Annotated in this window: 46 protein-coding genes (2 of these 46 cut by a window edge); 39 read left to right on the forward strand and 7 right to left on the reverse strand. The window is 46.9% G+C overall.

The window, feature by feature from the left end; genetic code table 11:
- The 7 genes from ACUYLD_RS18395 to ACUYLD_RS18425 form a co-directional block, all read left to right on the forward strand.
- Nucleotides 1–615, forward strand: partial view of a deoxynucleoside kinase gene (locus ACUYLD_RS18395; RefSeq protein ID WP_013308920.1) — the 3' portion only. It extends 27 nt beyond the left edge of the window; the window shows 615 of its 642 coding nt (coding positions 28–642); the start codon falls outside the window, past its left edge; the stop codon is at nt 613–615.
- 197 nt (nt 616–812) lie between these two features.
- Complete coding sequence (locus ACUYLD_RS18400; RefSeq protein ID WP_103049808.1) at nt 813–1,814, forward strand: Gfo/Idh/MocA family protein; 1,002 nt, start codon at nt 813–815, stop codon at nt 1,812–1,814.
- Nucleotides 1,815–2,138: 324 nt separating this feature from the next.
- On the forward strand, nt 2,139–3,164 hold the full coding sequence (locus ACUYLD_RS18405; RefSeq protein WP_061830651.1) for a methionine ABC transporter ATP-binding protein: 1,026 nt from the start codon (nt 2,139–2,141) through the stop codon (nt 3,162–3,164).
- On the forward strand, nt 3,154–3,816 hold the full coding sequence (locus tag ACUYLD_RS18410) for a methionine ABC transporter permease (RefSeq protein WP_069291173.1): 663 nt from the start codon (nt 3,154–3,156) through the stop codon (nt 3,814–3,816). Before ACUYLD_RS18405 ends, ACUYLD_RS18410 begins: the two co-directional genes overlap by 11 nt.
- A gap of 43 nt (nt 3,817–3,859) precedes the next feature.
- Nucleotides 3,860–4,747, forward strand: coding sequence for a MetQ/NlpA family ABC transporter substrate-binding protein (locus ACUYLD_RS18415; RefSeq protein ID WP_061830647.1), 888 nt, complete (start codon nt 3,860–3,862; stop codon nt 4,745–4,747).
- Between the two features lie 64 nt (nt 4,748–4,811).
- Nucleotides 4,812–6,020 carry a M20 family metallopeptidase gene (locus ACUYLD_RS18420; RefSeq protein WP_250267503.1) on the forward strand — a complete coding sequence of 403 codons (1,209 nt, stop codon included), beginning with the start codon at nt 4,812–4,814 and terminating at the stop codon, nt 6,018–6,020.
- A 231-nt stretch (nt 6,021–6,251) separates the two neighbouring features.
- Nucleotides 6,252–7,478, forward strand: a complete 1,227-nt coding sequence (locus ACUYLD_RS18425; protein WP_250259319.1) for an RtcB family protein — start codon at nt 6,252–6,254, stop codon at nt 7,476–7,478.
- A gap of 116 nt (nt 7,479–7,594) precedes the next feature.
- Here ACUYLD_RS18425 and ACUYLD_RS18430 read toward each other — a convergent pair whose 3' ends face one another.
- Together ACUYLD_RS18430 and ACUYLD_RS18435 are read right to left on the reverse strand one after the other, a co-directional pair.
- Nucleotides 7,595–8,485, reverse strand: coding sequence for a shikimate dehydrogenase (locus ACUYLD_RS18430; RefSeq protein ID WP_307353954.1), 891 nt, complete (start codon nt 8,483–8,485; stop codon nt 7,595–7,597).
- 29 nt (nt 8,486–8,514) lie between these two features.
- Nucleotides 8,515–9,705 (reverse strand): MFS transporter, encoded by a 1,191-nt coding sequence (locus ACUYLD_RS18435; RefSeq protein WP_446675679.1) that lies wholly within the window; start codon nt 9,703–9,705, stop codon nt 8,515–8,517.
- Between the two features lie 216 nt (nt 9,706–9,921).
- On the opposite strand from ACUYLD_RS18435, the gene ACUYLD_RS18440 reads away from it, so the two are divergent.
- The 3 genes from ACUYLD_RS18440 (at nt 9,922) to aroD (ending at nt 13,094) form a co-directional block, all read left to right on the forward strand.
- Nucleotides 9,922–10,833, forward strand: a complete 912-nt coding sequence (locus ACUYLD_RS18440; RefSeq protein WP_254351147.1) for a LysR family transcriptional regulator — start codon at nt 9,922–9,924, stop codon at nt 10,831–10,833.
- A 130-nt stretch (nt 10,834–10,963) separates the two neighbouring features.
- The gene (locus ACUYLD_RS18445) at nt 10,964–12,226 is read left to right on the forward strand and encodes an MFS transporter (protein WP_446675680.1); all 1,263 of its coding nucleotides are present in this window, start codon (nt 10,964–10,966) and stop codon (nt 12,224–12,226) included.
- Between the two features lie 103 nt (nt 12,227–12,329).
- Nucleotides 12,330–13,094, forward strand: a complete 765-nt coding sequence (aroD, locus tag ACUYLD_RS18450; protein WP_322162456.1) for a type I 3-dehydroquinate dehydratase — start codon at nt 12,330–12,332, stop codon at nt 13,092–13,094.
- 105 nt (nt 13,095–13,199) lie between these two features.
- On the opposite strand, the gene ACUYLD_RS18455 is transcribed toward aroD, so the two are convergent.
- Entirely contained in the window at nt 13,200–13,772 is a 573-nt protein-coding gene (locus tag ACUYLD_RS18455) for a shikimate kinase (protein WP_029517614.1), read from the reverse strand.
- A 555-nt stretch (nt 13,773–14,327) separates the two neighbouring features.
- On the opposite strand from ACUYLD_RS18455, the gene ACUYLD_RS18460 reads away from it, so the two are divergent.
- From ACUYLD_RS18460 to ACUYLD_RS18470, 3 genes are all read left to right on the forward strand, one after another.
- Nucleotides 14,328–15,020, forward strand: a complete 693-nt coding sequence (locus ACUYLD_RS18460) for a pectate lyase (protein ID WP_446675681.1) — start codon at nt 14,328–14,330, stop codon at nt 15,018–15,020.
- A gap of 145 nt (nt 15,021–15,165) precedes the next feature.
- Nucleotides 15,166–16,203, forward strand: coding sequence for an aminoglycoside phosphotransferase family protein (locus tag ACUYLD_RS18465; RefSeq protein ID WP_322162541.1), 1,038 nt, complete (start codon nt 15,166–15,168; stop codon nt 16,201–16,203).
- Nucleotides 16,204–16,257: 54 nt separating this feature from the next.
- Nucleotides 16,258–17,256 (forward strand): glycosyltransferase, encoded by a 999-nt coding sequence (locus tag ACUYLD_RS18470; RefSeq protein WP_446675682.1) that lies wholly within the window; start codon nt 16,258–16,260, stop codon nt 17,254–17,256.
- A gap of 186 nt (nt 17,257–17,442) precedes the next feature.
- Here the strand turns inward: ACUYLD_RS18470 and ACUYLD_RS18475 are convergent, their stop codons facing one another.
- Nucleotides 17,443–17,937, reverse strand: coding sequence for a DUF1036 domain-containing protein (locus ACUYLD_RS18475; protein ID WP_081112468.1), 495 nt, complete (start codon nt 17,935–17,937; stop codon nt 17,443–17,445).
- A gap of 192 nt (nt 17,938–18,129) precedes the next feature.
- The gene (locus ACUYLD_RS18480; protein WP_446675683.1) at nt 18,130–19,338 is read right to left on the reverse strand and encodes an MFS transporter; all 1,209 of its coding nucleotides are present in this window, start codon (nt 19,336–19,338) and stop codon (nt 18,130–18,132) included.
- 216 nt (nt 19,339–19,554) lie between these two features.
- Here ACUYLD_RS18480 and cysK point away from each other — a divergent pair, with 216 nt between their 5' ends.
- Entirely contained in the window at nt 19,555–20,478 is a 924-nt protein-coding gene (gene cysK, locus ACUYLD_RS18485; protein ID WP_028542041.1) for a cysteine synthase A, read from the forward strand.
- 132 nt (nt 20,479–20,610) lie between these two features.
- Nucleotides 20,611–21,588, forward strand: coding sequence for an aldo/keto reductase (locus ACUYLD_RS18490; protein ID WP_446675684.1), 978 nt, complete (start codon nt 20,611–20,613; stop codon nt 21,586–21,588).
- Nucleotides 21,589–21,743: 155 nt separating this feature from the next.
- On the opposite strand, the gene ACUYLD_RS18495 is transcribed toward ACUYLD_RS18490, so the two are convergent.
- Together ACUYLD_RS18495 and ACUYLD_RS18500 are read right to left on the reverse strand one after the other, a co-directional pair.
- Nucleotides 21,744–22,544 (reverse strand): WYL domain-containing protein, encoded by an 801-nt coding sequence (locus tag ACUYLD_RS18495; protein WP_446675685.1) that lies wholly within the window; start codon nt 22,542–22,544, stop codon nt 21,744–21,746.
- Nucleotides 22,519–23,844 carry a helix-turn-helix transcriptional regulator gene (locus ACUYLD_RS18500; protein ID WP_250259311.1) on the reverse strand — a complete coding sequence of 442 codons (1,326 nt, stop codon included), beginning with the start codon at nt 23,842–23,844 and terminating at the stop codon, nt 22,519–22,521. The genes ACUYLD_RS18495 and ACUYLD_RS18500 overlap by 26 nt, the downstream gene beginning before the upstream one ends.
- 316 nt (nt 23,845–24,160) lie before the next feature.
- Here ACUYLD_RS18500 and ACUYLD_RS18505 point away from each other — a divergent pair, with 316 nt between their 5' ends.
- The 24 genes from ACUYLD_RS18505 to ACUYLD_RS18620 all read left to right on the forward strand — a co-directional run.
- Nucleotides 24,161–24,979: a nucleotidyltransferase domain-containing protein gene (locus tag ACUYLD_RS18505; protein ID WP_446675686.1), complete on the forward strand. Its 819-nt coding sequence runs from the start codon at nt 24,161–24,163 to the stop codon at nt 24,977–24,979.
- Between the two features lie 21 nt (nt 24,980–25,000).
- Nucleotides 25,001–26,461, forward strand: coding sequence for a 3' terminal RNA ribose 2'-O-methyltransferase Hen1 (locus tag ACUYLD_RS18510; RefSeq protein WP_446675687.1), 1,461 nt, complete (start codon nt 25,001–25,003; stop codon nt 26,459–26,461).
- Complete coding sequence (locus ACUYLD_RS18515) at nt 26,458–29,067, forward strand: polynucleotide kinase-phosphatase (protein ID WP_446675688.1); 2,610 nt, start codon at nt 26,458–26,460, stop codon at nt 29,065–29,067. The genes ACUYLD_RS18510 and ACUYLD_RS18515 overlap by 4 nt, the downstream gene beginning before the upstream one ends.
- Before the next feature lie 20 nt (nt 29,068–29,087).
- Nucleotides 29,088–29,885, forward strand: coding sequence for a TatD family hydrolase (locus tag ACUYLD_RS18520; protein WP_446675689.1), 798 nt, complete (start codon nt 29,088–29,090; stop codon nt 29,883–29,885).
- A gap of 404 nt (nt 29,886–30,289) precedes the next feature.
- Nucleotides 30,290–30,886 (forward strand): ECF transporter S component, encoded by a 597-nt coding sequence (locus ACUYLD_RS18525; protein ID WP_061830613.1) that lies wholly within the window; start codon nt 30,290–30,292, stop codon nt 30,884–30,886.
- Nucleotides 30,886–32,349: an ABC transporter ATP-binding protein gene (locus tag ACUYLD_RS18530; protein ID WP_446675690.1), complete on the forward strand. Its 1,464-nt coding sequence runs from the start codon at nt 30,886–30,888 to the stop codon at nt 32,347–32,349. The genes ACUYLD_RS18525 and ACUYLD_RS18530 overlap by 1 nt, the downstream gene beginning before the upstream one ends.
- Nucleotides 32,324–33,115, forward strand: coding sequence for an energy-coupling factor transporter transmembrane component T family protein (locus tag ACUYLD_RS18535; protein WP_446675691.1), 792 nt, complete (start codon nt 32,324–32,326; stop codon nt 33,113–33,115). Before ACUYLD_RS18530 ends, ACUYLD_RS18535 begins: the two co-directional genes overlap by 26 nt.
- Nucleotides 33,116–33,254: 139 nt before the next feature.
- Nucleotides 33,255–33,965, forward strand: coding sequence for a methionine ABC transporter ATP-binding protein (locus ACUYLD_RS18540; RefSeq protein WP_446675692.1), 711 nt, complete (start codon nt 33,255–33,257; stop codon nt 33,963–33,965).
- Nucleotides 33,958–34,629 (forward strand): methionine ABC transporter permease, encoded by a 672-nt coding sequence (locus ACUYLD_RS18545; RefSeq protein WP_013308947.1) that lies wholly within the window; start codon nt 33,958–33,960, stop codon nt 34,627–34,629. Before ACUYLD_RS18540 ends, ACUYLD_RS18545 begins: the two co-directional genes overlap by 8 nt.
- A 277-nt stretch (nt 34,630–34,906) precedes the next feature.
- The gene (locus ACUYLD_RS18550; RefSeq protein ID WP_061830605.1) at nt 34,907–35,764 is read left to right on the forward strand and encodes a MetQ/NlpA family ABC transporter substrate-binding protein; all 858 of its coding nucleotides are present in this window, start codon (nt 34,907–34,909) and stop codon (nt 35,762–35,764) included.
- 345 nt (nt 35,765–36,109) lie between these two features.
- Complete coding sequence (locus ACUYLD_RS18555) at nt 36,110–36,529, forward strand: hypothetical protein (RefSeq protein ID WP_235307395.1); 420 nt, start codon at nt 36,110–36,112, stop codon at nt 36,527–36,529.
- 15 nt (nt 36,530–36,544) lie between these two features.
- Nucleotides 36,545–41,512: a DUF5724 domain-containing protein gene (locus ACUYLD_RS18560; protein ID WP_446675693.1), complete on the forward strand. Its 4,968-nt coding sequence runs from the start codon at nt 36,545–36,547 to the stop codon at nt 41,510–41,512.
- 230 nt (nt 41,513–41,742) lie between these two features.
- Nucleotides 41,743–42,237 (forward strand): GNAT family N-acetyltransferase, encoded by a 495-nt coding sequence (locus tag ACUYLD_RS18565; protein WP_250267523.1) that lies wholly within the window; start codon nt 41,743–41,745, stop codon nt 42,235–42,237.
- Nucleotides 42,238–42,378: 141 nt separating this feature from the next.
- Nucleotides 42,379–43,362 (forward strand): Gfo/Idh/MocA family protein, encoded by a 984-nt coding sequence (locus ACUYLD_RS18570; RefSeq protein ID WP_446675694.1) that lies wholly within the window; start codon nt 42,379–42,381, stop codon nt 43,360–43,362.
- 607 nt (nt 43,363–43,969) lie between these two features.
- The gene (locus tag ACUYLD_RS18575) at nt 43,970–46,699 is read left to right on the forward strand and encodes a glycoside hydrolase family 3 C-terminal domain-containing protein (protein WP_446675695.1); all 2,730 of its coding nucleotides are present in this window, start codon (nt 43,970–43,972) and stop codon (nt 46,697–46,699) included.
- Nucleotides 46,700–46,874: 175 nt separating this feature from the next.
- Entirely contained in the window at nt 46,875–48,392 is a 1,518-nt protein-coding gene (locus tag ACUYLD_RS18580) for a glycoside hydrolase family 30 protein (RefSeq protein ID WP_446675696.1), read from the forward strand.
- 928 nt (nt 48,393–49,320) lie between these two features.
- The gene (locus ACUYLD_RS18585; RefSeq protein ID WP_446675697.1) at nt 49,321–50,322 is read left to right on the forward strand and encodes an ABC transporter substrate-binding protein; all 1,002 of its coding nucleotides are present in this window, start codon (nt 49,321–49,323) and stop codon (nt 50,320–50,322) included.
- 93 nt (nt 50,323–50,415) lie between these two features.
- Nucleotides 50,416–51,429, forward strand: a complete 1,014-nt coding sequence (locus tag ACUYLD_RS18590; RefSeq protein WP_069291200.1) for a FecCD family ABC transporter permease — start codon at nt 50,416–50,418, stop codon at nt 51,427–51,429.
- A complete protein-coding gene (locus ACUYLD_RS18595; protein WP_254351127.1) occupies nt 51,426–52,469 on the forward strand; it encodes a FecCD family ABC transporter permease in 1,044 nt (347 codons plus the stop codon). The genes ACUYLD_RS18590 and ACUYLD_RS18595 overlap by 4 nt, the downstream gene beginning before the upstream one ends.
- A 13-nt stretch (nt 52,470–52,482) precedes the next feature.
- On the forward strand, nt 52,483–53,304 hold the full coding sequence (locus tag ACUYLD_RS18600; RefSeq protein WP_025722914.1) for an ABC transporter ATP-binding protein: 822 nt from the start codon (nt 52,483–52,485) through the stop codon (nt 53,302–53,304).
- Nucleotides 53,273–54,055 carry an IucA/IucC family C-terminal-domain containing protein gene (locus tag ACUYLD_RS18605; protein WP_446675698.1) on the forward strand — a complete coding sequence of 261 codons (783 nt, stop codon included), beginning with the start codon at nt 53,273–53,275 and terminating at the stop codon, nt 54,053–54,055. Before ACUYLD_RS18600 ends, ACUYLD_RS18605 begins: the two co-directional genes overlap by 32 nt.
- Nucleotides 54,056–54,383: 328 nt before the next feature.
- Nucleotides 54,384–55,409: an ATP-grasp domain-containing protein gene (locus ACUYLD_RS18610; RefSeq protein WP_446675699.1), complete on the forward strand. Its 1,026-nt coding sequence runs from the start codon at nt 54,384–54,386 to the stop codon at nt 55,407–55,409.
- A gap of 312 nt (nt 55,410–55,721) precedes the next feature.
- On the forward strand, nt 55,722–57,440 hold the full coding sequence (locus ACUYLD_RS18615; protein ID WP_446675722.1) for an IucA/IucC family protein: 1,719 nt from the start codon (nt 55,722–55,724) through the stop codon (nt 57,438–57,440).
- Nucleotides 57,428–57,671, forward strand: the 5' end (the start) of a protein-coding gene (locus tag ACUYLD_RS18620; RefSeq protein ID WP_446675700.1) for an IucA/IucC family protein. It continues 1,541 nt past the right edge of the window; the window shows 244 of its 1,785 coding nt (coding positions 1–244); the start codon lies at nt 57,428–57,430; its stop codon lies off the right edge, out of view. The genes ACUYLD_RS18615 and ACUYLD_RS18620 overlap by 13 nt, the downstream gene beginning before the upstream one ends.

A 57,671-nucleotide genomic window follows, 5' to 3' on the forward strand; every position in this document is an offset into this window, starting at 1 on the left:
GCCCTGATTACGGTAGCGGGCACAGTGGGTGTAGGCAAATCTACGCTGACTGGTGCTTTGGCCGGACGTCTTGGTTTTAAAACCTCTTTGGAGCAGGTTGATCATAATCCCTATCTGGAGAAATTTTACCACGATTTCGAAAGATGGAGCTTTCATTTGCAAATTTATTTTCTCGCGGAACGCTTCAAGGAACAAAAGAATATTTTCTTGTCTGGTGGAGGTTTTGTACAGGATCGTTCTATTTATGAGGACACAGGCATTTTTGCGAAAATGCATGCCGATCAGGGAACGATGAACCCTACCGATTATGAAACGTATACTAGCCTGTTTGAGGCGATGGTGATGACACCGTTTTTCCCGCACCCTGATGTGTTGATCTATTTGGAAGGTAGCTTGCCCTCCATACTGAGTCGGATTGAGGAACGCGGCCGCGAGATGGAGATCCAGACCGAGCGTTCTTATTGGGAGCAAATGCATCGCAGATATTCCAATTGGATCAACGAATTTGATGCCTGTCCTGTACTGCGTCTAAACATTGATGAGTATGATGTACACGACCCAGCTTCTATGGATGCCATTTTGGAAGAAGTAGGAAAAGTGATATCAAAAAAATAGAGATATAACCCCAAATAAATGACAGGGACTGTGGTACAATCAGTATAAATTATGCTGATAGACTACAGTCTTTTATTGTCGAATGAACATGTTGAAGCATGAGATATGACTCATGGTATAGTGGACAAGTTTAGACTGGAATGCGAGAATAGGTACATATGAATTGTAATGACTCACGGGAAGGATGGGATACTGTGATGCGTTTTGGTATTGTTGGAACCAACTGGATAACAGAGAGGTTTATTCAAGCTGCGATGGAGACGGACGAATTTTCCCTGACGGCGGTATACTCACGCACAGAGGATAAGGGCAAAGCTTTTGCTGACAAATATAACAGCCAGCCGGAGGTTTTTACAGACCTGGCGCAAATGGCCGCAAGTGATCAGGTCGATGCCGTATATATTGCCAGCCCCAATTCCTTACATGCGGAGCAGGCGATCTTATGTATGAATCACGGAAAGCACGTGTTGTGTGAGAAACCCTTTGCGTCTAATGCAGCAGAGGTGAAGAGCATGATCGAAGCCGCACGCAATAACGATGTTCTGCTGATGGAGGCCGTTAAATCCACACTGATGCCTAACTTTAAAATAATAAAGGATCATATGTATAAAATAGGCCGGGTTCGGCGTTATTTTGCAAGCTATTGTCAATACTCCTCACGCTTTGATGCTTTTAAGCAAGGTAAGGTATTGAATGCGTTTAATCCGGCCTTTTCCAATGGTTCCTTGATGGACCTTGGAGTGTATTGTTTGTATCCTATGGTGACTTTGTTCGGCAAACCTGAGGAGGTTCGGGCGGTTGGTGTACTTTTATCCTCTGGTGTCGATGGCGAGGGCAGTATCGTGATGAAGTATCCTGATATGGATGCTATCGTCATGTATTCCAAAATTACAGATTCCTATCTGCCTGCTGAAATTCAGGGTGAGAATGGAACGATGGTGATCGACAAAATCAGCCAGCCCTATGAGGTGAAAATTCATTATCGGGACGGCACAATTGAGGATCTAACCAAAGCTCAGACGCGTGAGCCAATGTATTATGAAATTCAGGAGTTTATTGATTTGATCAAGAGTGGTGAACGCAACAGTTCCATTAACTCCTTGGAGTGTTCACTTACAGTCGCTGAAGTGATGGAGGAGGCAAGACAACAATTCGGCCTTCGTTATGAAGCAGATTTGAAAAATACTTCTGCACATTAGTCTGTGGAATGATCGAGATTGCAATGCACAAAGGGCTGCCGGTTTGCAAACTTTGCAAATATACGGTTAGCCTTATTTGGCTTTGTAGCCCTAAAAGTGTAAGCAATTGTGATGACAGGAGTCAGAAGGCTATATTCATTTTTTATTGACAGATTCTCCTTCTTGTCTTAAGGTGTTAACAATGCAATATACAGTTAAATAATCCCACTTTCGGTCAAACGAAGATTAGGGAGTTTTTTTTAGGGTATAAATCCGATTAAATCCACCGGATTACTAAAATGGGGTGGAGGAATACATACATTGTAGACGTAAGGAGGAAGCAGTTTGATAAAGTTTGAACAAGTTAGCAAAATATTTACCTTACCCAATCGTAAGGTAAATGCTCTCGAAAAGGTTTCGTTATCGGTTGAAAAAGGAGAAATTTTCGGCGTGATTGGTTTTAGCGGTGCAGGTAAAAGTACGCTGCTACGGCTTGTCAATTTACTGGAACGCCCCTCAGAGGGACGAATTGTCGTTAATGATCAGGATGTTACTCAGATACGTCCTAAGGAACTAAGGAATTTAAGAAGACGGATCGGGATGGTATTCCAAACCTTTAATTTGTTTAACTCTCGTACTGTATATGGCAATCTGGCTTATCCTCTAAAACTGGCTAAACTGCCCAAGACACAGATAGATGCTCGTGTTAAGGAGCTACTGCAATTTGTTGGATTGGAGGACAAAGCGGATTCCTATCCGGAGCAGTTATCTGGCGGGCAAAAGCAACGGGTCGGCATTGCCAGAGCACTGGCGAATTCGCCCGATATTCTCATCTGTGATGAAGCGACCTCGGCCCTCGACCCGGAAACGACAGAAGATATATTGAGGCTGCTGAAAAAAGTAAATGAAGAGTACCAGATTACGATCTTGCTCATTACCCATGAAATGAATGTGATTCGCAGTATTTGTGACCGTGTGGCGGTGATGGAGAATGGTAGGGTGATTGAGCAGGGCAGTGTGTTCGATGTATTTGCCAATCCACAGACGAAGACAACGAAAAATTTTATTCGCTCTGTACTGAATGATCAGCTTTCACCCAAACTGCTGAGCAAGATTCGGGAGCATCACGCTGGCCGATTGTACAGACTTGTTTTTCGGGGTGGGGCGACCAGTGAACCGGTGCTTTCTAGAGCGACACGGAAGCATAATCTGGATTACAACATTGTATATGGAAGTATTAATGAGCTACAGGGAGCGCTGTTCGGAAGCTTAATTGTCGAGTTAATCGGTGCAGACGATGAAGTTAACAAGGCCGTGGAGGAACTACGAACGACGGTGGAAGTCAGGGAGGTCATCGATCATGAGAGTTAATTGGGATACATTTTGGCTCAAGGTAGTGGAGGCTACAGGGGAAACGCTTTTGATGGTTGTTGTCACGCTGATTTTTGCCAGTATTCTGGGGCTTATGATTGGTTTAGTACTGTATGTGACACGTAAAGGGAGCTTGTTTGAAAACAAATTTGTGTTTATGTTTCTGAATTTGCTGATTAATATCATTCGCCCGATTCCGTTTATCATTTTTTTAGTGGCGATTAGCCCGTTTACGCGTTTAATCATGGGAACCACGATTGGAACCTCGGCGGCTATTTTCCCAATGACTATTGTAGCGGCCTTTGCTGTAGCGAGAATTGTGGAAAATAATCTGGTCTCCATAGATCCGGGCATGATAGAAGCTGCCAAGGCACTGGGTGCGACTCCATTTCAGATCATCACGGGTGTGTTGATTCGGGAAGCGCTGGGACCTTTGATTCTTGGGTTGACGTTTATTACCGTGGCCTTGATTGATTTCTCTGCCATGGCTGGTACGGTGGGCGGAGGAGGCCTTGGGAATCTGGCAATGACCTATGGTTATCAACGATTCGATACCTCGGTCATGATTGTCACGATTGTTTTGCTGATTATTTTTGTACAGGTCGCCCAATATGCGGGGAACTACTTGTCTCGTAAATTTCTACGGCGCTAATGGAAACAGCGTATTATACATAACGATTAAAGGGGAAATGAAAATGAAAAAAATATTTCGCTTGGGTTTACTAGCTATTCTTAGTGTAGCGGTTCTATCTGCTTGCTCGGCTAACGGTTCGGGCTCAAATTCAAATGAAAAAGTACATGTTAAAATCGGGGTTTCAGGATCTGAGGACACGTATTGGGATGTGCTCAAGAAGAAAGCAGAGGCCAAAAATATTGAAATTGAGCTGATCAGTTTCTCGGATTATACATTACCCAATAAGGCGCTCGCCAATAAAGAGGTAGATTTGAATTCCTTTCAACATTTGGCCTTTCTCAGTCAGTTTAATGTAGAAAATGATGTGAATATCGTCCCTATTGGTGCAACGATTATCGCTCCGATGGCACTGTACTCTGAAAAATTCAAAAACGTATCGGATATTCCTGACGGCTCAAAAATTGCTATACCGGATGATCCCTCCAATCAGGGACGGGCTTTAAAACTGCTCCAGTCTGCAGGGCTGATTAAGTTGAAGCAGGATGCGGGCCTGTATCCAACCACGGATGAAATAGAAGGTAATCCTAAAAAGCTGGAGATTGTCCCAGTTGTTGCCCAGCAGACGCCGCGCGTCTTGTCTGATGTAGCCGCCTCAGCTGTGAACAGCGGTGTTGCTACGGATGCTGGGCTCAAGCTGGACGGAGCCATCTACAAGGATGATGCAAGCAGCGAAGAAGCGAAGCCATATGTGAACGTGTTTGCTGCCCGTGCGGAGGATAAGGATAATGCGACTTACAAAACGATCGTGGATTTGTATCATGATGCTGATGTAGCCGAGGCGGTAAAACAGGATTCCAAAGGAGCTAACGTCGTGGTAGACCAGTCTGCCGAAGAGCTACAGGCCACATTGGATAAGCTGGTAGCAGATGTTAAAGCGCAAAAGAAATAAGAATGTTGAACAGAAGTAGGGTTGGAAGCATACTAATCTATTTTCGAAACGAGGAGAGATTGCGATGAGTACAACGAATACGGTCGATACACATAGACAGCGGATTATTGAGAAAATTGAGGAGTCTCGTCAGCTTTACACGGAAACGAGCAGGTTTATTCATGCTAATCCCGAAATCGGCAATCAAGAATTTCAAGCTTCCCAGGCACTGACGGGTATTTTGGAGCAAGCGGGGTTTGAGGTAACTCGTAATGTAGCGGGACACGAAACCGGATTTGTTGCACGTAAGGCTTCTGCTAGGCCAGGTCCGAAAATCGGATACTTGGCTGAATATGATGCATTGCCCGGTCTGGGCCATGCTTGTGGCCACAATATTATCGGAACCGCAAGCACGGCAGCAGCCATCGCCTTGGCGCAGGTGATCGACGAAACGGGAGGTGAGGTGTATGTGTTCGGTACACCAGCGGAAGAAGGCGGTCCTAATGGTAGTGCAAAAGGCAGCTTCGTGAAGCACGGGCTGTTCGAAGGGATTGATGCTGCACTGATGGTTCATCCATCCGGTGTGACCCGGCTGACCTCACCAAGTCTGGCAGTTGATCCGCTAGATTTTCATTTTTACGGCAAAGCGGCTCATGCCGCAGGATCACCAGAGCAGGGAATCAATGCGCTCGATGCGGTGCTACAGTTGTTCAGTGGTATCAATGCTTTGCGTCAGCAACTGCCGACCGATGTGCGTATTCATGGCATCATTACGCATGGAGGAGACGCGCCCAATATCATTCCGGACTATGCGTCGGCACGCTTTTTCATTCGGGCAAGTACTTGGCAGCGCACAGAGGAGGTTTCCACGAAAGTTCGCCATATCGCAGATGCTGCTGCTTTGGCAACAGGAGCCACTGTGAAAATCGAACGTTTTCAAAATGAAGTGCGTGATTTCATTCTGAACGATACGCTGGACGAGGTAGTAGGTCGTGAACTGGAGGCGCTGGGAGAACAGCTGGATCGTGGCCCTCGTGCCGGACTGGGTTCGACGGATGCGGGGAATGTGAGCCATGTTATCCCGACTGCACATGCTTACATTAAAATCGGTCCAGATGATCTCATCGCTCATACGGTGGAATTCAGGGAAGCGGCTGGCTCTGAGAAGGGTGAGGAAGCCTTAGAGATTGGAGCCAAGGCGTTAGCCTTGTCAGGCTTGGAGCTACTGGTGAATGAAACACTACTGGTTGCGGTGAAGGAAGATTTTAAGCGTACGCATTTAGTGGCACAGTAAGCCAAATTCACACAGGGCATAGCAGAGCCGTCTAATATGAGTGTTATAGTTGAAGAGGATATCCTACAGTCTGGTTGGCTGCATGGGTATCCTTTTTCATTTTCTTAGGGGATACCTACTATTGTACTTGTAATACTTACGCCCTGTTCGGAAGCTGGTAAAACGTACATAATGCAATTAACGACTTTACAAGTGTAATCATGGAGTGACTTACAGGAGGATGAAACGACGATGGCTTATCAAGAAATCAATGGAGTACGAGTATGGGGAGCACCTGATCCAGGGGCATTATCTCAAGCCCGTACATGTGCCGAAAACGGGAATGTGATTCAGGCGCTGCTGATGGCAGATCATCATAAAGGCTACAGTCAGCCGATTGGCGGTGTGATGGTGTATGACGGACAAATTTCGCCTTCAGGTGTCGGGTATGATATCGGTTGCGGGAATAAGGCGGTAAGAACGAAGCTGTTTGCAGCGGATATTATGCCGCGTATTTCAGCCGTGATGGATGAGATTGCACGTCATATTTCGTTTGGCGTAGGCCGTGTGAATGCGATTCAGGTAGACCATGAGCTGTTCGATGATCCGGACTGGGCGGTATATGCAGCGATAGGGAAACAAGAACACGACAAACTGAAGTCCTTGGCGAGAGAACAGCTGGGTACAGTAGGGAGTGGCAATCATTTTGTTGATGTATTCGTGGAGGAAGCGACAGGGCGGGTCTGGGTTGCCAATCATTTCGGCAGTCGGGGCTTTGGACACAAAACAGCAAGTGGGTTTCTAAACTTGGCCGCTGGACGAGAGTTTCTCGGAAAGGCGCCGGGAGAACATATGGATCAACCGCCTGTGCTGCTGGATATGAACAGTGAGCTGGGGGACATGTACTATCGTGCGATGCGTCTTGCCGGACGCTATGCGTATGCGGGACGTGACTATGTGATAGAACAAGTGCTTGGTATTATGGGAACCGAAGCGGACTTTACTGTGCATAATCACCATAATTACGCATGGAAAGAACAGCATGATGGGCGTGACACCATTGTGGTCCGTAAAGGCGCCACTCCCTCGGCACCTGGCCAGATGGGCTTTATTGGAGGAAGCATGGGCGATATTTCGGTAATTGTGCGTGGAAGAGATACGGTAGAAAATCGGGATTCCTACTATAGTACAGTCCATGGCGCAGGTCGTATTATGAGTCGTACCCAGGCAGCCGGTAAAATGAATTGGAAAACCCGTACACGGAGTGGTGGACAAATCACGGACGTACAGATGAAGGAGGCCGTTCGGAAGTATGGTGTCGAGCTGCGCGGAGCCGGTACAGATGAAAGCCCGTTCGTCTACCGTAAACTACGCGAGGTACTGGATGCTCATTCCGAGACCGTGGAAGTTATGCATGAACTGAAGCCTATTGGGGTATGCATGGCTGGGGCCAATGAATTTGACCCTTATAAGGATTAATCAAAAGACTATGCCCGGCAGAAGTGTTCATTCGCCGAGCATAGTCTTTTGAGTACATGCATGAGTATATAATAGAAGGAATTCATTGCTTAGTGCACTTGTTAGCAACTCTATGTCTACAGCTGATCAGCAAAAAGCTGTTCTTTAATATAAGCGACTGGCATCTCTTGGCCTGTCCACAGTTCGAAGGCTAATGCGCCCTGCCACAGCATCATGCCCAGACCATTAATGGCGGTTGCACCTACGGATTCTGCTTGCTCCATCAGCTTGGATTTAGCTGGGCTGTACACTACATCGGTTACGATCAGGTCGGAACGAAGCATGGACACATCTTCAATCACACTTTTGCCTTCCAGCGGTTTCATACCAACACCTGTACCGTTAGCGAGAATATGACTTGTGCGGATCTCTTCACGTAGCTGTTCTTGATTTTCCAATGGATAGATATTCGCCTTAACTTGGGTGTGTTTCATATCTTCATTAATAATACGGACATTCTCTTCTGCACGAGCAAAGAACTGATCGTTACGGGCAAAGATTGAAATTTCAGCCAGACCTGCTTGAGCCGCTTCAATAGCAATTGGTGTAGCTGCGCCGCCAGAGCCGACAAGTGTCATTTTCTTACCTTTCAGGTCAATGCCGTGTTCACGCAAGTTGCGAACATAACCAGATCCATCTGTACTGTAGCCTTTCAGCTTACCATCTGTGTTCACGACGGTGTTGACGGCACCTGTAAATTTAGCACTGTCGTCCAGCTCGTCAAGGTACTGTAATATAGCTGTTTTGTTAGGCATGGACACGTTATAACCGCGTATGTTCAGAGCACGCATCCCCCGTACCACTTCTTCAAGTTGTTCATTGCCTACTTCAAAGGCCATATACGCGTTATTTAGGCCCAGCTTTTCAAACGCAAGATTATGCATAGCCGGGGACAAAGAGTGTCCGATTGGCGTAGCAAGCAGTCCGATTAATTGTGTTCTTCCGTCAATACGTCCAGCATTTTTCATAATATAAGCCTCCAAGTAATCTGTGTGGTTTAATGAAATACTTTTTTATATCGATAAGCAACAAACACGGCCAGCAAAATACTGATTACAGCAATCGCAATATCCAGAATGAATACCGATGTAATTCCCAAACTTTTGGACATGCCCCCGGTAGCCAAAGGCATCAGGATGAACGAAAGACTGGCTGCTATGTTCACGAGAGAAGTCGTAGTGCCTTTGTTCTTGCGGAAAAATTCCGTCATAACCGTGAGGGCAATTTGGAATATGCCTGCGGTAGACAAACCGATCAGGAATGAACTGATCAAAGTAGCGACAGGATTGTGCCATGTAATTAAAGCCAACAAAGAAAGCAGGGCAATAAGCGGATATACAATCATGACAGTAATCGGTTTAATGAATCTACCAAGTACCACAGCTAACAGAATAACGGAAACCAATGAACCTATACTATAGTAGCTCAGCAGTTTAATGGCACTGGCTTTGTCCATGCCCAGGGCCTCTTGTCCAAAGGTAGGAAGCCATAGCTGTACGATCATGAACAATACAGTAGAAGTAAAACCGATAATAATCAGAGATAAACCTTCTTGCCAAAACTTAGGCTCGCTGCGGAAAGTATCGGTGGATTGGGCAGCCTCCGTTGAAGCCTTTTGTTCCTCTGCTTTGTGATTGGGGAAAGCTGTTATCGACAAGAAGATACCGTTCAGCAGATAAATCCCTGCTGGAATAAAGAAGGAATAACCATAGAACATGTCGTGATTAATAAAGAAAGCAATCATGAATGGAATCACAATAGCACCGATAGAGATGGATGCTTTGACCAGTACCGTTGCAGACCCGGCTTTTTTTCCAAAGCCTTCAATTAATGCAGGATACGTTCCTGCATCCATCATAGAGTTGCAAAGCCCTGCGATAATAGCAAACACGAATGCCAACGTATAGTTAGGCGCAAGCGGAATGCCGATCAGGAAGATTAAATAAGCAAATGATGCAATAACAATGAGTGGTTTTCTTCCGTATTTGTCTGACATTTTTCCGGCTACCCCGAGAGCGAGCAGCTTACCGATCCCAATCGCGGACACCAGATAGCCGATGGCTGCTTTATCCGTGTTCAATTGAACGGTCAGGAAGCTCATATTCGACGATAGAATAACATTGATCATACCCAGAAGAAAATAGTTGATGTAAAGCCCTGCTGCCATTCTGATATAAGGATTTTTCATAAGTGTAACTCCCAACTTAAATTTTAGATCAATGGCCTAGGTAGGCATCGTCCAGCTGTATTACATTACGCCTACAGATAAGTGAAATTATTCACATTCTTTCTATGTCATTATTATATAAGGAGTGTTATTATAAATCCAATGCATATTTTTATCGTTTTTCATAGTTTGGGTCTATAATTTAAAATATGAATTAAAGAAGGAGAGTACATCATTATGAACCTGAAGCACTTACAATATTTTCGTGTACTTGCGGAGATGGAGCATTTTACCCAGGCAGCTGTGCGGCTATGTATTACTCAACCCAGTTTAAGTCATGCGATTTCAGAATTAGAAAAAGATTTGGGAGTTCATCTGTTCGAGAAGCAGGGGAGAAATATTCGGTTAAACAAATACGGACGATTTTTCCTAAAGTATGTGGAGCACGCGATGGATGAATTGGAAAAGGGAGAACACCACTTACGGGAGTTAGTGAGTCCAAGCCATGGAAATATAGATTTGGCGTTCATTTACACGTTAGGCTCGCATTTCATTCCAGCAATTATTCAAGCCTTTTCAGCTCTGGATGCCCATAAAGATATCTCCTTTTCGTTTCACCAAGGGAATACGAACGATATTATCCAGGGGCTAAAGCAGGAACATTATGATGTGGCGTTCTGCTCTCACATGGAAAATGAACCGGATGTGGAGTTTATTCCGTTGGCTCAGCAGGAACTGGTTGTCATTGTTTCGCCTGATCATCCACTGGCGACTCTAGACCAAATTGATCTCAAGGATACAGCCGATTATCCGGTGATCTTCTTCAACAAAAAGAGTGGGGTCCGGCCCATTATTGAAAATTTGTTCGCCAAAGCGGGTGTTACGCCACAGATTATTTGCGAGATTGAAGAGGATACAGCAATGGCAGGACTGGTGTCTGTCAATTACGGAATTGGGGTTATGCCTCGAATTTCATCGTTAGATTATTTTAACGTCAAAACATTGCCTATTGTAAATCCAGAATACGAGCGTTTTATCTACCTAGCCAGCATCAAAAATAGATATTTATCCCCGGCAGTAGTGGACTTTCGGAACTTTGCACTAAGTTACGGCAAGGAGTTCTATCTGAAAACGCATCAGCGCGTCTAGGCTGAGGTCCCGCAATATTTAAACTTGATAAATCTTAAAATGTGTTCTATACTTCATCATCGACACAGGTAATGTGAAATGATTCACATTTTTAATACTACAAGACTTACTTACAAAAGCAGGTGAATTCATGATGAAACGTTCTTCTTTTCCAGTGGCGACAGGCCTTTATGTAAACTATCTTTTGTTCGGCATGTTTAATATTATGCTAGCGTCCCACATGTCATTTTTAACAGAGCATTTGCATACAGATCAGGCGGGCATCAGTCTCTTGGTTTCTGCGATGGGATTTGGCAGGCTGTTTACGCTGTACATATCCGGGGTGCTCTCCGACCGTTATGGTCGTAAGCCGTTTATTGTGGCAGCAGGACTACTGATGGCTGTATTCTTGGTCGGTATACCGCTGAGTCCCAGCTTTGAGATGGCGATCATACTGGCAGTGCTGGCAGGTGTAGCGAATTCTTTTCTTGATTCAGGTACTTATCCAGCGCTGATCGAAGCTTTCCCCCAATCCTCTGGTTCGGCTACAGTGTTGGTGAGAGGTTTTATATCCGTCGGGGCGGCATTTTTGCCGTTAATGATTATCTTTTTTATGAATCACGACATTTTCTACGGGTTCTCTTTCTTTTTACCAGCCCTCATATTTGCTTTAAATGCAATTCACTTGTTCAAGATGAAGTTCCCAGACATGCGGGTTCAGTCACCCAAGGAGCCAGTTGGTGATACTTCTGTATCAAGCGTTGAGCAAACGGGAAAATTGGAGACAAATGACCGGAGTAAGCCGCGGTTTTGGCAGGAGGGACTATGCCTTATCTTGCTCGGATTTACGGGACCTACCCTGCTTTATATTGTGCAATTATGGCTGCCTACTTTTGGACAACAGTTTATCGGTATGACCGAATCAGAGTCTCTCAGATTATTAGTTTATTACAATGTCGGTTCGCTGATTTCCGTGTTTGTATTGGTAATTGTGTTAAGAAAATGGGTTAAACCTGTTCACATTATTCTTATTTATCCATGTATTTCCTTGTTGGCTTTTGGAGCGCTTCTTCTTTTCAAGTCAGGGGCGGCGGCCATTATTTGTGCGAGTGTCATTGGGTTTTCAATATCGGGTGTACTCCAGCTGACGTTAACTGTAATGAGTGAATTTTTTAGTCAACGAAAAGGACAGATTACCGGGTTTGTTTATACAGCAACCTCGCTGTCATACACGATCATTCCTGTGTTTACAGGCTTTCTTTTGAAACATTCTCAGATATCGAGTGTTTTTATGCTAGCTATTATTGTGAATGTGCTGGGGATCGTACTGGCGGTGTTTGTTAATTTTCGGTACAGTTTAGTTTTTCCAGCAAGTCGCAAATTGTCCCCTAAAATCGTACTGGATACCAAATAAATGACGACAGGACCTAATCATCTGCATGCTTATTCAGAATGCGTTATACTATGAATTATTGTAGATGTTCGACTTGAAACTGTAATTTGGGAGTGAGATAGAGATGGCTAAAATCGTAAAGGTGAGAGATGTTCTGATCGGTGAAGGAGCGCCAAAAATTTGTGTGCCCATGGTGGGAGAAACGTTGGAGCAGTTGAAGGAAGAAGCCACTTATTTGCGTACGCTCGACCTGGATATCGTGGAGTGGAGAGTCGATTTTTTCGAGCATGTGGAGGATTTGGAAAAGGTGAAAGCTGCCTTACATGAAATTCGGTCTATTTTAGCAAATATTCCGCTCGTATTTACGTTCCGTAGCGCTCGGGAAGGCGGAGAAAAGGAAATCAGTGCGGCGAGTTATGTGGAATTGAACCGTACAGTAGCCGAAACGGGACAAGTTGAACTTATTGATGTAGAGCTTTTTAATGAGGAAGCTGATGTGAAGACGCTGGTAGAAGCAGCACATAAGCATAACGTATATGTGATTATATCTAATCATGATTTTCATAAGACGCCGTCGAAGGAGGAGATTGTGTCCCGGTTACGCAAGGCGCAGGAATTGGGAGGCGATCTGCCTAAGATAGCAGTGATGCCGACCAATACAGCCGATGTTCTCACTTTGCTGGATGCCACACGTACCATGGCAGAAGAGCATGCAGATCGGCCGATTATTACGATGTCGATGGCGGGGAAAGGTGTCGTGAGCCGCTTGACCGGAGAACTGTTTGGTTCGGCTCTGACCTTTGGTGCTGCTAAGAAAGCTTCCGCTCCAGGGCAGATTCCTGTCACTGAACTGAGAGAGATATTGACGGTGCTGCATAGCCATTCTTAAAAGATGGATAGCATTTTCTCACCAGTCAGTAATATATCCGTAGTGAACCAAAAAGGAGGGCCCCATGCGGTAAGCATGCTGGAGCCCTCCTTTTTGGTGTAACTCTTAATTCAATCCCCGAGTAGGTTCATATAACTCCCAACCTAGATTCAGCGTTTGAATAATATAGTCTGCGACTTCTTCCGCATCCAACTGATCCGTATCGATCTTGGAGTGATTCACCGCGTAAATGTCCTGTCTGGAACGGAAAAGATCTTCAATTTCCCCTAAAGTCTTGTTTTGTAGATTGGGGCGGGTGTCAATCAGCATCTTAAGCCGATCTTTCCAGGAATCCCAATTCAAATCCAAGAAGAAAACAATCGATGAAGCCAAACAAGCTTGCTTCACCTCTTCCTGTAAAAATGCACCACCGCCAACGGAAATGATTTTAAGGCGTGTGTTGCTGCACAGCTTCAAAATATGCTCTTTTTCAATCTCACGGAAACGTTTCTCTCCATAAGTTTTGAAAATCTCGGTTGTTGGCATGTTGTACTCTTGTTCAATCTCCTGGTCAATATCCACGAAATCGCGATACAGCTTGCGCGCTAGATGGGAACCGATCGTTGTTTTGCCTACACCCATAAAGCCGATGAGCACAATATTTTGTTCTTTTAATGGAATCTCACTATTGTTTTGCACGATAACCACTCTTTTCTCACCAGTAATGTTGAGATGTAACGCTTCAAAGCACTAAATACATTATACGTTCATCCAACGTGTCATTCAATAGTATAGATCACATCAAAAATAAGGTATAGGACGGAAAAGAGCTTGTGAATACCATTATAGTGATCTAGAGTAAGTCAACGAGACTAGATATTCAAGTCTTGTAATGCGTAAATTGCTGAAAAGCAACTTTGTACAAGTATAAAAAAGGCAAAATTGTGTACTTAATTGAAAAAAAGCATGTATTTTGCCGAAAAATATATTGAAATTACTGGAAGTAAGATTATAATAGAATTATACAAATTGTAAATGTAATCGCTCTATTTACAATTTGTGTGTACCTGAATTTATAGAATGTAGTTACTTTGAACCAAAAACCAAGTATACATATGCAAATAGTATAATAATGCTTTATAGACATGTATCGGTCAATGGGTTCATTGTACGAAGGTGGTGATACGGTCTACGCGTTCTAGTCAACGAAGAATTGGAACAATAAAAAAGTATCTACGAGAGGGATGAATTGAAATGAAAACAAACACAGCTAAAGTATTGAAAAAGGGAATCAGTATCGCTTTATCAGGAATGTTGGTCGCTTTATTTGTCGGCAATTATTCTGCACATGCAGCACCAGAAGTCGTTCATAAGACCATACTTGTTAAAGCTGGAGAAGTATACGATGGTAAAGGCAAGACTGTAGTGGCTGATCCCGATACCTTGGGAGACGGAAGCCAGAAAGAGGCTCAAAAGCCTATTTTCAAGCTTGAAAATAATGCAACTCTGAAAAATGTGACCATCGCTGCCCCTGCTGCGGATGGTGTGCATGTATATGGCAACGGAACTATTTCCAACGTAACGTGGGAGGATGTAGGTGAAGATGCCTTGACGCTTAAAGAACCAGGCACGGTAAACATTACGGGCGGTGGAGCGTTCCATGCGTACGATAAAGTATTCCAAATTAATGCCGAAGGCACGATTAACATTAAAAACTTTAGAGCCGATGATATCGGAAAGCTGGTTCGCCAACTTGGGGGCTCTACATTCAGAGTGAATATGACTTTGGATAACTCGGATATTTCCAATGTAAAGGACTCGATCCTGAGATCGGATGGTCCTAACAGCAAAGCTAAAATTACGAACATTCGTTATCACAATGTGAAACAATTGTTCAAAGGCTTTAAGTCTGGTAATACGATCGAGTCCGGCAATACTCAATATTAATCGGTATAGAATAGAGTAAGGATAGGAGTATGGATGTGATAAGGGGCTGCCAACAGGTCGCGTGATCTGCTTGGGCAAGCCCCTTTTTGGGTACAGCGAGTTACCCCAAGATGATCTGGGCTTCGTTCGGAACGAGGACTATGATATGATCGTGCTATTACATTTTATACAAAAAAGTTGGGTGGCTATGAATCCTTTTCATCAATATGTGAATGTTGACGGCACCTTAAATGATACGCTGGTGCGGAATCGTGAGGTTTTATATACAGGTACGAATGGCCGGCATGTGGAACGTTTTTACGTTTCCTCCTCTGAAAGTTATATATTTAAACCGCTAACCAACGATGGTCAGGAGGGGCGTGAGAGATGGGTATATGAGCATGTGCTTCCTGCGTTATCACCGATCTATCCTCGATTGCTAGCCTGGTCTGATGCAGGTGCGGATGGCGGAGGAGAATGGATGGTTTTTGAGGACCTTGGTTCGTTACATCATCTACACGCAGACGAAACTTTATTGCGAGCTGTTGGACTTGTTGCATGGTGGCATGCTTTGCCGACGGATCGTTTTGCTGGGATGCCGTTACGGGGACCCAAGCCACTTATTCAGGAGATGGTTTCCGAGCTATACACGCGCAAGCCGGATGTGTTAAAGCTTTGCAGCTCACTGGGTTTATCTAAGCAACAGATGCTGCGTATATATGTACAGCTGGAGCATGTATCTTTTTCACAGCAGCTTGTACTGTCTCATGGTGATCTTCATCCGGGGAACTATGCGCTGAGCGGGGAACGGCTTATGGTACTGGATTGGGAGCATGCTCATCTGAACACACCGCTGTGGGATGTATATCACCTGATCGATATGTCCCATCCGTTGTTTCCCCGACGTATGACGTCCGAATTGCGTATTCGTATGCTGGACACATACATGGAGCAGCTGGAGCTGTTAGGGAAAAGAGTGGATCGAACGGCATTTATGCTGGAATATGGCATGTTTGCGGTGGTATTTTCGCTCTGGATGCTGTTGTTAATCACAAGTGATTTGCAAAGGATTGGAACGAACCTGCATAGAAACGCCGACAAATGGTCAAAAGAGCAATTAGAGTCCCAGTTGGATGAAACGTTAGCCTGTTTGAACCAATGTGCAGCAATGATGGATTGGGGACAAGCCCAACAATGTAGATAGTAGCTTAAGACATAGACTGTGTTTAGTTAGCCAAAGAAGGTAGGGAATATAACCATGAAAAAAGTCGGTTTAGTCATGAGAAAAATACAATTTGCTGAAGCACAGGGTCCACGTATTTTTGCAGAGCGTCTGAAGCAGATTGGGTTGGAATTGGGGGTGGACATCGTATTTGTATCACCGGAGCGCCATGTGAGTAGCCATGACTGGCTTCCGGGCTATGAGCACGAAAAGGGCGACCTGGTCAACTATGACGTCGTACTGGACCAACTCCATGAGCAGCAGATAGAGCACGTTATTTATACGGTATCTGGCTTTACCTATTTGAATATGTTTTTTAAAAACAGCGTGCTTTTTCCGCATAGTTTTCCTGATCCGGCGCTTACAGGCTATGAGATGATGAAGCCTTTTTATCAGATCGTGGACAAGGCTATTGTACAGACTGCCTTTCTCAAGCAGGAGATGGCTTCGAAGTTTGGCGTAACCGATGTGACAGTCATCCCGATCGGATTCAATGAGCGTCTGGTGGAAAAGCATTTTGATCCCTCGCAAGTGGTAGAGAACCGGGTGATGTGGATTGGTAGAGATGAGGAGAACCGACGTCCGGATTTGGTGCTGGAGTATGCGAGGCATAATCCTGACAAGGATGTCTATATGGTATTTGGCGGTGAACGCTACAAGGAAAGTATGAAGAAGTACGATATCCCGGACAATGTTAAACTTCAATTTGCGTTGACGCAAGATGAGGTGTTTGCACTGATGAACACGGCGAAGGTGTATTGGAGCTGCTCCAAATTCGATACATTCGCAATGCCGCTGACCGAAGCGCTCGCTATGGGGAAAATCGTCGTGAAGCCAGAGCATCCTTGCTATGGACATATCAGCTCTACGCATTCTTTTTCAGGGAATGAGAAAAACTGGTTCGAGCTGGTCAATATGGCTGCCGCCTCACCGCGTCGGGTTTCTACAGAAAATCAGGCATACGCCATGGAACAGTTTTCAAGTCAGGTGATGAAGCAGGGCTATCAGGACTTTTTTGATCATTGGTTAAGCTGAACGGCGAGGCAAAATACTATGGTTGCAACAAGCGTCTGAATGTCCAGAGTGAAATAAAAATAACCCGCAAGGGGGTCACTTTTTTTCAAAATGTCCATCTTGCGGGTTACGGTTCATCGTGTTTTTTCAAAGGGGTTTTGTAGTGTTTGCAACCAGGTTGCGCCTTTTATTGGCGAATTTTTTGACTTATCGTTTGGACTTTACTGGAACTGGGGTTCCTTTTTTAAATCGAGTCGGTCTTCTCGGAATTCTGTTAATGCCGGAGTCCTCCGATTTGGAAGGTAACGCTCTACGAGTTGTCTTTGTTGACAGTAAGCTTTGGTTGGTTCTGCTAAACTCAACAGTGTAATTGTCTACAGATGAATCAATGGCAAGTCGGCGCATCCCCACTCGTCTGGATGATCCTCTGCTATCGTTCCAACACCAATGAAAATCATGGCTAGTATTTCTCGGAAGCCGTGTGCGGTACGTGCCACGCCATGTATTTCTGGAGTGATCTTCAGCATAATAATAGAATGTGGTTCCCCCTACAGACCCGCTCCATATTTCTCTCGTATCACCAGGCTCTAGCCGATACCAGCCCATTTTAGAATAATTCATGCGATGACAGTCGGAATCAGGATAAGCATAGGCAGCATAGATGGTGTTACTCGTGTTGTTTGTAAAAAAAAGGCTCATCATATACACTTCTTTCCTCGTAAATTTGTATTGCAATGCATACTATGAGGAATTTAGAAGAAGAGAGTGGACAATATCTCTCAATCTATGAAAAATGAACCAATCGTTTACGTCCAACTTGCTGTTTTTAGAGATATGCCGCCATTTATTGTTCTCCGGTTGATAACTGTACACTGTCCAACAAACAGAACGATTCTATGACTGTATCTCCGCTGTTGCTTTAATAGGAGCCGTCTTACGATCTACAATGTAGCTAACTATCATGAGTAGCAGGCCGCCGACAGTGATTAGCGATGCAACCCATGGAATAGCGACTAGCCCCATTTGATTAATAACGACTCCCCCGATAAAAGCGCCGCCTGCGTTACCCAGATTCAATGCGGAATGACTGGAGGTAGAAGCAAGCAAAGGAGCCTCATAGGCCAGATTCATGATGCGAACCTGAATACCCGGCATGATGCCGAACGCAGCAATGCCCCAGATAAAGACGGTAATGACGGCCAATACCTTGCTTTGAAGCGTAAATGTCAGAATGGCCAAAATAATAGCCAGTACAGCATAGTTTGCGATCAGAGATGGAAGTAGTCTCCAATCCGCAAGCTTGCCGCCAACGATATTGCCAATCGTTACCCCTAGGCCAAACAGGACGAGAATCCAGGTAATGCTATGTTCGGCAAAGCCACTAATGTCCGTAAGCAAAGGCGTAATGTACGTAAAGACAGTGAACAGACTACCACAACCGACTGCACCTGTGAGCAGCATCAGCAGCACTTTTGGATTAAACAGGCTTTTGACTTCTTGTTGGAGACTGGAAGGCTTGTCCTGGTGAATTACCGGAATGTAACGAATGATACCAAAGAGAGAAATCAAGCCGATGACCACAATAGCTCCAAAGGAAGCACGCCAGCCGAGTTGTTGTCCGATAAAGGTTCCAAAGGGCACACCAATAATGTTCGCCACGGTCAAACCGGTCAGCACCATAGAAATGGCACCCGCGCGCTTGTCAGGACGAACCAGTCGGGCAGCGATTAGGGAACCGGCTCCCAAAAAGGTTCCGTGCGATAATGCAGTAGCCATACGGGCCGCAATCAGAAATTCGTAATTGGGAGCAATGACGGAAAAAAGATTGCCTAAAATGAATATGGTCATGAGTAGGCATAGCAGCTTTTTTTGCGGAACCTTATGGGTTAATACAGTAAGCACAGGCGCACCAATGGCTACACCAAGCGCATAACTGGTGATTAACTGCCCGGCTTGCGGAATCGTAACATGAAGATCATGGGCTACATTGGGCAGTAATCCCATGATAACGAATTCGGTCATGCCGATGGCGAAGGCACCAAGGGTCAACCACAGCAAGGAGGGGGGGAAGCGATTAGATGTCATATTTTCTTGATTACTCATAAGTGTCTTGTATCCTCCTGGAAAAATAGTAATGCGAGTATATCATTACAGGCGATATCTGGCGACCCATTTTGCAAGAATTTTACATACTAAGTTGATGAGTTTTATGTAATTTACAAAAGTGACAGGTAGGAAGGAGCCAAGTATGTTATTTTGGTAGTATGATATTAAGATTGTAAATGACGCTGTAAGGAACGATCTAAGGAGGATACAACGATGGCACCTAAAGTGGTACATAGTATTACAGATTTAATAGGAGATACACCTTGTGTAAGACTCCAACGGCTCACAGGGCCGCAGGATGCGGAAGTGTATGTGAAGCTGGAGTATTTTAATCCAAGCGGCAGTGTTAAAGATCGGGCGGCGGGCAACCTGATTGCCGAGGCTGAAAAGGCAGGACATCTAAAGCCGGGAGGCACCATTATTGAGCCGACGAGTGGCAACACGGGAATTGGTCTTGCGATGAATGCGGCAGCCCGAGGTTACCGTGCAATTTTGGTGATGCCCTCGAATATGACGAAGGAACGGATCAATATTTTGAAAGCCTACGGGGCTGAGGTCGTACTGACACCAGCGGAAGAACGGATGCCAGGAGCGATTCGCAAGGCACTCGAACTGGGGGCTGAAATTGAAGGGAGCTTTATCCCGCATCAATTTGAAAATGAGGCCAATCCCGATATCCACCGCACGACGACGGCACTGGAAATTTTGGAACAGACGGAAGGGAAGCTGGATGTGTTCGTCGCTTCTTCGGGAACGGGCGGTACCATTACGGGAACAGGTGAAGTGCTACGTCAGCATTTGCCGGATCTGCGGATTGTTGTAGTTGAGCCGAAGGGTTCGCCAGTGCTATCTGGAGGAAAACCCGGTCCACATAAGCTGGTTGGCACCAGTCCAGGCTTTGTTCCCACCGTGCTGAATACGGAAGTGTATGACGAAATCGTGCAGGTTTCCGATGAGGATGCGATTGCAATGACACGGGCGATTGCTGCCCAGGAAGGGATTCTGGTTGGTCCCTCTAGCGGAGCTACGATATGGACGGCGATTCAGGAAGCGCGGCGTTTGGGAGCAGGCAAACGGGTACTTTGCATTGCCCCGGATACCGGAGAACGTTATCTGAGCATGGGGATATTCGGATAAAAAGATGTGGATGGAGACCAAAGTGGAACACGACCGTAAGTAAGTGGTAAAATAGGTGTGTGATAGCGGTTCCACAAACTATTCATATGTGGATGAAGCAGAGAATATTTTGAGGGTTGAAGGAGGAGCAGCATGAAGATTATGCCTTTACAGAAACGTGGAATCTCCGATAGTCGGCTGGCGCTCGGTTGTATGCCTTTTGGTGGAGAATGGAGCCATGCACCGTTTACGCAGGAGCATGTCGTTGAAGCGGAAAGAGCTGTAGAAGCTGCACAATCCATTGGGATTACGATGTTCGATCATGCGGATATCTATCGTATGGGGAAAGCGGAAGAGATTTTCGGCCGGATTTTAAAGGGACAGCCGGGCTTGCGTGAACAAATCGTAATTCAGTCCAAATGCGGCATTTTTCTGCCAGATGGTACGCTCCCGGGCCGCTTTGATTTCTCATATGCTCATATTATGGAGTCCGTGGATGGTATCCTGAAGCGTCTGGGTACCGAATATTTGGACATCCTGCTGCTGCATCGCCCTGATCCGCTGGTAGAGCCGGAAGAAGTAGCGAAGGCGTTCAGCGAGCTTAAGACATCTGGCAAAGTACGGCATTTTGGCGTTTCCAATATGAATGTAAGCCAAATTCGGTTTCTGGAACGGAGCCTAACGGAGCCGCTGATCGCTAATCAGCTGGAAATGAGCCTGGCCCATCTGCATTTTGTAGATCAGACAGTACATGTGAACCAGCAGGCAGGGACAAATGTACATTTTGGCGAAGGTTTGATGGAATATTGCCAAACCGAGGATATTCAACTCCAAGCCTGGGGACCGCTGGCGCAGGGACGTTTTAGCGGAGGTTCTTTGGAAGGGGCGCCTGAACATATCGTTAAGACGGCAGAGCTGGTGCAAAAGCTAGCTTCTGAAAAGGGAACGACACGTGAAGCGATCGTCCTTGGCTGGCTTATGAAACATCCGGCACGGATTCAGCCTGTCATTGGCAGCGCCAATCCTGAACGAATCAAGGCATGTCAGGATGCGGAACGCCAGAGCGAGCTGATGACCCGTGAGGAATGGTATGAATTGTATGTCAGTGCGCGCGGACAAGCCTTGCCATAAACTCGTACTTCGGACCCGTTTGTTACAGCAGGCGTATGTGGATGTAAGTGTATGACCTTGTTTATACGAACTGTTTAATAAGGCCCTCCCTTCGTCTCATTAACAGACGGAGGGAGGGCCTATTTACATGGATGCATCTCATATTGCCTCAGTAGCTATTCCTCTTCGTAGCGTGCAAGGGCCTTGGACGTTGTTTCCTTCATTCGTGAGATCAGCCGGGAGCCTTGGACGACCTTGACACGCTTGCCAAGGAAACGGATTTTGGATAGCACGTATTCACATTCGTCTGCCTGGAAGGTGAGCGTAATACGATAGGTATCTGTTTCCTGAACATATTCGACCTCTTTTTCAAAGCAGGAAAAAGCATATAAAATACGGGACATTTCACCGTTGTATATGGGAATAATTTCGATGATGCCTTGCTCTTTGCGCGACTCCAGTATACCGAGTATACGTTGGGTGAATTTTTCGGCCTCTTCGGGTAGAAGCTCATCTTCCGTGATGTTCACGATATTAGACAGCTTGGTAGACATGAGCGCGCGGTGTCTGCGGTTATACCACAGCAGGCTCCATTCTTTTTTGACCATGGAGAACTCCAGCTTATATGGAAAACCGGACATTCGCTCATGCATGCGTCCGTTGCGCAGTTTGTAGGTCATACAGATACCTGAACGGGACCGCAGAATGGGACGCAATTCACGCAGGAGTGGATGATATACCGAGACAGCAGGGATACCTGCTTTTTCCCGCAAACTTCCATCGGCCTCCAGCGGCTCGTCGTCTGCGAGTATCTGCCGAAGCTTATCAAGCGTAGACGGGGTGAAAGCCTCTATTGCTGCCGAGTCTGTCAGCATGGATTGGAGCCAGACTCTTTCCTGCGATGTGGTAGCAAAAGCGCCCGATTCATCCAGCCGAGAGATGATCTGATAGTTAAATATTTTCTCGAACAGGCTCATAATAGGCTTGCAGCTCCTTCCATTCCTGTCTGAATTCCTTACGCAGCCGCTGGGGCTCCAATACCTCACAGCTTGATCCGAAGCTGCGAATCCACGGCTTAATCTCGGTGATTCCATTCACTGTGATTTCATAGATAAAGGATTCACTTTCTTCCTCCGCAATCGTACCCCACTGTCCCTGTGACAGCACACGTTCCCGAATAAAGTTGCGCTTCGCGCCCTCAGGATTAAAAAAACGTACCCGTACCTTCACAGGACGACCGGTATCAACAAGCCAGCTGTACCGCATTTTTTCTTCCAACACCGCTAGCAGATCGGCATGAAACTGCTCTGGTACAGGCTTGCCCTCCACCAATTGAGTCATGCCCTCCATACGAAACTTCATGATTCCTTTACCGCCTACATGACCAAGAACATACCAACGTCCATATTGATGATCATAGATGACTTGCAGGGGCAGAATGGTATGTTCACGGCCCTCCGTCTCTTTTTCAAACAGCGGGTTTGTGTTCTGTGACCCGTACATGCTTCGTTTGGATGTCGAAAAATATAAAAAAGTTACACAGCGACGTTGCCGAATGGCATGCAGAAGCGGATGAATATGGGCTTCGTCCAGAATGCGTGAATAATAGTGGTATTTATATAAAAAAGGTTCAATCATATCCCGATCTCCGGCTTGACGGCGCATAGCTTTTTTTAGATGATCTCGCAACAGATATCCCTGAACAGAGGGAAGCTGGGTGTTGGCCATAATGTCTACAAAATCATATAAGTCCAGTAATTCCTCGTCCGTCAGTCCTGTCACCAGATCGTTGCGGACAGCATAGCGGTAAGGTCTGCCGCCGGGCTCCTTGCGAACCACGCCCACTTCGACCAGATATTTCAGATCGGAACGAATCGTTTTTTCATCTGGCAGCGAACTATCGGAAGGCAGCCCGTTGCAGCAAGCATCCAGCAATTCCATAGTGGTCAGAGGCTGTGACTGTAGCGCTGTCAGCAGAAGAGATAAGCGGACGCTTTCTGATTCCTTGAGCGATTTAGCCCGAAACAAGAATAAAAGTAATGGATCAGCGGATTCATAATAATTAAAGCGCAGCATCTCATTAAAATCATGTCCCTGATTCTCAGGCAACTGTTGTTGTACGGATTGGACGATTTCCTTGAGACGCCGGATTGTTTTATCAAAGGTATGCACTGAAATGCCCAGTCTGTCTGCAAATTGCTGCCGATTATAAGCGCCGCTGGTCAGTGTGAGCATGCGCAGGAATTGAATTTCTTTATCAAAACTCTCTCTCGCCATGATGCATTCCCCGTTTCTGTTGCCGTTCTCCGAAAGCAAGTATCCCTTTATTCTAACAGGGAAGGGATGCAGGAAAAAGGGAATTTATTCATCTTTGTAATACTTCCACCATGTTCACGACTTCCAAAATAAAGCATCATAGGAATATAAGATAGCACGATGAAATAAGAAGCAATACATAACAGAAGGGTGATGCAGCATGTTTGGACGGGAGAGGAAACGGCTATGCGTCTTCGCCGCTTATTAATAGATGAAACGGATGAGTCGATTAGAGAACAGATTCGGGAAATACTTTAATGATAAGGGAGGGAACAACATGACAGATGTGAAGCATGGGCAGGGTTTCATTCAACCAGAAATGCGCGAAACGATTTTGCGTGAGCTGCGTGAGTTGGAGCAGGAGGAGCAAATACGTATTATATACGCCTGTGAATCAGGCAGTCGGGCATGGGGGTTTCCTTCACAGGACAGTGACTATGATGTACGATTTATCTATGTAAGACCCATAGAATGGTATTTGTCTATTTTTGATAAGCGGGATGTGATTGAGCGGCCAATCAGCAATTTGCTGGATATGAACGGCTGGGATTTGAAAAAGGCACTCCATTTGTTTCGCAAATCCAATCCGCCTTTGCTGGAATGGCTGCAATCTCCGATTCCCTATCTGGAGCAGTATTCAGTGGCTGACCAGATTCGTGCGATATCGCCGTTAACCTTCTCTCCGAAGTCCTGTATGTACCATTATCTGAATATGGCGCGAGGAAACTATCGGGATTATTTGCAAGGAGAGCAGGTGAAGATTAAAAAGTATTTTTACGTGCTGCGCCCCCTGCTGGCCTGTGGCTGGATTGAACGTTACAACAGCATGCCTCCGATTGAATTTGGAGACTTGCTAGAGGAATTAATTCCGTCAGATACAGAACTTTATCAGGTGATCGGGCATTTGCTGCAACGTAAAAAAGCGGGCGAGGAACTGGATATGGAGCCACAGCTTTCGGTGGTGAATGATTTTATCCAGCAGCAAATTGCTTATTTTGAACAAAAGGCGCCCTTGCTTCAGCATGTGGAGAGTGGACGGGATCAGCAGTTGGATGATTTGTTCCGCGCTGCGGTGAATGAAGTATGGAAAGCATAAGCTGGGAAGGGGAAGTGGAGTATGCACATCACGCTAAAAGCAACCGGAACCCATGCAGGGATGATTTCGCATTTGCTTGCTAAGAATCCTTACAATACGTATGATCGCACAGAAAAAGGCGCACGTGTACGCATGGTGTACACCGTTTTTACCGAGGAAGAGGCTGAGATCGTCATTCAGGCCTCGCCAGATTCGATTGATTTGGTCAAAAACAGTCCAGACAGCTATGACATTACACAATATATTAATGACCGGGAGTTTGTAACCAGCAGCTTATTTTGCACTTATATTCGTGGCTCGCTTGGCACGGCCCTGAACGGCAAACCCAAGGAAGACTATGTAGGATGGGTGACGCACCCTTTTGCGCTGGAGTTATCGTTTGGGCCCGTTGCTTCGGATTTGCCGGATTCTGTGGTGGAGGGACTATTTGCTCCGCTGGGCTATCAAGTGGCCATAGAACGAGGGGAAGCGGACTATTCTTTTCAGCTAAAAAATCGAAGCACCGTCAGATATGTCACGTTAAATGGTCATCAGACGGTGCAGTATGCGCTTCGTCAGTTATTGCTGTTGATTCCGGTGCTGGATAATTATAAGCACTACTATATTAGTGAAGAAGAGTTTGACAAGCTGAGACGTTACGGAGAAGGCTGGCTGCCAGAGCATCCACTACGCGAGCTGATCATTCGACGCACGCTTCGTTTTACCAATCTGATTGAGCAATTTGAGCAATCTGATTCTGCTTCTGCTGAAACAAAAAGCACTAAAAAACATATTGAAAAGGATACTGTCCAAGCTCAAAAGGATAAGCATGAACAGGTTCAACAGCAAGAGCAGCCACAGGAGGAAGGGAAGCAGCAGCCTACTGTACGGCTGAATGAACTGCGATATCAAGCCATTATGGATGTGATTCGCAAGCTGCCTCGAAGACAGAAAATCGTAGATTTTGGTTCAGGGGAAGGGAAGCTATCGGCTCGGCTGGCCCGAATGACGGGCATTGAAGAGATTTGGGCGGTCGAGCCGTCTGCGTATGCACAGGTGAGAGCCATGGAGCGTTTTGCCAAGCTGGAAAGGCATGCCGACGCGATCAGCCCTACACCCATGATGGGCTCTCTCTTTTATTATGATGAACAATTGCGGGGCAAAGATGTGATGATTCTATGTGAGGTCATTGAGCATGTGGATGAGCATCGTCTGAACCGGGTGATGAAGACGATTGTGACGGAGTATCAGCCGGGCGTGCTGATCGTGACGACTCCCAATCGTGAATATAATGAAGTGTATCGTATGAATCAGCAAGAGCTGCGGCATGGCGATCATCGTTTTGAATGGAGTAGAAGCGAGTTTCAGGAACGATGTGAGCAGTGGATTGCGGAAGCTCCTTATTCGGTAGCGCTGAAGGGGATCGGAGAAGAGGTCGAAGGCTTTGGACAACCGACCCAAATGGCTATATTTACGCGCAGAAAGGAGCAGAAGGAAGCATGAGCAATTCATCCAAACGTACGATTCATTTACCGCATGCTGGACTGGTTGTGTTGGTTGGGGCCTCCAACAGTGGCAAAACCACATTATTGGACAGGCTGGTTAGTGAAGGGATTCTACTGGAGACAGAAGTTGTATCCTCGGATCATTTTCGCAAGCTGGTCGGAGATACGGAATTTATAGACTGGAGTGGACTTCCAAGGCTGGAATCGGACGTACTGTTCTATGAGTATCAGCAAATGTCAGCCAAAGCGTTTGAGGCGATGGATACGATTCTGGCTATGCGCTGTCGCTTGAATAAACTGACGGTTGTGGATGCCACCCATTTGTATGCTGAGGACCGTCAAAAATATGTACAGCTGGCAGCCAAGGCGCATGTTCCTGTGATGGCCTGGGTACTGGATGTACCCGAAGCTGTGCTGCTGGAACGGGATTTAGGCAGGGAGCATCCGCGTGGCCGCCAACGGGTCAAGCAGCAGGCACAGCTGTTAAAGCGGAACCTGCGTGGTATCCGTGAGGAAGGCTTTAACGCTTGCTATATCCTTAAGGATATAGAAGAAATGAATTTTGTCCGCCGTGCGCAGCCACTATTTCATGAGATAGGCTCAGGTATTGACATCATTGGTGATATCCATGGGTGCTACCGTGAGATGCTGGAAGTGATAGACAAGCTTGGATATACGGAAGATGCGGAAGGACTATACCATCATCCAGATGGTAGAAGACTGGTATCTGTCGGGGATGTGATGAGCCGTGGCCCAGAATCGTTACAAGCGGTGCAGTTCTGGAAAAAGCACGTGGATGCCGGACTAGCGTATATGATTGACAGTAATCATGGCTGGAAAATCGGCCGTTATCTCGATGGAAGAAAGGTGACTCTCAGTCATGGGGATGAACGATTTGCAGAGGAACTGGCCCAGTATGAACAAAAAGCGGGCAAGGCAGCGGCGGAACAGCTTAGAAGTGAGTTGAGAGATTTTCTGCTACATGCACCCTCTCATCTTATTTTTGGCAGAAATGGATTGCGACACGTGGTCGTGGCTCATGCCGGGATTAAGGATCATTTTATTGGCAAACAGTCGGCGCGTATTTCCGATTATTGCCGCTATGGAGATACGGAAGGACAGGATGCGAACGGAAAACCGATCCGCAAGGATTGGTTCGTAGACCATGAATCGGGAGAAATAGTAGTATGGGGACATGATCCGAGACCGCAGCCTACCCTTGTGAATCAGACGGTGAATATTGATCAGGGTGTGGTATTTGGCGGTATGCTGACCGCTTATCGTTATCCGGAAAAGGAATTTGTCAGCGTTCCGGCACATGAGAACTATGCGAATGATCCCGATAGCCCACTTGTCCGGTGGCAGAGAAAACGGTTTTCCTCGCCGAATTTACGCAAGCTCATCGCTGGTTACAGTGTGCTGACGGAATCGTATGGCGAAGTGCGCGTACAAGGAGAATGGATCAAATCCGCTATAGATACCGTGTCACATGTGACTGTACCCATGGAGGAACTGGTATATATTCCACCGACGATGAGTCCTGCTCCAGCGGTGTCTGCAGAGGCAGGATATCTGGAGCATCCCCGTGAGGCGCTAGCTTATTATCGTGGACAAGGAGTACAAACGATGGTGGCCGAGAAAAAACATATGGGTAGCCGGGCTATTTTGCTATTATTCAAAAACGAACAGGCTGCTGTTCAATATGTAGGCTACCCGACATTGGGCACGATCTACAGTCGGAGCGGGAGAGCTTTCTTTGAACAAAGCCTTGGGAAGCAAGTGCTGGAGAAGCTGAATGTGGATCTACAGACTGCTGGATATTTTGATCGGAACCAGACGGATTTTGTGTTGCTGGATGCGGAAATTGTACCGTGGAATCTCAAGGCTAGGGAACTGATTGCTGCACAGTATGCGCATGTGGGGGAAGCAGCTCTCCTGGATCGCAGTAAGCTGGTAGACAAGCTGAAGCAGGCGAAGGTTGCAGGTCGAGAGGTTGGAGACTGGTTGGAGGAAATGGAACAGAAGTACGCGAATGCTGTAACGTTTCAAGAGGCTTTTCAAAAATATTGCTGGGATGTGGACGGTCTGGATGAAATTCGTATCGCACCGTTCCATACGCTGGCACACAGCGGAAAGACTTTTTTCGACCATTCTCATATTTGGCATATGGAGCAAAACCGGGAGCTGGCTGGGCTGTCTTCCCTGTTTATGGAGACAGAGTATCGCGTGATTACGGACGAAGCAAGCGAGGAAGAGGTCATTCGCTGGTGGAACGAGATGACAGAGGATGGTCATGAGGGGATTGTGATCAAACCGGAACGCTTTTTGATGAAAAATCGGGACAAGATGATTCAGCCTGCAATCAAGGTGAGAGGCCGCAAGTATTTGCACATCATTTACGGTATGGATTATCTTGCCCCTGAGAATTTAAAGCGTCTGAAGCAGCGTCGAACGAACAAAAAGGAGCGTCATGCCCTGATGGAAGGAGCGCTTGGTGTGGAAGGCGTGAAACGTTTTGTCCGCAAGGATACGGTAGATCGTATTCACGAATGCGTCCTTGCCGCGCTATCTCTGGAATCGGAGCCGATTGATCCGAGATTGTAGTTTGCGAAGGAGGGATTGAGGTGGAAAGGGGTACACCGTTAATTGATATTGGTGTGAACTTGATGCACCGTTCGTTTCATGCAGATCAGGAACAGGTGGTAGAGAGAGCCGCGGCTGTAGGGATTTCACCGCTGATTATTACCGGGACCAGTGTCCGCAGCAGTCGGGAGGCTTCTCAGTATGCAGCACGTTATCCGGGCAAGCTGTATGCGACAGCTGGCGTGCATCCCCATGATGCCAAAGACTGCAACGCAGACACGATTCAGCAGCTCCGCCAGCTGGCGGGTCAGCCGCAGGTCGTATCCATAGGGGAATGCGGATTGGACTATAACCGTGATTTTTCACCACGTGATGTGCAGCGTCGATGGTTTGGGGAGCAAATCCAACTGGCGGGTGAGCTGAATATGCCGTTATTTCTGCATGAACGAGATGCACATGAGGACTTTGTTACTATGCTTCGGGATTATCAACGGCTTGTCGATAAAGCGGTAGTGCATTGTTTTACTGGCACTGAACAGGAATTGCATACGTATGTAGAAATGGGACTGTATATCGGGATCACCGGCTGGATTTGCGACGAACGGCGTGGCAAACATCTGCGTGAACTGGTCAGAGATATTCCCTTGGACCGTTTGATGATTGAAACGGATGCTCCATTTTTGACCCCGCGTAATTTGCCCGTGAAGCCCAAAGAAGGGCGTAATGAGCCCGTGTATCTCGCTCATATTGCTGCTACGGTTGCCGAATGTACAGGTCGAAGCATGATGGAGATCGAAATCGCGACGACGGAGACAGCCAAACGTTTCTTCGGATTGTAGGATTGTCAAAGCCATAGATGTGGTATATATTATAGTGAATTAAAAGAGCATTGTCGGGAGCTTGAGAAAGTCAGGCTGAGAGGGTGGCCCTTGCCACTGACCGTGAAATCTGATCTGGGTAATGCCAGCGTAGAGAAACCAAGAACACTATACAGGAATGCCGCTTGTTTTGCGGTTGTCGATAGATTCAATGTATGTCCTAGCATTTTACTTTGACCCTGGCTTTGGCTTGGTATCAGTGTAGTAGCTTAGACTACTGGTTATATAAGGCATATCGACGAATGATGTTTTGTATGGTGCTTCACCTTTTACTGCGCATAAAGCTTGCCTGGAGATTCAGCTCCAGACAAGCTTTTTTTTATGGCCAAGAGGCCAATTATAAGGAAAAAGGGGAGCACGCAATAATGAATACTGCTGTAAGAGCGTCCAAAGGGTTGAAGCTGACTGATATTTTGGTCACGATTGTGATATCTGTTGTGTTCGGGTTGGTCTACAAAATATGGGGACCTGCCTATGATTTGATGAAACCATTTGGTCTACACGCCGAGCAACTGATGTATGGCATGTGGTTTATGGCAGGCACGTTTGCTTATCTCATCATTCGCAAGCCGGGTGTTGCGATTTTGGCAGAGGTGGCAGCGGCAACGGTCAGCGCTTTTTTGGGAAGCGAATGGGGCATGTCCACCTTGTACTATGGCCTACTGCAAGGCCTGGGAGCGGAGCTGTTTTTTGCGGCTTTTCTGTATCGGAACGCAAACCTGTGGGTTGCTTCGCTAGCTGCGGCTGGGGCGGCTGTCACTTCTCTGATTTTAGACTTCAGTTACGGGTATATTGATCAGCTATCGACCTGGAACTATGTTTTGTATATTGGATTTCGGATGATTGGCAGTATTGTGATTGCCGGGGTATTCGCCTTCTATCTGGCTAAGGCATTGGAGGTAACCGGAGTTACACGAAGTTTGAGACCTGCAACGGAACAAGATTATAAGGGGCTGGATTGATGAGCCGGGCAACCGAAGATGTGGTGGCTTCGATCACCCGTCTACGGTTGAAATTCCCCGGTGAGCAAGAGCTGCTTTTTCACAATATGTCTTTGTCTGTCCACAAGGGGGAAAAGCTGCTGCTACTGGGACCGAGTGGATGCGGTAAATCAACACTGCTCCAAGTGTTAAGCGGTCTGATTCCACGCACGATAGAAGTGCCCATGAAATGCGATGCTGCTGTAATCCCAAGTGTCTCAGGTATTGTATTTCAAGATCCTGATACGCAGTTCTGTATGTCATATGCAGACGAGGAACTGGCTTTTGTGTTGGAAAATAATCAGATTCCCCGGGAACAGATGCAATCCCGTATTCGCGAGCTGCTGATACAGGTTGGTCTATCGACGGATGATATACACATGCCCATTGGCAACATGTCACAGGGAATGAAGCAGCGTCTGGCGATTGCGTCTGTGCTGGCTATGGAGCCAGAAGTGCTTTTTCTGGATGAGCCCACGGCTTTGTTGGACGAGGAAGGCACCACACAGGTTTGGGACACCATTCGCAACATTTCGGTAGACCAAACGCTGGTGATCGTAGAGCATAAAATTAATGAAATCGTCCATGATGTGGATCGGATTGTGGTGCTTTCTGCTCAAGGGGAGATCATTGCGGATGGAAGGGCAGAAGAAGTATTTCATGTGCATCGGCAGGCATTGTCTGAGTACGGCGTGTGGTACCCGGGAGTGTGGAATGAATCGTCTTCGCCGCGTTGGAGTGAATCAGTGACACAGCAGAATGGTACGGGGAATGGTGCGGGGACTGATTTGCTGGAGCTGGAGCATTTTAGCGGCCTCCGCAGTTTAAGTCCAGTGATTTATGTGGATCATGCGCAGGTGAAGCCTGGCGACTGGATTGGCGTGGTCGGTGAAAACGGGGCTGGCAAAAGCTCGCTGCTGCTCTCCATGATGCGCTTACTTCGCACACAGGGACGTTATAGCGTGCGCGGAATTGAGGCAGGCAGTACAGAACAACTGGCAGAGCGTATCGGGTTCGCATTTCAAAATCCCGAGCTGCAATTCGTAGCGCATACCGTACGAAAGGAACTAGAGTATTCGTTACCGAAGAGCTTGTTTAGCGCTGAACAGTGCCGGGAGCGGGTGGATCGGATGCTCGTACAGTTCGGATTGGAGCGGCTGGACGAGCGTCATCCGTATCAGCTTTCGTTAGGCCAAAAAAGGCGGTTGAGTATTGCTACGGCCATGATCCGTGAGCCGGAAGTGCTGCTGCTGGATGAGCCGACTTTTGGTCAGGATGCGCGTAATACCTTTGTCATGCTGGATATGTTGGAGCAGTTGAGAGCGGCAGGCACGGCCATTGTGATGGTCACGCATGACCCGGAAATTGTTCGTCGATATTGTACCGATATATGGCGGATTCAGAAAGGGGAACTACAGTATGAACCTGTCCTTTCCCCATCATAAAACATGGCTGCATCGCGTGAATCCGGGCTTAAAGCTCGTTATGTTTTCCATACTGTTTGTGGTCGTTATAGTCATTCATGATCCGAATGTCATGTTTAATGTTGCGTGTTCTATGCTGTTGCTGCTTGTCTGGTCAGGCCATCCATGGAAGAGGCTGCTGCTGTACGGATCTCCCTTTATATTGGTGTTTATTTCAACTTCAACGGGCATGATGATGTTCGGCAAAGGGGTGACGACCTGGTGGACATGGGGCTTGATCCATGTGACGCAGGAAAGCTTTTACCGAGGCATGCATCTGGGCTTTCGTGCGCTGAGTATGGCTGCGGTAGGGTTGCTGTTTGGTTTAACGACTCGTCCGGTGGACCTTTTTTATTCACTGATGCAGCAATGGAGGCTCCCTCCGAAGTATGCGTATAGCTTTTTGGCAGCCATGCGGTTGATGCCCATGATGGTGGAGGAATTCCAGGCATTGAGACAAGCTCATCGCATTCGAGGTTTACATCAGCATGTGTCCAAATGGAATATGTATGCCACACTCCGCAGATATGCGATTCCGCTGCTCGCTCAAAGTATCCGGCGTGCGCAGCGCATTGCTATTGCTATGGAAGCCAAGGGTTTTGCTAATGAAACCAAGCGCACGTATTATTATGCGATTGGCTATTCGGCTGTAGATATTTTATTTATTTTCTATTTTGTGGTGATGCTTACGCTGGCTTGGGGACTCGGTATCCGCTTTCCTTATGTAGGGGTATGGGATGTACGTTAATTGTTGTCAAAATGCTTTGCCCGTTTTCTGCTCTGTGGTATATTAATGCAATGGGAATTGACGGCTCGTACAGACCCGCCCGGGCTGGCGGGCTTATTACATTTTCCCGCAGAAATGGATCATCAGGAGGCCAAGTTTCATGATTACGCTGCATCAGGTAAGCAAGCATTATACCACCTCAAGCGGCCAATTTCATGCGGTTCAATCCGTGTCCCTTCAAGTGGAGGAGGGGGAAATTCACGGTATCATAGGTGCCAGCGGTGCCGGCAAGTCTACGTTGCTCCGGTTGATGAATGTATTGGAAAGGCCGGATGAGGGAAACGTGGTTGTAAACGGGGAATATCTGACCCGCATGCCGGAAAAACGTCTCCGAGAAGCGCGGCGATCCATAGGGATGATTTTTCAGCATTATCATCTTGTTCACAATCGGACGGTCAGTGGAAATGTGGCAATGCCGTTAGAACTGGCAGGTGTCGCGAAAAAAGAGAGAGCGGAACGTGTGCGCGAATGCCTGCAATTCGTCGGTTTAGCTGATAAAGCAGAACAGTATCCGGCACAACTGAGCGGAGGCCAAAAGCAACGTGTGGCGATAGCCAGAGCGCTGGCGAATCGACCTGCGGTGCTGCTGTGTGATGAGCCAACCTCGGCGCTTGATCCGCAGACGACCGCGGATATTTTGGGCGTGTTACGGGAGATCAACCGTGAACTGGGAGTTACCATTGTAATCGTAACGCACGATATGGATGTGGTACGCAATATTTGTACCCGTGTATCAGAAATGCGAGATGGGCAGCTACTTTCAACGCAGCGTGTAGCTGACACAGCGGTAGCAGGTGAAGCTGATGAATGAAATGCTGAGCATCATTGCGCAATATCAGTCTGAGATATGGAAAGCCATCGGAGAGACGTTTATCATGGTGGGGATTTCTATCGCAGCAGCTGTACTGTTAGGGCTTCCGGCAGGAACGATTTTGTATTTGTGTGGTAAAGGGCAAAAATATGAAAATCGACTGCTGTTCACCCTATTGAACAGTGTGGTCAATGTTATCCGCTCATTCCCGTTTTTGCTGCTCGTCGTGTTTATGATTCCATTTACACGTCTGGTCGTAGGGACGGCGCTGGGCACGATGGCTGCAACGGTTCCCTTGTCAGTGGTGGCCATCGCCTATTATTCGAGGCTGGTGGAGCAATCATTGCTCGAGGTGCCCAAGGGTGTAATTGAAGCCGCTACTTCTATGGGGGCATCCACCCTCCAGCTTATTTTTAAATTTCTGTACGTGGAGGCTCGTTCCGGGCTTGTACTGGGTTTGACCACGTCCACCATTAGCTTCATCTCCTACTCCACGGTGATGGGCATTGTGGGCGGCGGCGGGGTAGGCGATTTTGCCATCCGCTACGGTTACCAGCGTTTTGAAACAGGCTTGATGGCGTTCACCATCGTTGTCATGATTATTTTCGTACAAACGATCCAGTTCACCGGAAGCACCATATCCCGCCGGATCGACAAGCGGTAAGGTGGAATTGTAACTTTCACTATACTTGCACAACTCACTATGGGAAATAAAAATGACTTTACAGTACCCCAAAAGCGGAGCGGGCAGAATTGTTCTGGAGAAGCGTCAGCGTTCGCCTTTGAAATGGGATTCTAACCTATACATCACTTTATAAATCAGAGAGAATCCCATTTCAACAGCGATCGTAAGATCAAATCATTCGCGAAGCGGCTGCGGCTCCCACTGTAACTCATTTTTTATCTTCCTAATCACAATTTACTTGGAGGTTCCTCATCAAATGAGTCGGAAAAACAACATGAAAACGAACTTGAAATTACTTACACTATTTGCTGTCGTTATGCTACTGGTTGCTGGATGCGGTGGTCAAAAGCAGGCTGCTCCAGAAACACAGTCTAAAGAAGCAAATTCCCAAAAAGAAGTGACCTTGAAAGTGGCAACGCTAATCCCACCGATGACAGATGTGCTGGATATCGTGAAGCCGCTGCTTAAACAGGACGGAGTCAATCTGGAAATCGTCGTGCTTTCAGACAATATCCAACCGAACAACGCATTGGCAAGCCGGGAAGTAGATGCTAACTTCTTTCAGCATGCTCCTTTTATGCAACAATATAATGAAAGCAACAAGTCTGATTTGGTGGCGATAAAACCTATTTACAACGCCATTTACGGCGCGTACTCTAAAAAATACAAGAACGTTAAAGACCTGCCGGAAGGTGCGACTATTGCCATTGCCAATGACCCGGCCAATACTGGACGTTCTTTAGTAATGATGGAGCAAAACGGTTTGATCAAGCTTAAAGAAGGCGTAGGCTATAATGCTACACAGGCTGATATTATTGAAAATAAGAAAAAATTTGTGTTTAAAGAAGTGGATTTGTTGATGCTGGCGCGGTCACTGGATGATGTGGACATGGCTGCCATGTATCCCGCATATGCCAAGCCGCTCGGTCTGACACCGAAGAAGGACGCGCTGATTACTGAAAAAGACGATACGCACTTTGCCATTAATCTGGTAGCGCGTAAGGATAATGCAGATTCCGATGCTATTCAAAAGCTGGCAAAGCGAATGACTGGACCGGAAGTACGTAAATTTTTTGAGGACAATTACAAGGATAGCGTTGTTCCAGCATTTTAAATAAATAAGTAAGTTGAAACATCGTTTTATGATGAAATACGACCTGTATAATGGAAGGAAGTCTGTGAAGAGCAGAGGATCTCCCTTGTGCAGGTCTTTTTTTCATCCTTAATATGGAAAGGAATTATCGAAAACAGGGTATAAAGTCTTATTTTTTAAGGTTTTAGGGTGTTGCACCGCTGCGAATTTTGGTCATAAAGGGCGATGGAGTAATGATAAGGAACATATTAAAATAAAAATACGAACAAACATTCGATTTCGATTTCGTTAACGGTGTTTTTATATGGGTCAAAAAATTCAGCTGACAACGGGCCAAAAGCGTGAATAAAAAGGAAGGGGAACGACATGAAGCTGTTTGTAACTGTAAAAAGTCTGGGGAAGCGCAAGCCCGCACTCGCACGACAGGAAATAGAGCTGAGTCCTGCTCCAGAAACATTGCGAGATTTGATTACTGCAACCGTTGCTCTGAATGTTCAAAAGCTGCGGGAAAAGCAGGAGAGTGTCGCGCTGATTCCGTTCCTTACGGGAGAAGAAGTACAGGCACAAGGCGAGATAGGCAAAGTAGGATTCGGTTCCATATATAATGATGGTGTCCCGGATATGAAGGATGCCGTGAACACGGCGATGCAGGCATTTGAAGATGGTTTATACAGAGTTTTTGTATGTGACGAGGAAACTATTGAACTCGATACTCCTTTGTCACTTAAGGATGGGAATGAGATTGTATTTATACGCTTCACAATGCTAGCTGGAGGCCTATGGTAGAGGGGGAAATGAAACATGCATCAAGAGAACAATGAGCAAGAATATTTCACCACACTGAAGGAGCGCGCGGCGCAACTGGATGGACCACAACAGGAGTTAGCTCAGTATGTTGTGGAACTGGGTAAGCTTCATTACATACAGGAGAACGAGGAGCCTTTTAACGAATGTCAGCGAATATTAAAAGAACGGGCGACAGAAAGCGGAGAGTCACTGTTTAAGCCACTGACAGAGGTATTACATGCTCTAATTGGACAAACAACGGGCGACGTATTCGCACATCTAACGGAGCATGTGACTGAATATCCATACAGCACAGGGTATGCGCGAAAACCGTTTCGCACTTCGGATATTACGACCCATACTTCCCGGGTTTATAAAAAAATGGTGCAGTTGATCCGAATGGACTGTATGGGGTTCTCCGTAATGGATTATTTAACAAAAAAGGATTATGAACCAGGCAGAGATTACCGGATTCAGGAAACGATTGGTGACTGGATTGCTTATGAGCTGGATCACGGTAATTCACAGGTACTTGAGGCGTTAAAAGCTATTATTTATGGGGATAATCAGGCGGCGTTACTTACGCGCAATATGATTAAAGGCATGCTCCTGAGTCATCAGGAGGAGAATTATCGCATGATCGGCGAAATCTTGGCAGCCGCCAAACTCCAGGAGGGATTGCGCCAAAGTATCGTGGAACAAATGGATGAAGGAACCCCGGAGGCTCTAATATATCTGTTGAAGGTAATCATCGACCAAGGCTTCATTCGTTACAGTTCAGTGGTGCGGGCGCTTGCAGTATGGACGGGAATGGGCTTGGAATCCGCCAACCAGCGGGTCGTTCGTCAACTGATCGAGCAGGCATATGAAGCATTGACTCGTAGTGAACTGCGCCAGGAATGGCTGACCAGCTCAAATGCTAATGAAGTTTATATGAGTTTGTGGGCTACGGCAGTACATGAGGAACGTGATTTGTATGGACAGGTTCGGAAACTCATGGAACAAGGAGTAACTTACCAGAAGATCGTAGCACTGTATGTACTGTCTAACAGTGACAACAAGGATGTGCGCCTCGGAATTGCGAGAGAATATCTGGGTGAAACGGACCAAGAGCTTCAATATTGGATACTGACGAACTATACAAGCAATTATTTTTATGAATGGGTAGAAGGCGGGACGGTCGCGGATCGGATCGTTAAAGTGGTGCGTACTCCTTTGCTGGAGAGCAAAGAGGAGCGGCGTAAGGATTTTGAACGACTTCATAACCTGTTTGTACATATGAAAAAGGGTGAGTCCACCGAGCCCTCCAAGGTGCTGGATTTTGTTAATCTGTATCACCGCTCAGATGCACCTATTCAAAAAATGCTGTATCTCGCTGGTTATGATATGGATGCTTCCTGGATTGGGGAAATCATAGCCTTAAAGGAACAGATTAGCCCTAATCTGCGTGGTGAACTGTTGAATCATTTTGTGCAAAAACCTGAGGATGCGGTACAACGTGATTTTATTTTTTCCAGTTTGTCTGACAAAAGTATGAGTATCCGTGAGTTCGCTGTGGTCAAGGCACGTAAGCTGACGCTGTCGGAACCAGAAATGCAACAAATGGAAGCCTTATTAAAGCTCAAGACGGGATCGTTGCGCCAAAGTGTCATTGGTGTGTTGCTCTCACAATCGGAAGAGCCGCTCGCTGGCTCATTGGAACGCTTGCTGCGTGCTAAGGCGGAGCTGCAACGATTGGGTGGACTGGAAGTATTGACGAAGATATATGCAGACCCGGATCGTGCCGAACAGTATGAAAGCCTGCGGACTTTGGCGGATATCATTCAGCAACCTACAGCCAAAGAGGAGCAACTGCTGTCCAAGCTGGGACAGGAGGATGCTTATACAGGGGCTAACGGTTTTGGACTGTACGATCCGAATGTCAAGGAAGCTTGGTTGGAAGAGAAAGTTGATCTGGGTGATTTTCGATTGGCCGATATTTTTGTTAGTCCATTGGAGAAGCTCAAGCAGTTCTTGAGTGGACTGGACGAGCTTGTTCATCATCATCGTGATGTGGAATATACTGCGGAGTATTATTCGGGCTACAAAGATACATTGCTTATCGGGACGAACCTTCGTCCTCTACGGTTGGTTCAGGTCGATGAAGAAGTAGATTCCAGACTATCTTTATATCCTCTCTATGAGGAGTGGGACCGTTATTTGCAGGAAAGCGGCATGAAAGCGCGTGAACTGCTGGAGCTTGTTTTTTATGACCGATTAGAGCCTATGGACCGAACGCTGGATCGCTATTATCGATACTTTTCTTTTAACATGGACTATTCAGAACAAAGCAAGCACAAGCTGCTGGAAGGATGGCGTAAAGATTTCGCTGAGCAAATGTATCCTTTGGATCGCATTAACGAGGTACAGAAGTGGATAGCAGAACTGACCTATTCCGATCAGGTAAGCACATTAGTTAATGCTTATTTTATGGACACATCCGGTGACCAAACGTTTGACGTAATTGACCTTGCTTTAAATTCACTAATGCAAGGCATGCCTAAGGACAGACCTGAAGAGGATATGGGAATGCTCCATCTATTGTCTGGCCCGTGGGTGGCACTGGAGAAGGGGCAGGTCCATGATGATGAGTCCTTTAAGCGCTTTTTCCATACCTTTGTGAACTACGCAGAACTGCCAGGAGCGGAAAATCGTTTTTATTCTCCGCTGGATCTGGAGGATTACTTCAAAGCATATGAAAAAGGGTTGATTGGTGTAGGTGAAGTGTATCGGGAGCTGCTGGCTGGTAGTGAAAGCAGAAGACATATGAGTTCTTTAACCAATGCCCGCAATACATGGATTTCTAGCAAATCAGAATTTTTGGAGATACGCCGTACGGTTATTGATCGACTGCTAGAGATTGAATTGGTTCGAGGCGATTTGCCTACCGAGGCTACGCCAAAGGTTATGGGCTTGAGCCAATTTGAAGGTATGGATTATTTCATCCGTATTCTGGAGGGTCTCGACAAGGAAACGTTTGTGCGTGGTTATGTGTACGGCTACGGTGATCGTATTACCAAAAAGGAATCGTTCAGCCACTTGCTCAAGGCATGTTATCCGAGTGATGGCGAGGATGCCACGTTGCTCAAGGAAAAGCTGAAGAACACTAAAATTACAGATAAACGTCTGCTGGAGGCGGCTATGTATGCACCGCAGTGGATTGAGATTGTAGCAGACTATCTCGGTTGGGAAGGGCTTCGCAGTGCGGCATGGTATTTCCATGCGCATATCAATGAAGGTTTTTCGGCCGAGAAGGAAACGATTGTAGCTCATTACTCGCCGATTGCTCCACAAGATTTTAATGATGGTGCCTTCGATATTCACTGGTTTCATGAGGCCTATGAGACGTTGGGCGAGGAACGTTTTGACCTGCTGTACGATTGTGCCAAGTATATTTCGGCTGGAGCCAATCATCGTCGATCCCAGTTGTTTGCAGATGCGACGCTGGGTAAGCTCAAACGGAGTGAAATGGAAAAATCAGTGGAGGACAAGCGAAACAAAGACCATTTGCTGACCTACAGTCTGATTCCACTTGCTCAGCCGCCTGAACCAGATATACGCGAACGTTATGATTTTATCCAGAGGTTTCTGGAACAAAGCAAAAAATTCGGCGCACAGCGTAAGGCCAGTGAGGGACTCGTTTCACGGATTGCGCTCGGGAATTTGGCACGTAACGCAGGCTATGATGACGTAACCCGTCTCGTATGGGATATGGAAGCTCGTAAGCTGGATGATCTTCGGTCTTATTTTGAGCCACATGCTTTGGACGAGGCTACAACGGTGCAGCTCGTCATTGATGCTGAAGGAGCGGCAGATATTGAAATTGTCAGCAAAGGCAAGACGCTGAAATCCATTCCGGCTCGTTTCAAGAAGGATGAGTATGTTACGTCGCTGAAGGAGCTTAAAGGAGATCTAGTGGATCAGTACCGCAGAGCTCGCAAAGAATTGGAACGCTCTATGGAGTCTGGTACGACCTTTATGGTGAAGGAATTGAGAGGATTGCTGGGTAATCCTGTGCTTGCTCCGTTGGTGCGGACACTGGTTTTCAAGGCTGATGATCACCTCGGATATTTTAATGAGGAAACGTTGGTATTGACGGCTCCTTTTGCTGAACAGCATACTATAGGAGAAGAGGACAAGCTGATTATTGCTCATCCCCTTCATTTGTTCGAAAGTGGTCGTTGGAGCGACTTCCAGAAGGACTTATTCGACCGCCAGATACGCCAGCCATTTAAGCAGGTGTTCCGTGAGCTGTACTTGCTGAATGCTGATGAACGTGCAAATGCGACCGTTTCCCGTCGATATGCAGGACACCAGGTACAGTCGAATAAAACGGTATCCCTATTGAAAGGTCGCCAATGGACAGTCAGCTATGAGGACGGACTTCAGAAGGTGTACTATGCTGAGAACCTGATTGCGAACCTGTATGCTATGGCGGACTGGTTCTCACCAGCGGATACCGAGGCTCCTACACTGGAGACAGTGCAGTTCTTTGATCGGACAACGTATAAGAGCGTACCGTTGGACGAAGTTCCTCCTGTTCTGTTCTCCGAAGTTATGCGGGACGTGGATCTGGTCGTCAGTGTTGCCCATGTAGGCGGCGTTGATCCAGAGGCCAGTCTGACGACCATTGAAATGCGTAGGGTTATTGTGCAGGAATCACTTCGCCTGCTGAAAATTAGCAATGTACGCTTGGATGGGAATTATGCACGTGTAGATGGGACTCTTGGCGAATATGCTGTGCATCTGGGAAGCGGGGGTGTCTACAAGCAAGCGAAGGGAGCACTGCATATTATCCCGGTGCATTCGCAGCATCGTGGACGCATCTTCCTGCCGTTTCTGGACGAGGACCCAAGAACAGCTGAGATTCTATCCAAAGTTGTGTTGTTGGCCGAGGATCAGAAGATCAAGGACCCGCAAATTCTTACACAGCTTCAAGCGTAGAATAGAATTCTGATATATATAGATTCATAATTAACTCAACGTTCGCACCTAAACAATGATTTCGCATCCTCGACTGTGTAGGTGGAAACTTAGTTTAGTTGCGGAGGTTGAGTTATTTAATATTGAGCGTTTATCGAGCACGAATAAGGAGATATGGGTAATAATTTAGGTTCTGTAGTTTGATGGGAATCTAACAGTATAACAATTGACGATCATAGGAGAACACAACGATGTTTAATAATATCTTTCTAAAAGAGTACTCAACCGAGTATCAATCACAAGTTGTTGATTTAATTTTACATATTCAAAAAGATGAATATGATATCGCCATAACCAAAGAAGATCAGCCAGATTTGCTTGATATTGAAAATTTTTATCAGCGTGGTAACGGCAACTTCTGGGTGGCTCTTAGTGAAGGAACCGTAGTAGGGACTATAGCTTTGTTAGATATTGGGAACCGTAAGACAGCACTCAGAAAGATGTTTGTAAAACAAAATTATAGAGGTAAAACATTCAATGTTTCGAATCAATTATTGCATCATGCCATAGGATGGGCTAGGGAAAGGTCTATTGAAGAAATCTATCTTGGAACAACACCACAATTCGTAGCAGCTCATCGTTTTTATGAGAAGAACGGCTTTGTTAGTATAGCCCCTGGAGAATTGCCGATTGGTTTTCCAGTCATGAAAGTGGATAAAAAGTTTTACAGATACGTCATTCAATAATGGGTATAAATGAAGATGCTGCTAGGCCACAAAAGAAACCGTCGTCTAGCAGATGCTTCTTTTGTTTAGGACAGGCGTTTGCTAGAATAAAAGGGTATGTTGTAAGTCAACGTTAACCAAATTGCTGGGAGGGACACACGTATGAGCAAAGTGATTAAATGGGGAATTGTCGGCACAGGCTGGATCTCAGATCAATTTGTGGCGGATTTGGCGCATGTTACGAATGGAGAAGGGTATGCTGTTGGATCACGCACTATTGAAAGCGCTACCGAATTTGCGGCTAAGCATCAAATATCAAGGGCTTACGGGAGCTATGAGGAATTAGCACAAGATCCCGAGATAGATGCTATTTACGTAGGGACTCCTCATCCTTTTCATAAAGAAAATGTTCTGACGGCTCTTCGGGCGGGGAAAGCGGTCTTGTGTGAGAAACCCTTCACCGTCAATAGCAAAGAATTGGAGGAAATGATCGGCTTTGCACGTGAGCGTAAGCTATTCCTGATGGAAGCAATGTGGACACGTTTTTTGCCTCCGATTCGCCAAGTGCGGGAGTGGATACATGCGGGACACATTGGCGAGGTAAAGCTGGTTAAGGCGGAATTTGGTTTTCGGATAGATTGGAACCCGGAGGGGCGGCTTTTGAACCCTGAGCTGGGCGGAGGTGCTCTATTAGATGCAGGAATTTATCCGGTTTCTTTTGCTTCAATGGTCTTCGGCCCTGAACCTGAGCATGTATGGAGCACTGCTCATATCGGGGAGACAGGCGTTGACGAGACATTTTCGATCTTGCTGGATTATGGAAAAGGACGCACGGCTATGCTTAACGGGGCAGTCCGTCTCGGATTGACGAATGAGGCATACATCCATGGAACAAAGGGCTATATCCACATTCCGTCATTCCTGAACAGCACATCGGCTACTTTAGTTGTGGACGGTGAAGAGGCACAAAACTTTCAGGATGACCGATCCTCTACAGGCTATGCCTTTGAAGCAGAAGAAGTCGGGCGTTGCTTGAACGAAGGCTTGCTCGAAAGTTCTACTATTTCTTTGGATGAATCATTAGGAATTATGAAACTGATGGATCAGATTCGTTCACAGTGGGGGCTTCGGTATCCGTTTGAATAATCACGTTAATTCCAGGGACCTTTCAGGTTCTCTGGAATTTTTTGTTTGTGGGCGTTTTTTTATACCAGGATTTTGCAAAATTCGATTCCAATCGCTCCGAAGTGCAATATATAGACGAACTAAACCATTCCGATCTATATCTTGTTCATTGGAAGTCGCTTATGGGATTTTTGAAAAATTCTTATACATAATTATTTCCAATTCCCAAATAGCGACTTTGGTCGCACGATAGGTAACGCCATATGAGTCAATCAAGAGTGGGACATATGAATCATTTTTTGTGATTTAAATTAGTTAAAAAATAGTCATTAAAAAGTTACAAAAGTGTAATTTTATTATCAGTTAACTGAATTGTGAGCGCTCTCTTTTTATGGAGAAGAATGAAGGTCCTAGTGCTGTACTTCCAAAAACTTTCAATGAAATTTTCGAAAATGTACGGTAGGGTGGTAAACGTGTCACTTGAGCCATTGCGGCTTTTGCTGACTTGCTTGCTTATCCCATGGCTCTGGATTCTTGTCGGAGCTCGCAGGATCGAGAGCCTTTGCAAGCCTGTGAGAGTTGAATAGGCATTCACCTCATGACCTAACATCAAGGAGGAGTTACAAACGTGAAAGTGAAATCAACATGGTTGTTCCGTATGGTGATGATGACAGTTATCGCGGCTGTTGTGATCGGACCTATGAATATTGCAGGAGCGGCAGGAAGCCAGACAGATCGGCCTTGGATGAACACGGGCCTGTCGGCTGAGAAACGGACAGCGTTGCTACTGCAAGAAATGACGCTGGAAGAAAAAATAGATTTGGTGACTGGTAAGGTCAACAATTACTATGGATTTTATAATAATTCGATGGAGCGGTTGGGTATTCCGGCGCTGACGATGGCAGATGGACCTGCGGGTGTGCGCATCGCCAATCCAGATGTGCAGGACAAGCAATCTACTGCGTTGCCTGCTCCAATTGCGTTGGCTGCAACGTGGGATACCCAAGCTGCCAAACAGTATGGTGATTTGATCGGAGACGAGGCTTTTAATACAACTCATAATGTTGCGCTTGGACCGGGGATGGATATTGCCCGTATTCCATGGGGATCGCGAAACTTTGAATCTATGGGTGAGGACCCGCTACTGCAATCGCAAATGGCGACCGCTTATGTCAAAGGTATACAAAGCCACCCTGTTTTGGCGACTGCGAAACATTACCTTATGAATAATCAGGAAACGGAGCGCTTCACGACGAATGTCAAAGTCAGTGACCGTGCGTTGCATGAGATTTACATACGCCCGTTCCAAGAAGTCATCGCCAAGGCAGATTTGGGAGGGGCCATGTGCTCCTTTAACAAGGTCAACGGCGAGTCTGCTTGTGAGAACAAAACTCTTTTGACGGACCTCTTGAAGAAGGAGCTGCAATTCAAGGGCTTCGTGATGAGTGATTACGGTGCGAACCTGAGTACAGTCGAATCAACAAATAGCGGATTGGACCTGGAAACACCGGGGACACCATATGGTAAATGGGGAGATCAGCTGCTGGCGGCTGTTAAGAATGGCAAGGTAAGTGAAAAAACGATTGATGATAAGGCTGGGCGCATTCTGGTGCAAATGTTCAGCAAAGGTTTATTCGATCGCCCGGCTCAAAATAATCAAATTGATGCCCGTGACCATGGCAAAACAGCTCGTCAATTGGCTGAGGAAAGTATGGTACTGCTTCAAAATAAAAACAATGCATTACCGTTGTCTAAAGATAAACTCAAGTCCATTGCTGTGATTGGCCCCGATGCAGATAACGGCACTGTGGCAGGTGGAGGCAGTTCGTTGGTGAACCCGACGTATACCGTGAGTCCGTTAGAGGGCATCCGCAATCGTGTCGGCAAAGGAGTTACCGTCCAATATGCACCGGGCACAGACCCGATCTCTGCAGGAGATATTATGCCAGGGCCATCTGCTGTTCCGTCTTCACTGTTGACTACATCTGATCAGAAAGAGGATATCAGTGTTGGATATGCGACTTATGGAGATGGCGAACAGGGGCTTCGAGGCGAATACTGGAAGAATAACAAGATGGAAGGCAATCCGATTCTTGTACGCAATGATGACCAAGTCAATATGAACCTTGGATTTTATAATTATCAGGGCTTCAATGCGAAGTCCCCTAAAGTTTCCAATACACCAACGACACTGAATGGCTTGATATCTGCACGCTGGACAGGGGCAATTGCAGCTCCCAAGGATGGTGACTATGCATTGTCATTAACCAGTTTGGGATCAAGCAAGCTGTATCTCGACGATAAGCTTTTCGTGGACAATCAAGGTGAAAAGCTGGACACTACGAAGAAAAACATCTCCCTTAAAGCGGGTGAAAAGCACAAGATACGTATTGAATACCGCGCTGATTATCCGACAAATGGTCGTGATTCCGGTGGTATGGTTCGTCTGGGCTGGGAACCTCCGGCAGATACGTCAGATAAGTTGATTGATAACGCTGTGAAATTGGCGAAAAAATCGGATGTTGCGATTGTTGTTACGCGTACGTATGAGAGCGAAGGATATGTTGAGCGTTCCGATATGGAACTGCCGAACAATCAGGATCAGCTGATCCGTGCGGTTGCGGCTGCAAATCCGAAAACCATTGTCGTACAAATGAGTGGCAGAGCCGTGCAAATGGATACCTGGCAGGACAAAGTCCCTTCCATCGTACAAGCATGGTTTGCTGGACAAGAGCAAGGAAATGCTATAGCACGCGTCTTATTCGGTGATGTGAATCCTTCTGGTAAATTGCCGGTAACTTTCCCGGTTAACGAGCAGTCTACACCCGTGTCCTCACCAGAGAAGTTTCCAGGCGTGAACGGTATAGGTGACTATTCAGATGGTATTTTTGTAGGTTATCGTGGGTATGAGAAATCGGGTATTCAACCAGCGTTCTCCTTTGGACACGGTTTATCCTATACGACATTCGGATATAGTGATCTGAAAACAAAGCAGCATGCGAGTGGAAAAAAATCCGATCGTACAAGTTCCGTCGAAGTTTCGCTAAAATTGAAGAACACTGGCAAAACAGCCGGAGCTGAGGTTGTACAGGTGTACAGCGGTAAGCTTCCGACAAACGTAGAGACTCCATCCCATCAACTGGCAGGCTGGTCCAAGGTAGAGTTAAAGCCGGGTCAAGAGAAGAAGGTACGCATTGAGCTCGACCCGAAAGCTTTCTCTTATTGGGATGAAAAGTCCAAAGCATGGGTTATGCCAGCGGGTGAAGTGCCCATTTATGTGGGCAGCTCCTCACAGGATTTACGACTGACAGGAAGTGTTACGATTCCGGCAACCTCTACAGAAAAAGCAAAAAAGTAATCCCGTTACATTTGTTTTAAAATGGTTATATTCAAGAGAGCGCGGGCACAAGCACCGGCTCTCTTTTTGCTATCGGTATGTAAACGTCCAACAGGTATGCAAAGGGAAACCCAAGTGAAAGCTGAAATAGTAGGGAGGATGGGGACAGGATAATGATGGGGAGAGGAGGATATAGATGAAAAAACTCCAAAAGCAACGACGTACTGACATCTGGCTGCTTATAGCTGCAGTAGCCATTTTGATCTGTGCGGTCCTGGTCAGTATGGCTATACGGAATGTTCCGGGGCCGAAAACAGAAAATAACGTCAACATGTGGCTAACAACACCAGATCCGGCGAATCGCCTAACCCAACAAACCCCGATCCGTTGGGATAAGGATAACAGTAAAGAAAATGCAGCGAATGCGGATACACTGACGATTGAGATTAAGCCAGATATTCATTATCAGACGATGGAGGGATTTGGCGCAGCGGTGTCCGGTTCGTCCGCATACCTGATGAATCATGGCATGTCTGCCAATCAGCGTGATCAGCTGCTAAATGATTTGTTTACAGCTAGTGGCATTCAACTAAGTTATATTCGCCATACCATTGGAGCCTCAGATTATTCCGTAGATGAACAGGGACAGCCTGGTAGCTATACCTATGACGATGTGGCAACAGGCAAGGACTATGAGCTGAATCATTTCTCCATCGCCAAGGATCGGGATATGATCGATGTGTTGAAGCAAATCCTGAGAAGAAACCAGGATTTAAAGATTATGGGAACCCCATGGACAGCTCCGCCCTGGATGAAATATGGGGAGCAGATTTATAACGGCTGGTATTTGGATTATACCGATCCGCGCGTCTACCAGGCGTATGCTGACTATTTTGTTCGTTATCTACAGGCTTATGCGAACGAGGGAATTCCGATTCAGGCGATTTCCATTCAAAATGAGCCAGAATTCACGACGCCCAAGTATCCCAGCATGAGTATGGGAGCAGCAGAACAGGCGAATTTTATTAAACAATATCTGGGTCCCACCCTAACTCGAAACCATTTATCTACTCACATTATTGCCTTTGACCATAACTGGGATACAGGGAGTGAATATGCCAAGACCGTGTTGGGAGATGAACAGGCTCGTAACTATACGCACGGAACGGCCTTTCATTGCTACAAGGGTGAGCCTACAGAGATGACAGATGTGCATAATGCTTTCCCTGATAAGCCTGTATATATGACAGAATGTAGTGGGGGAGCGTGGAGTCCGGGCTTTGGAGATAATTTGAGCTGGGATATGTCCAAGCTGATCATTGGTGCACCCCGAAACTGGTCGCAAAATGTCCTCTTTTGGAATATCGCACTTGACCCGTCCGGGGGTCCGACCAATGGAGGTTGCGCCAACTGTAGAGGTGTAGTAACCATCGACCCGTTAAGCGGTGCAGTTACGAAAAATGTGGAGTACTATGCGATTGGGCACGCCAGCAAATTCGTCCTTCCAGGTGCGGTACGTATTGATTCTACACATTATAGTGGGAGTATTGAAACGGTCGCCTATCGCAACCCCGACGGTACGCTTGTCCTGATTGCCGCCAATACGGGAGAGAACACAAAGACATTTAAGGTTCGGCATGGAAATAAGGTTTTCAAATCTACCCTTCCATCCAAGTCCGCGGCTACCTTTCAATGGAATCCTACGGCTTCCTGACACGGCCTGTACATCAACGTTTTAGAGCGCTTAGCCCATCTGGCTGAGCGCTCTTTTTTTCATTTGCTACAAAACCCAGACTGCGAAAAAAATTTTAATATTGTTCAGAATTGATTCAGAGGCGGATGATAAGATCTTTTCACTAATAACAAGAATGAACCGTTTACGGGGGATAGTCTGATGAATCAAGAAACGAATAAAGAATGGCAAAAAGTGCTGATGGTGACGTTGCTGGCAGAGCGACTATATTTCAGGTTCATCAGGAACCACAGGAGGCATCTCTTTTGTTTTTTTACAATATGTCGATGGTGGAGACGGTCGCATCGTGCTGCAATTGTTTTACAACCGAGAATGTGACTTCTCTCATAAATTAGAAGGATATGAGCTGGAGGTTCACCAATTCATGAAAAACACGAACCGTATGAACGTATCCAGCATAGCACTATATCCGGTTAATCCAGTAATACCGTATCTGATCATAAATAGCCCCTTTTACGATTTCATGGATGTGACGAATGTTGCCTATTTTAATCAAGAGGGTCATTTCTATAACCCAAATGAATTTAATACGGTCGCATATGTACTCAAATATCATGAAACTATACCCGAAAGGTACTTATCAATATGTAGGCAGGCATACACCTTAATCGGTGTGTTTGTCTGAGCTCGTTGTCTTTTGAAGACAGGTCATGAATTCTTATAAAGGTGTAACCCATCAACTATCGTGGGTTACACCTTTTTGTATACTGAGCATATTGTATTCATCCAAGCCTTTACTGTACAAGGAGATTCTCAACATGAAACCAGGGGCATGGGGAGTTCTTCCGCAGCAGTATCAATATGCTTGAACAATGTACTCAACTGAATTACAATACAATTGATAATGATTTTTAATATCAATTAGGATGAAAAGGGGGAGTTGGACTACATGTTTGGATTGACCAAAAAGCTACATATTTATATAGCACTTATTCTGATGATATCGGTGCTGGCTGGTTGTGCCTCAGGTGGAACTACAGGGACAACAGACCCTTCAAGTAAGTCTGCAAGTGGTAATGGGAGCAATGCAGCAGGCAGTGGTGCGGACGAGCAGACCAGAGTTATCAAACATGCCATGGGTGAAACGACAGTTAAGGGAACTCCGAAGAGGATTGTAACCTTGTTCCAGGGTGCCAATGATGTTGTTGTTGCACTTGGTGTTAAGCCAACGGGTGTTGTGGAATCCTGGGTTCAGCAACCCGTATATAAATATTTGAGAGATGATCTGGATGGTGTGACGCAAGTAGGTCAGGAATCACAGCCGAACCTGGAAGAGATCAACAAATTGAAGCCGGATCTAATCATTGCCACCAAAACAAGACATGAGGATATCTATGATCAACTGTCCCAGATTGCTCCAACGGTAGTTACCGAGACTTTGTTTGACTGGAAAGAGACGGTAAAGACGGCTGGTGAAGCGATGAATATGAAGGAACAGTCGGACAAGTTGCTTGCTGATTGGGATGCAAGGGTAGCGGATTTTAAAGGCAAAATGGGTGACCGTCTTCCCATTGAAGCGACTATTACGAATTTTAGAGCCGATCAGGTTCGCATTTTCTATATGGGATACGCCGGAAAAATATTGAAAGAGCTTGGATTTACCAGACCGCCTGGACATGATGAAGACACCTGGGGGGTGGAGTTGACTTCGAAAGAGAACATCCCGGATATGAACGCAGATATGATCTTCAACTTCAATTCAGGCACGGAAACAGAAGCTATTGAGAAAAACTATAAGGATTGGACCAGCAGTCCGCTCTGGAAAAATCTCGATGCGGTGAAGAATAATAAGCTAGTACAGGTTGATGAGGTGGCCTGGAACATGGGGGGCGGATACACATCGGCCAACATGATGCTGGACGACCTATACAAGCAGTTCAATCTGAACTAATGGGAGCAAGACCTGCCATGTGCCAGGACATTCGTATACGAAGCGTATGGGCAGGCAGGTCTTTTTGCATTTCACGGATGAAAGAGTGAGAATATGTTTCCCCTTTTTACGAAGGCAAGTACGAAAATTTATGGACTATCCGGCTTATTCATTTTGCTATTACTCGCCTGTGTAGCCAGCATGATACTGGGACGTACACACATCACATTTCAAATAGCAGTGAATGCACTACAACACTATGACGAAAGCTCAGTGGAGCACGTCGTACTTCTTACGGAACGTTTGCCACGCACAATTATTGCCGCTGTTGTTGGTGCAAGTTTGGCGGTGGCGGGAGGACTCATGCAAGCGCTAACTCGTAATCCGCTCGCTTCACCAAGTGTGTTTGGGATCAATGCGGGTGCCATCTTTTTTATCGTTATTGCCATCGTGGTGCTGTCGGTGTCCTCGCTTAGTACGATGATGTGGTTTGGTTTTGCCGGGGCAACCATCGCAACAGTGATTGTGTACGCCCTTGGGTCCATCGGTCGTGATGGTCTGACTCCCATCAAGATTGTGCTGGCGGGTACCGCTATCTCTGCACTTTTTGCTTCGTTCACACAGGCAATCCTGGTGCTGGATGGAACGGGATTACAGGACGTGTTGTTCTGGCTTGCAGGTTCAGTGAGCGGTCGAACACTTGACATGCTGTATCCTGTACTGCCATATATGACGGTTGCCGCTGTGATATCCCTGTTTATGGGCCGGGCGATCAATCTGCTTTTGACCGGTGATGATATCGCCAAAGGCATGGGACAGAACGTGCTACTGGTTAAGGTACTTATGGGAGCCGTTACAGTATTGCTGGCCGGTGGTTCTGTTGCGGTGGCCGGTTCGATTGGTCTGGTAGGATTAGTCGTACCGCATATCATGCGGGCGTTTGTAGGCAACGACTACCGCTGGCTTGTTCCCTACTGTATTCTGGGCGGCGCCATTTTGTTATTGGCGGCGGATGTGGTTGCACGGCTGATCATCATGCCACAGGAAGTTCCGCTTGGTGTTATGACAGCGCTCATTGGTGGTCCCTTCTTCGTCTATATTGCCCGCAAAGGGGGGACGAAGATATGAGGAAGATGATTACTTTTCGCAATAAAAAAGATACGCTATCCTTGCAAATGGAGCGCAAATCGCTGCTCATCATCGGAATCTGTATGGTTTTGATATTGATTGCATCCATTGCAGGAACCAGTGTGGGTAATGATTTCATATCTCCGCTGAATGTGCTGCAGACGATTTTCGGTCTGGGCGCAGGTGATCATGACTTTGTCGTGTTGACGCTAAGGCTGCCGCGTGTGCTGTTATCGTTGCTTGTGGGTGCAGCACTAGGCATGTCCGGTGCCCTCTTGCAGGGGATTATCCGTAATCCGCTCGCTTCACCGGATGTGATCGGGATAACGGGAGGAGCTGCCGTTGCCGCTGTAGGTTTTGTCACCCTGCTGGGTGGAACCATCAGTATCAAGCTGTTGCCGTTGTTTGCCATTATGGGGGCGATGATTACCGCAATCATCATTTATCTTCTTGCCTGGAAAAAAGGAGTTAGCCCGATTCGACTAGTGTTGATCGGAATCGGAGTGTCAGCCATTACGGGGGCCGGGACGACCTTCATGCTGATCCTTAGTCCATTCTATACGGCTGGCCAGGCGTATATCTGGCTGACAGGGAGTGTGTATGGCGCATCGTGGACCGATGTTAGAACGATCATCCCGGTGATTGTAATCGTGCTTCCGTTGGCGATCTGGTTTGCCCGGAGTCTGAACGCACAGGAATTCGGGGATGATCTGGCCACCGGGCTGGGGGTCACTGTACAGCGTCATCGTTCAGCGCTGCTACTGTGCAGTGTACTGCTGGCCGGGGCTGCTGTAGCTGTCGCGGGGACGATTGGTTTTGTCGGTCTGATTGCGCCGCATATTGCCCGGAAGCTGGTAGGGCGCATGTTTGGCGGCATGCTCATCGTTTCGGGACTGGTCGGTGCCCTGCTTGTGTTTGCTGCTGATCTGATTGCCCGTACAGTATTTCTGCCGCTCGATGTTCCGGCAGGGGTATTTACCGCCGGGGTAGGAGCACCGTTTTTCCTGTATCTGTTGTTCAAGAATCGAAATCAGTTTTGAGGAGGAGAATGCTGTGAGTATTCTGGAAGCCAAGGACCTTACGATCGCCTATGGCGCAGAGCCTATTATTGAGAATTTGAACCTGACTATTCCCAAGGGGAAAACTACTGTCCTGATTGGCAGCAACGGTTGCGGGAAGTCCACCTTGCTGCGAACGATGGCGCGACTGCTGAAGTCCAGTTCAGGCTCGGTGCTGCTGGATGGCGAGGAGATTGCGAAGTTGCCTACCAAGGAAATTTCAAGACGTATGTCCATTCTGCCGCAAGGTCCTTCTGCTCCAGAGGGACTGACGGTAAACCAACTGGTTCGGCAAGGGCGGTACCCACACCAGACATGGCTGAAACAGTGGTCCTGTGAGGACGAACGCATGGTCAGGCTTGCGCTGGAATCCACACATCTGACTGCTCTGGCTGATCGGCCCGTGGACGCATTATCTGGCGGACAACGCCAGCGCGCCTGGATTGCGATGACACTCGCACAGGGAACAGAAACCCTGCTGCTGGATGAACCAACGACTTATCTGGATATGACCCATCAGATTGATATTCTGGATCTGCTGTTCGATTTGAATGAACAGGAGGGGCGCACCATAGTGATGGTGCTTCATGATCTGAATCTTGCGTGTCGCTATGCTCACCATATTGTGGCTGTCCACAACAAGTCCATCTACGCGGAAGGAAAACCGGAAGACATTGTTACGCAGGACATGGTCCGCGCGGTCTTCCAGATGGAGTGCGACATTGCGGTTGATCCGCTGTTTGGCACACCCATGTGCATTCCGCACGGGAAGGGAAGGAAGTTAAATGAAACCACACGCTACAGCCACTTGGCTTGATGATCAAGAGATGCAGGCCTTGGCTGCCGAATACCGTCTGACCTGGGAGCCTTCGACAGATCGTACATTTTCGATGCCATTTACGGACTTGCTGGACCCGTCCAAAAGCCTGAACTATTTGCAAGGGGTGAGAGGCATCTTTGAGACGGACTCCGAAACGGCTACTGTATCGCTCTTTGCTAAACGATATGCTTACTTGATCACAGCTTCGGGTCTCTATGCCATGTCACGCTTCAACAAAGGCCTGAATTATGAGATTGCCAACGGCACGATTGAATCCAGTTATCACGGAGAAGCATGGCTTCCCAAGGCTAGGCTGACCGATTGGCAGACGACCTCACCAGGGGCGGATCAGCGTGACGTATGGAGAGATCAGGTGATTGAACAGATGTTCGCCGGCAATCTGGCTAAGGTATGGCAATCGCTGTCCAAGGCAACCCGGATTTCCCGTTCAGTCCTGTGGGAGAACACGGCCATTTACGTATACTGGCTCTATGAGAACAAGTTTGCCGAAGGAGCCACGCCTGAAGAAAAGGAGCGTGTCGAAGAGGACTTCCATTATCTAATTTGTGATGCACCTGCGCATCTCTTTGGTGAATCCCGTAACCCGCTCAAGCAGTTTAATACGCCCAAACGGGCAACAGCTGTCTCAGATACACCTATTCGTGTACGCAAAACTTGTTGTTTCTATTATCTCGCCGCAGATGATCCAGAAGATTACTGCCCCACCTGCCCCAAATCAAAGCATTAATACCGATGATTATCATCCACCCCCAGCCTATACTTCATTGCATCTCATACAGCGAATAGCACAGGCAAGCTTATGACATAACGAAATTCAGAGCTTGCCTTATTTGTTGTGCCCATTGTTCCATGTACAATCCTTCATTTGGGGATTCTCTCCCTGCAAAAACATCTTTTTTTTCCTAAAAAGCTTATTATTGACAAGGTGAATGAAATTGCCATAAAATAGATTTTGTTTGAAACTGATAATCATTATCAATATTGTTTCTATCAAATCAATCCGATGAAAGCACAACCAGGAGCGAACGCCTTCATTCGGTCGGGGAGGATTTTCATTGTTTCCGAAAGGAATTCATAATCTGCAAAACCGACTCATCATAAGCAAAGCAAGAGAAATGGGAATAACCTGCGAGCCACTTCTCGCAGAATGCGAAGATTTTCTGGAATTGTCCTATGGGGACAAGCGCAGAGTCATTAATAAAACCAGATCGCATCGTCTACCCTTGATCGCTGGACTGCTCGCTAAGAACAAGCAGGTATGTAATATGCTACTGCATGAGCGGGGAATGCCTGTGCCGCCGTTTATCGTTATCGAGGCAATGGGTGACAAGGCAGCGCAGTTTCTGAAACTGCATCGTTCCATTGTAGTGAAGCCGCTGGACGCAAGCGGCAGTGCAGGTGTGACACTGGACGTTCGAACAAACGAGGAACTGGAAGCGGCTATTGCCCGGGCGGGTACCCATAGTAACAGCATCATGCTACAGCAATTCATAACGGGTTTGGATTATAGGGTACTGATCATTAACGGGGAAGTGGCAGCAGTAAATGAGTATCGGCCTGTCTTTGTAGAAGGGGACGGCACCTCAACCATCCGGGCGTTGATTCGAATGTTGAATCAGCAGCGAATCCAGCAGACCCGTATAGGGAAGTTCGAGGCCTTTCCCAAGATTGATGAAGACGCAGAGCCTTTGCGAAAGGTTCTGCTTGGACAGGGAATCACGCTGGAGGAGGTACCTGCGGCAGGAAGAGAGATCGAGCTATATGATCTTCGCAATTCGGCCGCCGGAAACATCAGTGAGTTTTATGTGGACTGTACGGAAGCGATTTTCCCTGATAATGCACAAATGGCAATTAAAGCCGCAGAAGCTCTCCAGATTGATGTGGCTGGCATTGATATCCGTTGTGGGGATATCGGCCAGCCGCTGACAGCAGATCAGGGAGGCATTCTGGAAGTCAACGCATTGCCGGACCTGACGCACCATGTCTTTCCCTTTGGGGGAAACACACGTGATGTCGTCCGATTGTACCTGGAATATCTTTTTCAAATGGAACATCATTTCGAAAAGTCGATTGCAGAATAAGGGCAATTCATTGCCTGTTATGGCTCAATGTCCCGCTTACTTTGTTCTCGCTCCTATGGTGTGGTCGGTACATTCGAATGTGTGTGCCCACCCGCCGCAAGCGGTGGCATCCATCCAGCATTCTGCTGCTGGTCAGCAGTGCAGGTCTCTGGATGATAGGTCTGCTAAAGACTTGCCGGGGTCGGAACACCAGCGAATATGGCCCGATGGGCGGCACTGAAAGAGGTTAGTAGGCTCTCGGCTGTGCCATCCTGTTGGCCTTGTCCCTCGTTTTATTTATAACCCGAAAGAAGGTTGGCAACATTGTTCGAGATGGAAAACAGGCTCAGGTCTGAAGCAGAGCAGCAGGCGAATGTACACTCTTGTAAGCTGCTGCTCAATTGTTATCTCCGGGAGCTTGCGGTGGAGAAGGAAGGCGACATTCGGATTAATCCAGATGCGATGACGTACGCAGTTGCTTTTCAGGCCAGCGGGGTGACGATAACCGGACAATTAGCGTATTACTCGGCTATGGGTGAGCATGAGTACCGAAACATACAACAGCTTCACGGGCAAGCGGTGCATTATCAGGACCTGGTTCGCTGGATCACCCGGGAGCTGAGTGAAGACACGGCGTATGGAAACAGTCGGCATGAGCAAGGTGGGTTGACCCGTGCGGCTGCTGTGCGTGATTTTGTGGAAAAGGTAGATAACAGCGTGAATAATCTTGTGCTGTATATCGAGCAGGCTGCTGGACTTGGCATGTATGATTACTGTACTTCCGAACAGTCTCTGGTGTATGGTCATCCCTTTCACCCGTTTCCAAAAAACTCCAAAGGTTTCACTGAACACGACGTACGGATGTACAGCCCGGAACTGCGTACCTCGTTCCAACTCTGTTACGTTGCTGTCAGGAAGGACGTATACAGGCAGGAATGGGTAGATGATCCCACCAGAATCAATCTGCATGCCAGCCTGCACGGGCATGTGGAACAAGCTTGGGAAGCGGAGTGCGGTGAGCATGGGGATGAGTATGAACTGCTGCCTGTCCATCCCTGGCAGTTTAAGTACGTGTTGAGCTTGTCCGAGGTCCAGCAGTATATTCTGGACAAGAAACTCATTCCGATAGGCAGCTGTGGACCGAAGGCCTACCCGACCTCCTCGGTACGCACCGTCTATATCCCAGAGCTAAATTGCAATATCAAGCTGTCGCTGAACATACAGATTACCAACATGATTCGCACCAATAGTGCGGAGCAGATGCGAAGGACGCTGGACGCCTCCAGGTACGTCAGGCAGCAAAATTGCTTCGGTGCAGATCAGCATACGCAGATTGCCTATGAGACAGGTGTAGCCACTTGTGATTTTCAGGAGGAAGAATTAACGAGTTTGTTTACTGTCGCATACAGACCGATTGAGTTTGACCCGGAATGTACATATGTCCTGTCGAGTCTGGTAGAAGCTCCCTTGCCGGGAATGCAATCACGACTCATGACGATGTTGGGTGGCGTACGTGCTGAAGCCGAGCGCTGGTTTGCACGTTATCTGACCTTGTCTTTGCTACCCATTGTACGAGCGGCCGGAGAGCGAGGCATTCACTTTGAAGCTCATTTGCAAAATACTCTCGTGACGCTAAGAGACGGAATGCCTGAGGCATTTATCGTGCGTGACTTGGAAGGAGTCAGTGTCGATGAGGAGCTGATCCATGAGGTGGATACCGCTCCCTCTAGATTGTTGTTTTATCCACGGGACAAGGCTTGGGCGAGGACATCCTATTACTTTATCATCAATCATCTGGGTTCCCTCATTCATGCGATAGCAAGGGATGTGAACATACCGGAGGAGCATTTCTGGACAAAGGTCCGCGAAGTGCTGGTGAAGGAACTAGACCGAACTGGAAACGTATATGTGCAGCATTTGCTGACCGCGGACAGTTTTCTGGCGAAACAAAATCTGGTGAGCTGTCTCAGGGGGATCAGTCAGACCCCGGCGTATGTGCCGGTGAGTAATATAATGAACCGAATAGGGAGTGAAGTGGCGTGGGGTTCATAGGGTACAGGGCTGAGAAAGGTCACAAGACGGCAGTATACACGGATGTACAGGAACGGATCATGCGGCAGACGCTGGAAGCCATGTGGTTCGAGGGTGTCCTTGACTGTAAGGTGGATGGGAACGAATGGCGCACTGTGGGGCGGAACACGTCAGGGCAGGCTGTGACATACAGCTGTGAGGCGGAGCAGAAATTTTCATTTGGCCGAGTGAAGGTGGTGAAGGGCTCGATTC

The sequence above is a fragment of the Paenibacillus sp. SER-28 genome, assembly GCF_052906305.1.

Bases quoted from the DNA above. Each gene is read 5' to 3' on its own strand.
- ACUYLD_RS18510 (WP_446675687.1), top strand. From the start codon at position 25,001: ATGCACATCACGCTAAAAGCAACCGGAACCCATGCAGGGATGATTTCG.
- ACUYLD_RS18565 (WP_250267523.1), top strand. From the start codon at position 41,743: ATGTTTAATAATATCTTTCTAAAAGAGTACTCAACCGAGTATCAATCA.
- ACUYLD_RS18560 (WP_446675693.1), top strand. From the start codon at position 36,545: ATGCATCAAGAGAACAATGAGCAAGAATATTTCACCACACTGAAGGAG.
- ACUYLD_RS18400 (WP_103049808.1), top strand. From the start codon at position 813: ATGCGTTTTGGTATTGTTGGAACCAACTGGATAACAGAGAGGTTTATT.
- ACUYLD_RS18500 (WP_250259311.1), bottom strand. From the start codon at position 23,844: ATGGCGAGAGAGAGTTTTGATAAAGAAATTCAATTCCTGCGCATGCTC.
- ACUYLD_RS18440 (WP_254351147.1), top strand. From the start codon at position 9,922: ATGAACCTGAAGCACTTACAATATTTTCGTGTACTTGCGGAGATGGAG.
- ACUYLD_RS18430 (WP_307353954.1), bottom strand. From the start codon at position 8,485: ATGAAAAATGCTGGACGTATTGACGGAAGAACACAATTAATCGGACTG.
- ACUYLD_RS18460 (WP_446675681.1), top strand. From the start codon at position 14,328: ATGAAAACAAACACAGCTAAAGTATTGAAAAAGGGAATCAGTATCGCT.
- ACUYLD_RS18545 (WP_013308947.1), top strand. From the start codon at position 33,958: ATGAATGAAATGCTGAGCATCATTGCGCAATATCAGTCTGAGATATGG.
- aroD (WP_322162456.1), top strand. From the start codon at position 12,330: ATGGCTAAAATCGTAAAGGTGAGAGATGTTCTGATCGGTGAAGGAGCG.
- ACUYLD_RS18605 (WP_446675698.1), top strand. From the start codon at position 53,273: ATGAAACCACACGCTACAGCCACTTGGCTTGATGATCAAGAGATGCAG.
- ACUYLD_RS18555 (WP_235307395.1), top strand. From the start codon at position 36,110: ATGAAGCTGTTTGTAACTGTAAAAAGTCTGGGGAAGCGCAAGCCCGCA.
- ACUYLD_RS18445 (WP_446675680.1), top strand. From the start codon at position 10,964: ATGATGAAACGTTCTTCTTTTCCAGTGGCGACAGGCCTTTATGTAAAC.
- ACUYLD_RS18530 (WP_446675690.1), top strand. From the start codon at position 30,886: ATGAGCCGGGCAACCGAAGATGTGGTGGCTTCGATCACCCGTCTACGG.
- ACUYLD_RS18425 (WP_250259319.1), top strand. From the start codon at position 6,252: ATGGCTTATCAAGAAATCAATGGAGTACGAGTATGGGGAGCACCTGAT.
- ACUYLD_RS18435 (WP_446675679.1), bottom strand. From the start codon at position 9,705: ATGAAAAATCCTTATATCAGAATGGCAGCAGGGCTTTACATCAACTAT.
- ACUYLD_RS18490 (WP_446675684.1), top strand. From the start codon at position 20,611: ATGAAGATTATGCCTTTACAGAAACGTGGAATCTCCGATAGTCGGCTG.
- ACUYLD_RS18515 (WP_446675688.1), top strand. From the start codon at position 26,458: ATGAGCAATTCATCCAAACGTACGATTCATTTACCGCATGCTGGACTG.
- cysK (WP_028542041.1), top strand. From the start codon at position 19,555: ATGGCACCTAAAGTGGTACATAGTATTACAGATTTAATAGGAGATACA.
- ACUYLD_RS18615 (WP_446675722.1), top strand. From the start codon at position 55,722: ATGGAAAACAGGCTCAGGTCTGAAGCAGAGCAGCAGGCGAATGTACAC.
- ACUYLD_RS18570 (WP_446675694.1), top strand. From the start codon at position 42,379: ATGAGCAAAGTGATTAAATGGGGAATTGTCGGCACAGGCTGGATCTCA.
- ACUYLD_RS18415 (WP_061830647.1), top strand. From the start codon at position 3,860: ATGAAAAAAATATTTCGCTTGGGTTTACTAGCTATTCTTAGTGTAGCG.
- ACUYLD_RS18410 (WP_069291173.1), top strand. From the start codon at position 3,154: ATGAGAGTTAATTGGGATACATTTTGGCTCAAGGTAGTGGAGGCTACA.
- ACUYLD_RS18550 (WP_061830605.1), top strand. From the start codon at position 34,907: ATGAGTCGGAAAAACAACATGAAAACGAACTTGAAATTACTTACACTA.
- ACUYLD_RS18480 (WP_446675683.1), bottom strand. From the start codon at position 19,338: ATGAGTAATCAAGAAAATATGACATCTAATCGCTTCCCCCCCTCCTTG.
- ACUYLD_RS18525 (WP_061830613.1), top strand. From the start codon at position 30,290: ATGAATACTGCTGTAAGAGCGTCCAAAGGGTTGAAGCTGACTGATATT.
- ACUYLD_RS18505 (WP_446675686.1), top strand. From the start codon at position 24,161: ATGACAGATGTGAAGCATGGGCAGGGTTTCATTCAACCAGAAATGCGC.
- ACUYLD_RS18475 (WP_081112468.1), bottom strand. From the start codon at position 17,937: ATGATGAGCCTTTTTTTTACAAACAACACGAGTAACACCATCTATGCT.
- ACUYLD_RS18465 (WP_322162541.1), top strand. From the start codon at position 15,166: ATGATCGTGCTATTACATTTTATACAAAAAAGTTGGGTGGCTATGAAT.
- ACUYLD_RS18540 (WP_446675692.1), top strand. From the start codon at position 33,255: ATGATTACGCTGCATCAGGTAAGCAAGCATTATACCACCTCAAGCGGC.
- ACUYLD_RS18420 (WP_250267503.1), top strand. From the start codon at position 4,812: ATGAGTACAACGAATACGGTCGATACACATAGACAGCGGATTATTGAG.
- ACUYLD_RS18580 (WP_446675696.1), top strand. From the start codon at position 46,875: ATGAAAAAACTCCAAAAGCAACGACGTACTGACATCTGGCTGCTTATA.
- ACUYLD_RS18595 (WP_254351127.1), top strand. From the start codon at position 51,426: ATGAGGAAGATGATTACTTTTCGCAATAAAAAAGATACGCTATCCTTG.
- ACUYLD_RS18535 (WP_446675691.1), top strand. From the start codon at position 32,324: ATGAACCTGTCCTTTCCCCATCATAAAACATGGCTGCATCGCGTGAAT.
- ACUYLD_RS18470 (WP_446675682.1), top strand. From the start codon at position 16,258: ATGAAAAAAGTCGGTTTAGTCATGAGAAAAATACAATTTGCTGAAGCA.
- ACUYLD_RS18495 (WP_446675685.1), bottom strand. From the start codon at position 22,544: ATGAGCCTGTTCGAGAAAATATTTAACTATCAGATCATCTCTCGGCTG.
- ACUYLD_RS18585 (WP_446675697.1), top strand. From the start codon at position 49,321: ATGTTTGGATTGACCAAAAAGCTACATATTTATATAGCACTTATTCTG.
- ACUYLD_RS18590 (WP_069291200.1), top strand. From the start codon at position 50,416: ATGTTTCCCCTTTTTACGAAGGCAAGTACGAAAATTTATGGACTATCC.